The sequence below is a fragment of the Sinorhizobium sp. 8-89 genome (assembly GCF_030124325.1).
Lineage (GTDB): Bacteria > Pseudomonadota > Alphaproteobacteria > Rhizobiales > Rhizobiaceae > Sinorhizobium.
Genome location: NZ_JASKLR010000005.1, coordinates 112946 through 167785, shown reverse-complemented (window position 1 = coordinate 167785; position 54840 = coordinate 112946). Strand labels below are relative to the sequence as shown.

Genomic DNA, 54840 nt, shown 5'->3' with positions numbered 1-54840 from the left:
ACCGACGGGCCTCATTCGCGGCCGAGGAACCGATTGATCGCCGTGACATCGCGCCGTTCGACGAAGCGCTCGACTGGGTCATGCGCGATGATACGCCCCTGATCGAGAAAAAGCACGCTGTCGGCAAGTAGCTTCACGTCATCGGGATGATGCGTGATCATCAGGATCGTGTTGCCCTCCTCTGCATGGAGGTCACGCAACAATTCGCGCATTTCCGCTCTCATGCCCGGGTCGAGAGCGGCAAATGGTTCGTCAACCAGGAGCAGCGGACGGTGGCGCACGAGCGCGCGTGCAAGCGCCACGCGCTGGCGCTCGCCGCCGGAAAGCGTCGGCGGCAACCTGCCGCCAAAGCCGGCAAGGCCGACGCGCTTCAACGCATCGGCCACCTTCGCACGGTGGACAGCGGACAGACGCATTGTCGGGTTGATGCCGAGGCCGACATTGGTCGCGGCGTCGAGATGGGCAAAGAGGTTGTGTTCCTGGAAGATGACCGATACCGGGCGTTCCGCCGGCAGATGACCGGCCATCTCTTCTCCAAGAATGTGGACGTCGCCCCGTTCCGGTTCCTCGAATCCGGCGATGATGTTGAACAGTGTGGATTTCCCCGAACCCGACGCGCCTGCGACTGCGACGATCTGCCCGGCCGGAATCACGCAGTCGAACAGGAGTGTCGTCGTCTCGAAACGGACCTCGACGTCCTTGAGCATGACCGCCGCGGAAGGGGAGACTGTCGAGTTCATGCGTTTCTTCCTTCGCGCGCTCCATCCTCTCCTGCCGTGCCAAGCACGGTGAGGACCAGGCAGATGAGGCCGAGCATCAATGCAAGCCCTGCGGCGTCGGCGGTGCGGTAGCTTCCCATGCGGCTGTAGAGCAGCCAAGGCAAGGTCGTCATGTCCTGCGATCCAAACAGGGCCACCGCTCCAAGATCGCCGAGAGACAAGGCCATGGCGAAAGAGAACGCCATGAGGAGGGGTTTGCGCAGCGGCGGCCAGTCGATCCATCGCAGGCGATGAAAACCCACTATGCCGAGGCTCGCTGCCAGCCGATCCGCGCGTGCCGCATGGGTGGCCATCGCCGGCGCGAGCACGCGGTGAACGAAGGGAAGCGCCATCAGCGCATTGATGGCGACGACGACGGCGGGGGCAAAACGCGCGACGTCGCCGAACGGTCGCAACAGCAGGAACCAGCCCGCGCCGAGAACGACCGGCGGCACCAGCAGGATGAAGGAAGTACCGGCGCTGATTGTGCCGGCAAGTCCGCGAGCAGCGGCCCCGGCGTGCCGTCGCATCAGTGCTACCTGCTGCGTCCGGATCATCACGGCCGTCGCCCCGACGGATACCGCAGCCGAAAGCAAGGCAATCACGGCACTGGTGGCGAGCGCGCGATGAAATGCCGGATCGCCGACGAGCCTCGCCAAATCCGCCTGCAGACCGGAATAGGCGATTGCGACGAACGGCAGGCCGACGAAGATGAGCGCAAGAATGAGCCAGAGCGCGTCGGCGAGCCGTGATCGCCCGCGCAATCCGTCAAACCGCCTCATTGCCTTGCCGCTCGTCTCGCTCTCCTGCGGCGGCGGCGCAACGAATTTCAGAACGAGAAGCAGCGCGCCTGTCAACGCGATCTGCAGCCCGGAAAGGGCGATCGCCCGCGGCGGGTCGAAGTCGAAACGCAGCGCCTGATAGATCGCCACCTCGATCGTGCTTGCGGCAGGGCCACCGCCGAGCGTCAGCACAAGCGTGAAACTGGTGGCGCAGAGCATGAAGATCAGACCGGCGATGCCGGGCAGCAGTCCCCGGATCGCGGGCCATTCGATCAAGCGGAAGACTGCGGCCGAGGGCATTCCGAGATTTGCGGCAGTGCGCCAGTATTCCCCCGGTATCCGCTCGATCCCGGCAAGCATCAGCCGCGCCGCGAGCGGCATGTTGAAGAAGACGTGGGCGAGAAGAATGCCGAAGAGACCGTAGATGCTGATCGGCTCCTCGAACCCGAGCGCGACGATGCCGGTATTCAGAAAGCCCTGACGGCCCCAGACCTGAATGAGGCCGAGCGCCGCGACCAGCGCGGGAAGGCCGAGCGGCAGCGCCATCAGCCGAAGCAACCAGATGCGGCCGGGAAAAGACGCCTGGCGGGCGAGCGCGCGTGCCACGGGGATCGCAAAAAGGACGGAGAGGATCGTCGAGAGGCTCGCCTGAAGCAGTGTAAAGCGAGTGACGCGCCAGACATAGGTGTCGAAGAGGGCGCCGGCGTCACCGCCGCCGGACTGGGCGAGGAGGGCGATGACGGCGAGGCCGACGAACAGCAGAATGCCGCCGAGGCTGAAAACCCCGGCGGCGATCGTCATCCGTTTTTCGGCAGCACCGGACAATCCCGCCTCAGTTCTTGCTCATGGCGGTCAGCCATTCGTCGATCCAGGCCTTGCGGTTGGCCGCGACTTCCTCGGAAGACATCAGGAATGTCTTTTCCGGATTGACGAGCTTGCCGAAGGCGTCCGGCAGCGGCTCCTTGGTTGCCGCCACCGGCATCATCCAGTTGGTCGTCGGGATGATCGATTGGAAGTCGGGGCCGGTCATGAAGGCCAGAAACTCCTTGGCGAGTTCCGGTTCCTTCGCGTTCTTCGTCATGCCGGCCACTTCGATCTGGATGTAGTGCCCCTCGGCGAAGGAAGCGGCCTGATAACGCTCGGTGTTTTCCGTCACCATGTGGTAGGCAGGCGAGGTGGTGTAGGAGAGAACCATCGGCGCTTCGCCCTTGGTGAAGAGGCCATAGGCTTCCGACCAGCCAGGGGTCACCGTCAGCACGCGGTTCTTGAGCTTGGCCCAGGCGGCGGCGGCCTCCTCGCCATAGACTGACTTCACCCAGAGCAGCAGTCCCAGGCCCGGGGTCGAGGTGCGGGGATCCTCGATGACGATCTTTTGCGAAGGATCGCCCTCGACCAGTTCCTTCAGGCTCTTCGGCGGGTTCTTCAGCGCTTCGCTATCGTAGATCACGGCGAAATGGCCGTAATCGTAGGGGATAAAAGTTTCGTCCGAAAAGTTGCCGGGAACTTTGACGGCGGAAGTATCGAGGCCGTGCGGCGCGAAAAAGCCTGTCGCCTTGGCTTCTGCGACGAGGTTGGTGTCAATGCCGAGCACGATATCGGCCTTCGTTTGCTCGCCTTCGAGCTTCAGTCGGGTCAGAAGCTCGACGCCGTCGGCGACACCGACATAGTCGACGTCGCAGCCGCAGGTCTTCTCGAAGGCCTCGGCGACTTTCGTGCCCGGCCCCCATTCGGTGATGAAACTCTCATAGGTGTAGATCGTCAGCTTCTTTTCGGCGGCGCTGGCACCGAACGGCAAGGCTGCCGCGATTGCCGTTAGCGCAAGCCGGCTAAGCAATTTGGCGTAAAGCGGACTGGACATGACGGGCACCTCTCTCCCTCTTGTTGATGTTGCGGGAAAAGGGCGCATCGGTCCGATCGCTTCTAATCCCTCCGCCGGTATGAACCGGATCAGGTTCCGCGGGTTGGCTTGAGCCTCTCAGCCTTGGTTCCGCAAGCGGACCGAGGCACCCCGTTAGAGCAGCAAAGATTTAGCTTTCGGCGGCAGGTCTGGCAAGCCGGGTTTCGGCGGAAACATTTGCCGTCCAAGCCATCTGCGCTATTAAACCAAACAACTGTCGGCGGCGTTTGTTCGCCTGCTGCGGCAAATTCAACGTACAGCGTCCTTTGCGCGTCCAATCAGGCGCGCGGCGATGTAGCCGGGAGATACTCTCATGCCAGACATGCTCGTTCGTCTCTATGCCTTGCCTGAAAGGCGCGCTTCCCGGCTCGGGCCCGGCATCAGCATTCGCCGGGCGATGGCTCCGGAACGCGGGATCGTGCTTGCCTGGATCGAAGAGCGGTTTGGCGCCGGTTGGGTCGGCGAGGCTGAAGCCGCCTTCTTGTCAACGCCGACCAGAATTCACATCGCCGTCCACGAAGGTCGCGTCGTCGGTTTCGCTTGCCATGACGTGACGGCGCTTGGCTTCTTCGGGCCGACGGGCGTCGAGGAAAGCATGCGCGGTCAGGGGATCGGCGAGGCGTTGCTCATCGAGAGCCTGATGGCGATGCGCGCCGCGGGCTACGGCTATGCCGTCATCGGCGGCGTCGGTCCCGCCGATTTCTATGCCCGTGCAGTCGGTGCCGTGGAGATACCGGATTCGGTGCCTGGTATTTATGCGGGTATGCTCTTTCCCGGCGAAGCCCCGTCGGAAAGCTGATGCGCAGCCTTTGCTGCCGCCAAACGGCTCTCGGCCTTTAGAGCGGGGTGAGGAAAAGTGCGTGCGGTTTTCCGCCCGCGTCCCGCTCTAACCCATTAGAATCGATCGCGGTTATGATTTTGGTCGATTCGACCCAAAATCATCGTGATCTGGTCGTGCCTTTGCGCTATGGGCTTCTGCCATGGCCCAATCGACCTTCACCATCCTTCTCGGCGGTACGCTCACCCGCACCGAGCGGCTTGCGAGCCAGCTTTCGGGTAGCCGCTTCATCGCGGCCGACGGCGGCATGCGCCACGCGAGCACACTTGGCATCGTTCCCGAACTCTGGGTCGGCGATTTCGACTCGACCGACGATGCGTTGCTTGCCACGTTCGCCGAGGTTCCGCGTGAGAGCTATCCCGCGGCAAAAAGCGCGACCGACGGGGAGATCGCGGTCGAGGCTGCGGTCGCGCGCGGCGCAACGTCACTGATCTTCGCCGGCGCCCTCGGCGGCACCAGAAGCGACCACGCCTTCCTGCATCTGCTGCGAGCCGTGGCGATCGCCGAAGAGGGGCTGCCGGCGCTGATGACCTCCGGCGAGGAGGAGGCCTATCCGCTGCTGCCCGGCGCGCGGGAGATCGATCTCCCGAAAGGCAGCCTTTTCTCGATCCTCGGGCTCAGTGCGCTTTCCGGCCTTTCCATCGAAAACGCGCGTTATCCGCTCGACGGCTTCGCCTTGCCCTTCGGTTCCTCCCGGACCATTTCCAACATTGCGGAGGGGCCGGTCCGCTTTTCCTTGAAATCCGGCCGGGCGGTTATTCTCGCCCGTCCCTATGACCTTTCCGGAGCCTGAAGCCTTGGCGCCACCCATTCTGAAGCTCGATGACATCTTCCTGACCTTTGGCGGCGCGCCGCTGCTCGCGGGCGCCAACCTGCAGGTCGAGCCTGGCGACCGCATTTGCCTCGTCGGGCGCAACGGCTCGGGCAAGTCCACGCTCATGAAGATGGCCGCCGGCCTCGTCGAACCGCAATCGGGCGAAATCTTCCGTCATCCCTCGGTGACCGTTCGCTATCTGCATCAGGCGCCGGATTTCGAAGGCTTCGATACCGTCCAGGCCTATGCGGAAGCGGGGCTCGGCCCGGGCGACGATCCCTATCGCGTCGCCTATCTGCTGCAGCATCTTGGGCTGACCGGCGAGGAGGATCCGAAGCGGCTTTCGGGGGGCGAGGCGCGGCGTGCGGCACTTGCCCGTGTGCTGGCACCGGAGCCGGACATCCTGCTCCTCGACGAGCCCACCAACCATCTCGATCTCCCGACCATCGAATGGCTGGAGGACGAACTCACCCGCAGCCGCTCGGCGCTCGTGCTCATCTCGCACGACCGGCGCTTTCTCGAAAAGGTCTCGACGGCGACCGTCTGGCTCGACCGGGGCCAGTCGCGCCGGCTCGACCGCGGCTTTGGCCATTTCGAGGCGTGGCGTGACGAGGTGCTGGAGGCCGAGGAACTGGAGCAGCACAAGCTCGGCAAGGCGATCGAGCGCGAGGAGCATTGGCTACGCTACGGCGTCACGGCCCGGCGCAAGCGCAACATGCGCCGTCTTGGCGACCTGCAGGACATGCGCACGCGTTATCGCGGCCACAAGGGGCCGCAGGGCACGGTGCAGGCAGCGGCGGCGGACGCCAAGGAATCCGGCAAGCTCGTGATCGAGGCGGAAAAGATCACCAAGGCTTATGCCGATCGCACGATCGTCGCGCCGTTCTCGATCCGCGTCCACCGCGGCGACCGGATCGGCCTCGTCGGCCCGAATGGCGCCGGCAAGACGACGCTGCTCAAACTTCTGACCGGCCAGATCGAGCCGGACTCCGGAACCGTCAAGCTCGGTACCAATCTCGAGATGGCGACGCTCGACCAGAAGCGCGAGGACCTGAACCTTGACGAGACGCTGGCGCACTACCTGACCGACGGTCGCGGCGACAACCTCCTCGTCAATGGCGAGCAGCGCCATGTCACCGGCTATATGAAGGATTTTCTCTTCCAGCCGGAGCAGGCCCGCACGCCGATTCGCGAGCTTTCGGGCGGCGAACGGGCGCGGCTGATGCTGGCGCGCATTCTGGCGCGCGCCACCAACCTTCTGATCCTGGACGAGCCGACCAACGATCTCGACATTGAAACGCTCGACCTCCTGCAGGAGATCGTCGCCGGTTTCGCCGGTACGGTGATCCTCGTCAGCCACGACCGCGATTTTCTCGACCGTACGGTGACCTCGACCATCGCGCCGGCCAACCCGGAGGCACCGGATGGTCGCTGGATCGAATATGCGGGCGGCTATTCCGACATGATGGCACAGCGCAAAGGTGCGATCGAGGAAAAGCGGAAGATCGAAAAGGCGGAAAAGGCAAAGTCGAGCGATGCTCCCGCTGCTCCGTCCGAAGCGCCGAAGGCCAAGGGCAAGCTCTCCTACAAGCAGAAGTTTGCGCTTGAAAACCTGCCGAAGGAGATCGCCAGGACCGAAGGCGAGATCGCCAAGCACGAAGAGAAGATGGCCGATCCCAATCTCTTTTCGAAAGACCCGAACGGCTTTGCGAAGATTGCCGCCGAACTGGAAAAGTTGAGGGAAGGCCTCGCGCGGATGGAAGAGGAATGGCTGGAGCTTGAAATGCTGCGCGAGGAACTCGAGGGCTGACCCTGGAGCGCCGCGCGTTCTTTCAGACGCGCGGAGGACGCTGCTGCAGTCGCTCGTTGAACGGCTTCGTCAGATATGATAAGGAAAACTTATTATTTCCCACCGTGAATGATTGTGATGCCGATAAAGATCGAATCCGAAACGATCGGGATGCTGTTGACTGATGTCTCCCGGCTGCTGCGCGGCGCGTTCGACCGGAAGGTGAACGCGATGGATCTCGGTATCACGCCCGGCGAGGCCCGCACGCTGATCCAGGTCGCGCTGACCGAAGGCATCAAACAGGCGGAAATCGCCACCCGGATGGGTATAGAGCCGATGACGCTCTCGGCCTATCTCGACCGGCTCGAGGGGCTGGGACTGGTCGCGCGTGTGCCGGATCCGGCCGATCGGCGCGCAAAAAACGTCGTCATCACCGACAGCGCCGATCCGCTGTTAACGGAGCTTATGGCCGGGCTTCGCGAAATGATAAACGCCTATACCGCAGGTCTCGATGAAGCGGAGCGCGAATTGCTCTGCGGTAATCTCAGGATCCTGCGCGACAATCTCCGGCGGCTCGACCCCTGCCTCGCCGGCAAGGAGACCGGCAAGGAAAAAGGACCAGCCCAATGACGCTCAAGATGAGCGAACGGCGCACGAGCATCATCGGCGCGTTCCTGGTGGCGCTCGGCCCGGTCTCCATGGCCCTCTATACGCCAGCGATGCCGGAGCTCGTCCGCGCCTTTGCCTCGAGCGAAGCGGCGATCAAGATGACGCTATCACTTTATTTCGGCGGCTTCGCTTTCGCTCAGCTCGTCTCGGGCACGCTCTCCGACGTCATCGGCCGCCGCCCGGCGACATTGATCTTCATGGCCATCTATCTTGCCGGCAGCCTGATGGCCGCCTTTGCACCCTCGGTCGGCGTGTTGCTGGCCGGACGCCTGGTGCAGGGGATTGGTGCCTCCGTCGGCATGACCGTGGCGCGCGCCATCGTGCGCGACCAGTTCACCGGCACCACGGCCGCCCGCATCATGAACATGATCGGGATGATGCTGGCGATCGGTCCTGCGGTTTCGCCGACGCTCGGCGGCCTCGCGCTCGGCCTCTTCGGCTGGCAGTCGATCTTCTTCCTGATGGTGGGCTTCGCGTTGATGGCCTGCTTCACCGTCCAGTTCTTCATGCTGGAAACGGTGACGCCGGACCGCAGCAAGGGGCGTATCGGGCCCATTTTCGCCGCCTATCGCGAGCTCCTGAAGGACAGCCGCTTTCTGTCGTCGACGCTGGTAATCGCCGGCGCCGTCGGCGCGCTCTATGCACAGGCGACGATGCTGCCCTTCGTGCTGATCGGGCAAGTCGGCCTGACGCCGACCGAATTCGGTGTCGGCATGCTCATGCAGTCGGGCTTCTTCTTTTCCGGCACGGTCAGCGTGCGGCTGCTGATGCGGCGCTTCACCCCGCAGGCGCTTGTCCCCGTCGGCCTTTCGTTCATCGGCGCCGCCAGCCTTCTGCTCGCCTTCACCATGCATGCGCTCACGCCCAGCTTCCTGTCGGTGATGGCGCCGATCGGCGTCTATGCCTTCGGCATCGCCTTCGTCATGCCTTACATGATGACCGCTGCCATGGTGCCTTTTCCGCATATCGCCGGCACGGCCTCCGCGATGATGGGCTTCATCCAGATGAGCGCGGGACTTCTCGGCGGCGCGCTTGCCGCCCTCGTCGGCGTGCCGGCGCTAGCGCTCGGCACGATCATCCCTGGCTTTGGGCTCGCCTCGATAGTCAGCTATTTCTGGTACCGCAAGACCGTTCGCCTGCGGCCGTTGTCCGCGCCGGCGGCGGCCGATGACAGGCTGCGCGAAGCGGCGGAATAGACTTCCATCCGTAACAGAAAGACCGCGGCAGATTGCTCTGCCGCGGTCCTTGATTTCGAACGACTCTGCGGTCGCCTCAGCGGTTGCGCGCGGCGAGCGTGCGCAGGCGCAGCGCATTGAGCTTGATGAAGCCGGCGGCGTCCTTCTGGTCGTACGCGCCCTGGTCGTCCTCGAAGGTGACCAGCTTGTCGGAATAGAGCGACTTCGGGCTCTCTCGGCCGGTGACCATGACATTGCCCTTGTAGAGCTTCAGCGTCACTTCGCCTTCCACATGCTCCTGGCTCTTGTCGATCGCGGCCTGCAGCATCTCGCGTTCCGGCGAGAACCAGAAGCCGTAGTAGATGAGCTCGGCATAGCGCGGCATCAGCTCGTCCTTCAAGTGCGCGGCGCCGCGGTCGAGCGTGATGCTTTCGATCGCGCGATGAGCGGCAAGCAGGATGGTGCCGCCGGGGGTCTCGTAGACGCCGCGCGATTTCATGCCGACGAAGCGGTTTTCGACGAGGTCGATGCGGCCGATGCCGTTGTCGCGGCCATATTCGTTGAGCTTGGCGAGAACCGTCGCCGGCGACATGCGCATGCCGTTGATCGAAACCGCGTCGCCGCGCTCGAAGCCGACCTTGATGATGGTGGCCTCGTCGGGTGCGGCTTCCGGCGAAATCGTGCGCATATGCACGTATTCAGGGGCCTCCTGCGCCGGGTCTTCCAGCACCTTGCCCTCGGAGGAGGAGTGCAGGAGGTTGGCGTCGACGGAGAAGGGGGCCTCGCCCTTCTTGTCCTTGGCGACCGGAATCTGGTGCTTCTCGGCGAATTCCAGCAGGTCCGTGCGGCTCTTGAACGACCAGTCGCGCCAGGGCGCGATGATCTTGATGTCCGGGTTCAACGCATAGGCCGAGAGCTCGAAGCGGACCTGGTCGTTGCCCTTGCCGGTCGCGCCATGGGCGATCGCGTCGGCGCCGGTCTTCCTGGCGATGTCGATCAGGTGCTTGGAGATCAGCGGACGGGCGATCGAGGTGCCGAGCAGGTAGACGCCCTCATAGACGGCGTTGGCGCGGAACATCGGGAACACGAAATCCCTGACGAACTCTTCGCGCACGTCCTCGATGTAGATTTCCTTGATGCCGAGCATCTCGGCCTTCTTGCGCGCTGGTTCCAGCTCTTCGCCCTGACCGAGATCGGCGGTGAAGGTCACCACTTCGGCGCCCAATTCCGTCTGCAGCCACTTGAGGATGATCGAGGTGTCGAGACCGCCGGAATAGGCGAGAACGACCTTCTTCACGTCTTTGTGCGATGCCATGATGTCTGTCCGTCTGCTCTGGGAAGCGGCAATGCCGCGTGCAAAATCTGCGGCACTTTAGCCAGAACTTGAAGGGATACAAGCATTACAGCGGCGCCCGGCGAAAATTGACACGCCACGGTACGCCGCAACAGCCTGTGTCGCTAGCGGACACCCGAAACCGCTGGCAAAAAACCGTGTCCGGCGGTATCACCGGCAATCATCTCATTGAGGAATTCGCCATGGACTTCGTGCCAAGCCTGCCGACGCTGCTCGCCTTCGCCGCCGCCAGCCTGCTTCTGGCGGCAACGCCCGGACCGGACATGACGCTTTCGATCAGCCGATCCCTGGCTCAAGGGAGGAAGGCCGCGCTCTTCGTCGTGCTCGGCACCGGCCTCGGCATCGTCGTCCACACGATGCTCGTCGCCTTCGGCATTTCAGCGCTCATCACGGCGTCGCCGACCGCCTTCCTGGTGCTGAAGACGGGCGGGGCCGCCTATCTATTCTGGCTCGCCGTCCAGGCAATTCGCCACGGCTCGACTCTTTCTGTGAAGAAGATCGACGGGGCGAAGGGAACGGCCGTCTCGAACGTTGCGACCGGCTTCTGGGTGAACATCCTCAACCCGAAGGTCGTGATCTTCTTCATGACCTTCCTGCCGCAGTTCGTCAGCGCAAACGATCCGTCGGTCACCGGAAAGTTGCTGTTCCTCGGCTTCTTCTTCATCGTCATCGGCATGCCGGTGAATGCGATGGTCGTGCTTGCCGCCGATTGGCTTGCCGCGTGGCTGCAGAACAACAAGCGCTTCATGCGTGCGCTTGACTTCAGCTTTGCCGGTGTCTTCTCGGTCTTTGCGGTCAAGATTTTCCTGACGCAGGCGCGCTGAGGTACGCGGCGACTGGTTTTTTGCCCCTCGTCTGCCTGCCGGCATCTTCTCCCCGCACGCGGGCAGAAGAGACAAGCAGCAAGCTCCCAGTCCCTCTCCACTCAAATGCTAACTTATCGTCGGGCCGCAGGTCTGTGCGGCAACGTTGCGGCATCTGTTCTTCTCCCCGTCCAACGGGGAGAAGATGCCGGCTGCAGATGAGGGGCAATGGCGCCGGAAGGGCCGATGTAGCGGCTCAACCGATCAGCAGTGCGTCGTCGTCCAGCGTCTGGCCGCGGATGCGGCGGAACATGGCGATGAGGTCCTCGACCTCAAGCGTCTTGCGGCTGTCGCCGGCGACGTCGAGCACGATTTCGCCACCGTGAAGCATGATCGTGCGATGGCCGTAGTCGAGTGCCTGGCGCATCGAGTGGGTGACCATCATCGTCGTCAGCTTGCGTTCGGTGACGATCTTCTGCGTCAGGTTCATGACGAATTCCGCCATGCCCGGATCGAGAGCCGCGGTGTGTTCGTCGAGAAGCAGCACCTCCGATCCGGCAAGTGTGGCCATCACCAGCGAGACGGCCTGTCTCTGGCCGCCCGACAGAAGATCCATGCGGTCGCCCAGGCGGTTTTCGAGCCCGAGATTGAGTTCGGCAATCCGTGCGCGGAAGTGTTCGCGACGTTTCGCGCCGAGCGCGGGCGTCAGGCCGCGACTTTCGCCGCGCCTGGCGGCAAGCGCCAGATTCTCCTCGATGGAAAGCGCGCCGCAACTGCCGGCGAGCGGATCCTGGAACACGCGCGCAACGAGGCCGGCGCGCGCCGGTGTTCCCTTGCGGGTGACGTCCGTGTGCCCGATCGTAACCTCGCCTTCGCTCGGCAGGACGTCTCCGGCGAGCACGCCGAGCAGCGTCGATTTGCCGGCCCCGTTCGAGCCGATCACGGTGACGAAGGAGCCTTCCTCGATGGTCAAGGTGACGCCGTTCAGCGCCTGTTTCTGCAAGGGTGTGCCCTTGCCGAAAACGACCTTGATGTTCTTAACGCTGATCATGCGGCACCTCCGCGACGCAGACGAGGAAGGACGAGCGCCACGGTGACGAGAGCCGCGGTGACGAAGTTGAGGTCCGAGGCCTGCAGGCCGAGCACGTCGGTCGACAGCGCGAGCTGGATGGCAATGCGGTAGAGGATAGAGCCGAGCACGCAGCCGGCGAGCGCGATCAGGATGCCGCGGGCGCCGAACAGCGTTTCACCGATGATGACCGCCGCGAGCCCGACGACGATCGTGCCGACGCCGGACGTTACGTCAGCAAAGCCGTTGGTCTGGGCGAAGAGCGCGCCGCCTAAGGCAACAAGCGCGTTGGAGATCGCCATGCCGAGATAGATCTGGCGGCTGGTATCGACCCCCTGGGCGCGGGCCATGCGGGCATTGGCGCCGGTCGCTCGCATGGCGAGGCCGGCGTCGCTCTCAAGAAAGCGCCAGACGGCGAGGACGGCGGCGAGCACAAGAATGCCGACGAAGAGCGGGCGAACGTAGAAGTCCCGGAGGCTCAGCCCATAGAATGGCGAAAGCATGGTGTCGGCATTGATCAGCGCGACGTTCGGCTTGCCCATGACGCGCAGGTTCACCGAGAAGAGGGCGATCATCGTCAGGATCGAGGCGAGCAGGTTGAGGATGCGGAAGCGCACGTTAAGCAGCGCCGTGACAATGCCGGCCGCGGCGCCGGCGACCATCGCGACGGCCGCGGCGAGCCACGGATTGACGCCCGCAATGATCAGAACCGCGGTGACCGCCGCGCCGAGCGGAAACGACCCGTCGACCGTCAGGTCGGGAAAGTCGAGCACGCGAAAGGCAAGGAAGACGCCGACGGCGACAAAGGCATAGACGAGCCCCAGTTCCACGGCTCCCCAGAAAGCGATTTGACTCAACGCTCGGCCCTTTTCAGTCATGTTTCGCGCAAAGCGACTGCATGTTTCCTTAAATCGTAGCCGATTTAAGGATAAAAACATGCAGCACTTCAAAGTGCTACAGCGTCCTTTGCGCGTCTGATAAGACGCGCGGCGCTGTAGATGCGCGCAACGTGTTTGTTGATAGCGAACCGCCCCCGTATGGAACGGGGGCGGCAAAAAGGCAATAAACTTGCGTCCTCGGCGCAGTCGTTACTCGACGACGCGGGTCGCGCGCTTGACGACGCTTTCCGGCAGGGTTACGCCCATCTTGGCGGCAGCAGCCTTGTTGATGACGAGGTCGGTGCCGGCGGCGACCTTGACGGCGATGTCGCCCGGATTTTCACCTTTCAGAATACGAACGACGACGTCGCCGGTCTGCTTGCCGACGTCGTAGTAGTTGAAGCCGAGGGCCGCGACCGAGCCGCGGGAAACGGAATCGGTATCAGCGGTGAAGAGCGGCAGCTTGCTTTCCTCGGCCACGGCGACGGCACCTTCGAGCGCGGAGATGATCGTGTTGTCGGTCGGAACGTAGATCGCATCCGCGCGGCCGACGAGGGCGCGGGCCGCACCCTGGACCTCGGCCGATTTCGTTGCGGCGGACTCGACCACGGCAAGCCCTGCCTTTTCGGCTTCGGCCTTGAGGGCGGCGAGCAGCGAGACGGAGTTCGCCTCACCGGAATTGTAGAGATAGCCGATCGACTTGGCGTTCGGCAGGATTTCCTTGATCAGCGCCACGTGCTCGGCAACCGGCGACATGTCGGAAAGACCGGTTACGTTGCCGCCGGGCTTCTCCATATCCCGGACGAGCTGCGCGCCGAGCGGATCGGAAACGGCGGTGAAGACCACCGGGATGTCGCGCGTCGAGGAGACTACGGCCTGCGCGGAAGGCGTCGAGATCGGAACGATGACGCTCGGCGCTTCGCCGGCGAACTGGCGGGCGATCTGCGCCGCGGTCGCCGGGTTGCCCTGTGCCGATTCGTAGATGAACTTGAGGTTCTCGCCTTCCTTGTAGCCGGCAGCGGCGAGCGCATCCTTGACGCCGTCGCGGGCGGCATCGAGCGCCGGATGCTCGACGATAGCCGTCACGGCAACAGTAACCTCGTCGGCGCGCGCCGGCAGGGAAAGCGCCACGGTGGCGGCAAGAGCTATGAGAAGTGAGCGCATGGATGTCCTCCGATTTTTTGGCGTGGGATTGTGGGGCAAGGCCACATTGCGTCGTCCGCATCCCGCTTCAGGAATGATTTCGCCGCTTTCTTAGGAAAGCAGAGGGATGAAATCAATCGATGGGAATAGCTTCATCCATCAATCTTCTTCATCGATCGGGGATGTGATGAGAGCCATTCCCTTGTCCTGCTCGGAGTTGCTGCGATTGCCCCTCACCCTAGTCTTCTCCCCGCGAGCGGGGAGAAGGGACCAAGGCGGTGCGGCAAACCCCTTCTTCTGCGGGGAGAAGGTGCCGGCAGGCGGATGAGGGGCCAATAAGCCGCTCCCAGCTCTTGAAATTACGCAATTCCGGACGGGAAAACCGTTACACACTTCTGGAATTGCTTAATCCTCGCCGTGATTGGCAATCATCATCGCCTCGAAGGCAAGGCGGTCGACCTTGCGCATGCGTTCGGACTCCGACTTGAGCTGGCCGCAGGCCGCCAGGATATCGCGGCCACGCGGCGTGCGGATCGGCGATGCATAACCGGCCTGATTGATGAAGTCGGCGAATTTTTCGATCTGCTCCCAGTCTGAGCACTGGTAGTTGGTGCCCGGCCAGGGATTGAAGGGGATGAGGTTGATCTTTGCCGGGATGCCCTTCAACAGCTTCACCAGTTCCCTGGCATCCTCGAGACTGTCGTTGACGTCCTTCAGCATTACATATTCGAAGGTGATGCGGCGCGCGTTCGACAGGCCCGGATAGGCGCGGCAGGCATCCATCAGCTCCTTGAGCGGATACTTCTTGTTGATCGGCACCAGCATGTCGCGCAGGTCGTCGCGCACCGCATGCAGCGAGATCGCCAGCATCACACCGATCTCCTCACCGGTGCGGTAGATCTCGGGGACGATGCCGGACGTCGAGAGCGTGATGCGGCGCTTCGAGAGCGAAAGACCGTCGCCGTCGGACGCGATCAGGAGTGCGGTCTTGACGGCCTCGAAATTGTAGAGCGGCTCGCCCATGCCCATCATTACAATATTGGTGATCTTGCGGCCTTCCGCGGGCACGATGGCGCCTTGCGGCGTATCGCGCTCGGGAAAATCGCCGAGCCGGTCGCGCGCAAGCAGCAACTGGGCGAGAATTTCTTCGGCCGTCAGGTTGCGCACCAGCTTCTGGGTGCCGGTGTGGCAGAAGGAACAGGTGAGCGTGCAGCCGACCTGGCTCGAGATGCAGAGCGTGCCGCGGCCTTCCTCCGGGATGTAGACGGTCTCGATTTCGACCGGCCGGCCGGCGCCCCGCGGCGGAAAGCGCAGGAGCCACTTGCGCGTGCCGTCGTTGGAAATTTGCTCCTCGACGATCTCCGGCCGGGCGATGGTGAAATGCTCCTTGAGCATTTCGCGCATGTCCTTGGAGACGTTCGACATCTGGTCGAATTCGGAAACACCGCGGACATAGAGCCAGTGCCAGAGTTGGCTGACACGCATCTTGACCTGACGCTCCGGCACGCCTCTTTCAACGAGCAGCTTGGCCATGTCCTCGCGCACGAGGCCGATCAGCGATGACTTCTCGGTCTGCGGCGTCGGGTGCACCTGCGGCGCCTTGACGACGTCCACCCTGTTCAAGATCTCAGTGGCTGCCATGCTTGATGTCCTGTCATACAGCGAAGGCCCGTCCGGAGAAGGATTCCGGATCATGTTCCGATGCTCGAATTGAAAACTGGCGAGCCTTCGAGCGCGGCAATGGGGCGCGGGGCTCTGAATTTGGCGGCGCTTTAGCATTCTTTTCGCCGCGAGTCACCATGACGCCGCGGTTCGAATGCAAAAAGGCCGGCGCCAATGGGCCGGCCCTCGCATCGGGTTGTGCCGTGTTACTGCATGTTTCCTCAAAATCGGCGCCGATTCGAGGATAAACCACGCGACAATTCAAGGGTGCTATGTCGACCTTTATGCGTCTAAAGGACGTAAAGCGTCGCAGGTGTTACTTGCAGGCTTCGATCTGCTTCAGCGCAGCCGAAATGCCGGAGAGGGAATAGGAATAGGACGTCTCGGTTCCCTTGCGCGATTTTGCGCTGACCGACATGTCCTTGCCCGACCTCATCGCCGCCACCAGCGCGGGTTCTTCCGCGGCGTTTTCGACCCAAGCGGAATTGCCCTTGGTGAACATGGTGAAGGTCCGGCCGTCGATGATCACGTTGACCTTGGAATTGTCCTGCAGCGGATAGCCCATCATCGCCTGCGGTTCGTAGCTGATGTTCTGCCCCGGGCGCTGCGAGACGAGGAAGAAGATATCGCCATGGTCTACACCGGCAGGGCTCTTCTCCTTCGGAACCGACAGGACGTAGCAAACCTTACCGGCGCCGGCCTGGTAGGAATAGGCGCCCCAGGCGTTGAACTGCTGGATTCGTGTGGGGGATTGAGCGGCAGCAACGCCGGCCGCTGCCAATACGAGTGCGATTGCAGTTGCGATCTTTCTTACAAACATGAGGTCCTGCCGCTTGTCTTGCTTGCGATCGCCCGAAACAGGTGAGACGGCCGATGCATAGTCACGATTTGATTTATTTTGACTTAATTCAGGTTACTAAACCGTCAACGATCACTGAAATCCGCTCGTTTCCGCCCCGAAACAGGCCAGCGACACACCCGTGCAGTCGAAGCTTGGCGCCTGTCGGCGTGCCGTTCTTCGTGCCTGCGGATTTGCCGGTTCGGTCGATCGTCAATTCTGGAGGGCCGTGGCCGGTAGGAGTTCCCTGTCTCAAATCTCGCCGCAACGCACTGTCCTGCAGCCGTTTTCGCCCACAGCCGTCACGTTTGCGGAATCTATGTCACAAAGAATCGGGCAAGAGTTTGTCTTTCAGGCAGAAATGCGGCGGTCACGCATTGTGAGGATTATTCGTCATCCGACCTGTCGCGCAGGGCCTCGTCGGCCTTGTGGTAATGCGCCTCCTTGATCTGGCCGCTGATCGCGGCAAAGGCGGCCGTCAGCACGGCGATGTCGTCGGAAAAGCCGACGACGGCCAGCATGTCCGGCACGAAGTCGAGGGGCAGGACGAAATAGGCAAGCGCCGCGAGCAGGATGCCGCGTGTACGCGTCGGAGTCTTCGGATCCACCGCACAATAAAAGGCGGCGACGAGATCACGGCTGAAGGGAATCTGACGGGCTGCGCGGCGAAAGGTCGGCCAGAACCGGCGGCGCACCTTGCGTTCCCGGCGTTCCTGTTCGGATTCCTCACCAGGGAGGAGAATTTCACCGATCTTGATATCGTCCATCGCGTCCGTTCCGGTAGTTCAAAGTGTGGCGACCTTTGTGCGTCAAATAAGACGCGGGGCGCTGTGGGCCGCAGTCTGATATGGGGAAGGCATGCGCTATTTCAAATGGTCGGGCATCCGCCCGGTCGCCGCGCGATCCATTTTCGCCGCCAGCTTGAAATCGAGCTCCGTGAGCCCGTTCGCGTCGTGCGTCGAAAGCGTGACATCGACCCTGTTGTAGACATTGAACCATTCGGGGTGGTGATCGAGTTTCTCGGCGGCAAGGGCGCATTGCGTCATGAAGCTGAACGCTTCCGCAAAATTCTTGAAGCGAAACGCTTTCCAGATCGATGCGCCATCCTCGGCGAGAACCCAGCCCTCCATCTTGTGCAAATGATCGGCGACAGCCTCGGCATCCAGTTTTTCCGGCCCCATGCTGTTTCTCCCTTGACGTCTTCGTGCCTGACACGGACCCATCAGGTTATCCTCAAATCGGAACCGATTTAAGGATAAAACCGGCTGCAATTCGAAGTTCTAACGGCGACCTTTGCCTCCGAAGAGACGCACGGCGCTGTAGTCTCGAATAAACCCCGCGCAGGCCATGCCGCACAACTCTCAATGCGAACTGGATAGCATGAAACCGGTCAGAATTCTCTTTGTTTGTCTTGGCAATATTTGTCGTTCACCCCTGGCCGAGGGCATCCTGCGGGACCTCGCCGAAAGGGCGAGCCATGGTCGCGCGGTCTCCATCGATTCCGCCGGCATCGGCGGATGGCACATCGGCGCTCCGCCGGATCAACGGTCGATTTCGGTGGCGAAGGCGCACGGGATCGATATAGCGGCCCTGCGCGGGCGCAAAATCACGACGGCGGATTTCGCGGCCTTCGACCTGATCCTCGCCATGGACATGAGCAACGTCCGCGACCTCAGCGTGCTCGCGCCTGCGGCAATGGCAGGCAAGGTGCATCTTTTCATGCAGTATGCCACCGGCCGGGACGGAGATGTTCCGGATCCCTATTACGAAGAAGCGGCGGACGCCTTCGAAGCGGTCTACCAGATGCTGGAAGCCGGATGCTTGTCGCTGTTGGCGAGACTCGGGGAACGCGCCTCGTGAAGCGGAAAAACCTCTTCGGTCAGGTAAGGACCGCCGCCGACGGAATCGCGCGACGACAGGAGGACGAAGCGGGAGACCGTAAAGGGTGAGGTGAGAAAATTGCCGCGCCCCGAGAGATAGTTCACGACGTCCTCGACGCGGGAGGAACGCAGTCTCGCGAGAGTCACGTGCGGCGTGAATTTGCGCGGGTCCGGCGGCAGGCCGATGCGCTGGCAGATGCGTTCGATTTCCGCCTGAAGCGCAAACATTTCAGGTTCGTTGCTGACGCCGGCCCAGACCGAATGCGGTTTTTTCGAGCCGAAGGCGCCCGTGCCCGTCAATTGCAGCTGGAACTCGGGGCGCTCGATCCGGTCGAGCCTTTCGACGATCTCGTCGGCGGTGCGTCCGTCGACATCGCCGATGAAACGCAGAGTGATGTGATAGTTTTCCACATCAATCCATCGAGCTCCGGGAAGACCTCCGCGCAGCAAGGAAAGGCTCATCGCTGCATTGCGCGGAATTTCGAGGGCGGTGAACAGTCTCGGCATGGCGAGCTCCCCGAATCTCTTGCAGATATCTCAGCGAATCACGCATCGAGTCTGCACGCAACTGTTATTTAGCGCGACAGAGCGTTAACGTTCTCTTAACTGTGGACCGAAACATCACTCCGCTTTGTCCAGCGAGGCGATGAACCGCTCCGCAACAGGCAGGAAACGCTCCACCATCTTGCCGATGCCCTGGCTGTTTGGGTGCATTCCGTCTTCGAGCTTCAGCGCCGCATCGATCGCCACGCCGTCAAGGAAAAACGGATAGAATTCGAGATCATATTTCGCCGCCAGCTCCGGGTAGATGGGGTTGAAGCGGGCGGCATAGTCGGTGCCCATGTTGGGAGGCGCCATCATGCCGGCAAGCAATACGGCGATACCGCGCTCCTTGAGCCGGGTGATCATCGCCTCGAGATTTTTTCGCGACTCCTCCGGCGGAATGCCGCGCAACGCGTCGTTCGCGCCGAGTTCGAGGATCACGCCTTTCGTTCCATCCGGCACCGACCAATCAATGCGGGCAAGGCCGCCGGAGGTGGTGTCGCCGGAAACGCCGGCATTGACGATCGCGACGTCGAGGCCCTTGTCTTTCAAAGCTTTTTCGAGGCGGGCAGGGAAGGCGTCCTCGGGCGGGAGCTGGTAGCCGGCCATCAGGCTGTCGCCGAAGCCGACGAGACTTACACTCTCGGCGCGCACCGCTGACGATAACGCGATTGTCATTGCCAGGCTCAAGAAAAAGCGCAGAAAATCTTTTAATGCCATAGGCTCATTCCTAAATGCCCGAAGGGGCAATCATTTTCGTCATCCAGTCTCGTTTTCATATAGGACTGTTTCGCGTGGCAAAAACCATCATCGAGCTGAAAAACGCCGACTTGACGCTGGGCGAGGCCGCGGCGGCGGTCCATGTGCTGAAAGGCGTGAGTCTGACGGTCGACGCCGGCGAATCCGTGGGGATCGTCGGCCCCTCCGGATCCGGGAAATCGACATTGCTGATGGTGCTTGCCGGCCTGGAGCGGCTCGACAGCGGCGAGATCGTCATCGACGGCACGCCCCTGCACGGGTTGAGCGAGGATCGGCTCGCGGATTTCCGGGGCCGCAATATCGGCATCGTCTTTCAATCCTTTCATCTCATTCCCAACATGACCGCGCTTGAAAACGTTGCGGTGCCGCTTGAGCTTGCGAATGTCCGCGATGCCTTCGACATCGCGCGCCAAGAACTCGTTGCGGTCGGTCTGGGCGAGCGCCTGACGCACTATCCGGGGCAGCTTTCAGGAGGCGAGCAGCAGCGCGTGGCGATCGCCCGAGCGCTGGCGCCCTCACCGAAACTGCTGATCGCCGACGAACCGACCGGCAACCTCGACGCCGAGACCGGCCGGCAGATCGCCGATCTTCTCTTCGCGGAACAGCGCGAGCGCGGGATGACGCTGGTTCTCGTCACGCATGATGCCGCGCTTGCCGGGCGCTGCGTGCGACAGGTACAGGTGCGCTCCGGCGAGATCGTCTCGGGCGAGCATGCCGAACCGAGGGCGACTGCGGCTCGCCAGGAGGCGGCGTCGGCATGAACGAGGCACGCGCCATCAACCGCTTTCGCCCACTGCTCGCCCTCCGGCTGGCGGTGCGGGAAATGCGCGGCGGTCTCAAGGGCTTCTACATCTTCTTAGCCTGCATCGCACTCGGCACGGCGGCGATTGCCGGTGTCAATTCGCTTTCGCAGTCGATCAGCGCAACAATCGCTTCACAAGGGCAGGAACTCCTTGCCGGCGATATCCGCTTCGAACTCAACAATCGCGCGGCGACAATCGAAGAACGCACCTTTCTTGACAGTCTCGGCAGTGTCTCCGTTTCCTCGGGCCTGCGCTCCATGGCGCGGCTTGCCGATGGTTCCAACCAGGCACTGGTCGAGCTGAAGGCCGTCGACGGTGCCTACCCGCTCTACGGCGCTTTTGAAAGCGAGCCGGGAAGGCCGCTCGCCGAACTCCTGTCCAAACGGGCGGAAGCATTCGGTGCGGTGGCCGCGCCGCTGCTCCTGGAGCGTCTGGATATCGGGCTTGGAGAGGAAATCCTGCTCGGCAATGCGCGGGTTCGGATCAACGCCACAATCGTCCGGGAGCCGGACGCGCTTTCCGATGGCTTCGGCTTTGCGCCGCGGCTGATGGTCTCGGCGGAGGCACTCGCCGCCTCGGGACTGGTGCAGACCGGCAGCCTCGTCGAGCATGGCTACAAGGTCAAGCTTGCCGATCCGGAGCGCGTCGCATCTGCTCGCACCGAGGCGGAGAAGCGATTCCCATCGGCCGGCTGGTCGATCCGGACGAGCCGCAATGCCGCGCCGTCGCTCAACGCCAATATCACGCGTTTCTCGCAGTTCCTGACGCTCGTCGGCCTGACGGCACTGATCGTCGGTGGCGTGGGCGTCGCCAATGCAGTGCGCGCCTATCTCGATGGCAAGCGCAGCGTCATCGCGACCTTCAAGTGCCTCGGCGCCCCCGCGTCACTGGTCGCCATGGTCTATCTCGCGCAGATCCTGATGATCGCCCTGATCGGGATCGGCGTCGGCCTGATTTTCGGCGCGCTGATCCCCTTCGTCGCAGCCCAGTTCCTCGCCGATGTGCTCCCCGTGCCGACATCGTTTCAGCTATATCCTTCGGCGCTCGGCCTTGCGGCGCTTTTCGGCCTTTTGACGGCGCTTGCTTTCGCCATCCTTCCGCTCGGCCGCGCGCGCCGGGTGCCGGCAACCGCGCTTTTCCGGCAGCAGGGATTCGAACCAACAGGCTTTCCGGCCTGGCCCTATCTCGTGGGTGCTCTCGCCTGCCTTATGGCGCTCGCCGGGCTTGCCGTCTGGACCGCCTATGATCGTAGCATTTCGCTGATCTTTCTCGGCGCGATCGCCTTTGCCTTCATCCTGCTTCGCGGCGTGTCGCTGCTAATCTCCTGGCTGGCACGGCGCAGCCCGCGCGTGAATTCGCCCGCGCTAAGGCTGGCGATCGGCAATATCCACCGCCCGGGCGCCCTGACACCTTCGGTGGTGTTGTCGCTCGGCCTCGGCCTCGCCCTGCTCGTGACACTGGCGCTCATCGACGGCAATCTCCGGCGCGAACTCACCGGCGACATGGCCGAGCGCGCGCCCAACTTCTTCTTTGTCGATATCCAGGGCAGCGAGATCGAGGGGTTCCGGTCGCTGCTTTCCCAGGCGATGCCGAAGGGCAAGGTCGTCGAAGTGCCGATGCTGCGCGGGCGTATCGTGGCGTTCAACGGCGAGGACGTGAACAGCCGCAACGTACCACCCGGCGGACAATGGGTGCTGCGCGGCGACCGTGGCATCACCTATGCCAACAACCGGCCGGAGAACTCGACGCTTACCGAAGGTACCTGGTGGCCCGAAAACTATGCTGGTGAACCGCTGGTCTCGTTCTCGGCGGAGGAAGCCGGCGAACTCGGCCTGAAACTCGGCGACACGGTTACCGTCAACGTGCTCGGCCGCAACATCACCGCAAAGATCGCCAATTTCCGCAATGTCGAATGGGAATCGCTGTCGATCAATTTCGTCATGGTCTTCTCGCCGAACACCTTTGCCGGCGCGCCGCATGCCTGGCTCGCAACCGTCATCGATCCCGATGCCACGGCCAAGGAGGAAGCGGCGGTCTTGAAGTCGGTCACCAATACCTATCCGACGATTACCAGCGTGCGTGTCAAGGATGCGCTCGATATCGTCAACACGCTTCTCGCGCAGCTTGCGACGGCCATTCGCGCCGCCGCGGCCGTTGCCCTCATCGCGTCGGTTCTCGTCCTTGCCGGAGCGCTCGCCGCGGGTAACCGCGCGCGCATTCACGATGCGGTGGTGCTGAAGACGCTGGGTGCCACGCGCGGCACGCTGATCCGTGCCTTCAGTTACGAGTATGTCATTCTCGGCTTCGCAACGGCTGTCTTCGCCCTGTTTGCGGGGGGCGTCTCCGCCTGGTTCGTCGTCAGCCGCGTGATGACGCTACCGTCCGATTTCCTGCCGGACGTTGCCATCGCCACCATTGTCGTCGCGCTTGTCATGACTGTCGGCATCGGTCTTGCCGGGACCTGGCGCATCCTCGGCCAGAAAGCCGCGCCGGTGCTGCGGGAATTGTGAGGGCGGAAATTAACCGTAAATCACCCTTGTTTGATGAGCGAGTGCCCGGCTTTGCGCGATTCCGGGGGTTCCGGGTCTTGTGCCTGATCGTTTTCGACATCATATTTGTCCACAGGCATGCTGGAGCCCCGCAGCGGCGCCTGGGCGCTTGAAGGACAAACACTTCACTTGTCGCCCGACACCGTCAATTCAACCGGGGCTTAAATGAGGAAACAATGGCTGATCTGAGAAACTACCAAACCCGAATGTCGCCCGCCGGCGCTCAGGCGGGTGCCGTGATCGACGAGGGCCTTCGCGCTTACATGCTGAAGGTCTACAACCTGATGGCTCTCGGGCTGGCGATCACAGGTGTAGCAGCTTACGGCACCTATGCGCTTGCCGTCTCCAATCCGGCATTCGCCCAGCTCATCTACGCTTCGCCCTTGAAGTGGGTCGTAATGCTGGCGCCGCTGGCGCTGGTATTCTTCATGAGCTTCCGCATCAATTCGATGAGCGTCTCCGCAGCGCAGACGACGTTCTGGATCTACGCCGCCTTGATGGGGCTTTCGCTGTCCTCGATCTTCCTGGTCTTCACCGGCCAGAGCATCGTGCAGACGTTCTTCGTCACGGCCGCCTCCTTCGGCGCCCTGTCGCTCTACGGCTACACGACGAAGAAGGATCTGTCGGGCTTCGGCACGTTCCTGATCATGGGCCTCTTCGGCCTGATCATCGCGTCGATCGTCAACATCTTCCTGGCGTCTTCGGCGCTCGGCTTCGCGATCTCGGTGATCGGCGTGCTGATCTTCGCAGGCCTGACCGCCTATGACACGCAGAAGATCAAGGAAATGTATTTCGAGGCCGATGACGTCGCGGTTGCTGGCCGCAAGGCCATCATGGGCGCGCTGACGCTCTATCTCGACTTCATCAACCTGTTCATGTTCCTGCTGCAGTTCCTTGGCAACAAGAACGAGTAGTGCATGCGCATTCACGGAAAAGGCGGCTTCGGCCGCCTTTTTTTGTTTGCTATCGCGCTCAGCTGTGACGCTTTGAACCGTAAACCGTTCTAATGAACCTGCAGCCCGAACAGCCTTGATCGCCTCGCCCGATCCATGCGATTGGTCGCATAGTCCTAACACTGCGAAGTCCATGCCTGTCACGCTCCGCGACGCCGTCGCTGCCGATCTTCCAGCAATTACCGAGATCTATCGCGAGTCCGTTTTGAACGGCGTCGCGACTTACGAGATAACGCCGCCCTCCGAGGCGGAGATGGCAATGCGCTTTTCGACGATTACCGGCAACGGCTATCCCTACATCGTGGCACAGGAAGATCACGGAAGAGCGATCATCGGCTACGCCTATGCTTCCGCATTCCGCACGCGGACGGCCTATCGGTTCCTAGTGGAGGACTCCATCTATCTTGCGCCGGAGGCCCGTGGCAAAGGCGTCGGCAGGGCCCTGCTCGCGGAACTGGTCAGACGATGCACGGCGCTTGGTTTCCGCCAGATGGTGGCGGTGATCGGCGGCGCGCATCCGTCATCGATCGCGCTGCATCGGGCTCTCGGCTTCGAGCACCAGGGATTGATGAAGGCGACCGGCTTCAAGCACGGCCGGTGGCTCGACACGGCCATCATGCAGCTCGCGCTCGGCGAAGGAACGGCCACCGATCCGGCCGAAGGCGTCTATCCGGATACGCTCTACCGGTCCTAGACATGAGCGAAGAGGGCGGCGGAAAACCGCGCGCACTTTTCCTCATCCCGCGCTGGAGTTGCGGGCAAACGGAGGCTTTTCCGTCATTGTACCGCGCTGGCTTCGGAGAAGCGTCTCAGGTCTCGACGAGCTTCAGCACCTTGTCGAACACCTTGAGCACCTGGGCAAGCTCATGGCCACGCTTCAATATCGTGCCATGGGCATTGAGCACACTATAGGCACCCTGTTTTGCCGCAAGCTTCGGATTTTTCTCGATCCGGTAAAGCGGCGTTTCCCCCGATCGCTTGAACACTGAGAAAACAGCTCGATCCCTCGTGTGGTCGATCGCATAGTCGCGCCATTCGCCTTCGCCGACCATGCGGCCATAGAGTCGCAAAATCTGGTCCAACTCGCGGCGATGAAATGTAACGGGAGGGGGATTTCTGGCGTTCTTGTACTCGTGGAAGTCAACTACTTCCGACGTGGTCTGGCTCTGGCGACGCGTTTCGCCTTGCGGCAAATCCGGTTCATCGGTCATCGGCATTCCGGCCTTCTGATGTGACAGAACCACGACAGTGTGCCTGACACGAACTGAAAAGCAAGACGGAAGCTGTTGAACAATACCGGCAATTCTTGTCCTTGCCGCAATTCAGTCAAATCGCCGCCCCAATTCACGGCAAAACTCCGACCGCTGCCGGACAGAGTCGTTGCCACCGTATGTCCGGACAGGTCGTCATGCTGCGGGAGATTACGAACGCAGACATGACCGGTTCGGTCCGGTAACTTCGAACCCTCAGCCCCAGCCCCTCGATGCTGCCGGGCCGAACCACCCCCCCTCTCAGAAAATCCCCGTGTTCAAAGCTTGCCCTGCGGGCCGGCAAGAACGGCGGCTGCTCCGACGATGGCTCCCGGGGTATCCGCATCCTTCATCGATTGCAGCAGAATGGCGCAGCCGCTATTGCCGCGTCCCTCGATCAGGACGGAAGCGGGCAATCTGAATTCGGCAGGCTTGCCGTCCCACATGCCGATCGTCTGTACGTCGCGCACGGCATGCCAGTAGGCGATCTGCTTGCCACTGTTTTCACCCTTCTCCACATCGACCACCTTGGCCCGGTCGAAATAGACGACGACGACATTTGCCTTGCCTTCGCCGGCACCGATCTTGATCGAGATTTCATCGGCGGCGATCGCGGCGTCGACCGGAACGGCCAGTCCCCGGCCGTCGGTGTTCATCGCGTCGAGCCGGCTCCTGATCGCCTGTAGATTGGCGCCGTTGAGATGATCGCGCCCGTTGAGGACTGCTTGCGGCGTATAGACGCCGTTGCGGCCGAGCATGCGCGCATAGGCATATTGCCGTTCGGTATTTTCCTTGGAAGCGAGCGTGTCGGCCCAGCCGAGATAGTTCCAGTAGTCGACGTGATAGGCGAGCGCGACGACGTCACCCTCGTCGACAAGCTTCTTCAGCGCGGCATCCGCGGGCGGGCAGGACGAACAGCCCTGGCTGGTGAAGAGTTCGACGACACCCTTGATTGCCTTTCCATCATCCGCAGCCACCACCCCGCAGCCTGCCCCCAGAAACGCTATCGTCAGGGCGAGACGCCGAATGGTCGTTTTGCAGGCGGATGTCATGGCGTCACTTCTTGGTCGGCAGGCTCGAATGCGGGAAATCATACATACGACGGCCGTTCTTCAACGGAAAGTCACGTTGGAGTGAGTATTTCGCCGCTTACCGATACGGGGACGTGAAAAGCCGGGACATCACTCGATGTCCCGGCTCTCTAGATCACCGCGCGTCTTATCCGACGCTCAAAGGACGCTGTAGCGCCTTGAAGTACTGCATGTTTTTGTCCCTAAACCGACTAGGATCTAAGGAAACATGCAGTAGCCGTGAGAATAGGCTAGAGCGGGATGCGGGCGGAAAACCGCACACCCTCATCCCGCCCTGCGGGCTCAGGCTGCGAGGTCTCGCAGAACCGTCTGCAGGATGCCGCCGTTGTTGACGTAGGTGACCTCGTCAAGCGTGTCGATGCGGCAGATCAGCGGAACTTCCTTGACCGAGCGGTCACCATAGGTGATCCGCGCCACCCGCTTTTCGCGCGGCTGAACATTGGCGAGGTTGTCGATCGTCACGACTTCATCGCCCTTCAAGCCCAGCGACTCCCAGGTCATGCCTTCTTCGAAGACAAAGGGGATGACGCCCATGCCGACGAGGTTCGAGCGGTGAATGCGCTCGAAGGACTGGGCGATCACGGCCTTGACGCCGAGCAGGTTGGTGCCCTTGGCCGCCCAGTCGCGCGACGAACCGTTGCCGTATTCGACCCCGGCGAAGATGACGAGCGGAACGCCCTCTTCCTTGTACATCATGGCCGCATCGTAGATCGACATCTCTTCCTTCGACGGATAGTGAATGGTGTAGCCACCTTCCTTGCCGTTCGGGCCGAGCATGTGGTTGCGGATGCGGATGTTGGCGAAGGTGCCGCGCATCATCACTTCATGATTGCCGCGGCGGGTGCCGTACTGGTTGAAGTCGGCAACGGTCACGCCATGGCCGAGCAGGTACGAGCCTGCCGGAGACGCGGCCTTGATCGAGCCGGCCGGAGAAATGTGGTCGGTGGTGATCTTGTCGCCGAAGAGGCCGAGGACGCGAGCGCCCTTGATGTCGGAAATCCCGGCGCCTGTCTTGCCCATGCCGACGAAGTAAGGCGGGTTCTGGACATAGGTGGAAGCTTCGTCCCAGGCATAGGTCTGCCCGGCCGGAACCTGAACCGCCTGCCAGTTGGCGTCGCCCTTGAACACGTCCGCATATTTCGTCGCGTAGAGTTCGCGGGTGACGTATTTGAAGATGAAGTCCTGGATCTCCTGCGAAGTCGGCCAGATGTCCTTGAGATAGACCGGCTTGCCGTCCTTGTCTTCGCCGATCGGCTCGCTGGTCAGGTCCTTCTGGACCGTGCCGGCGAGAGCATAGGCGACGACGAGCGGCGGTGAGGCGAGGTAGTTCGCCTGGACGTCCGGCGAGATGCGGCCTTCGAAGTTGCGGTTGCCGGAGAGAACGCCGGCGACAATCAGGCCCTTGTCGTTGATTGTCTTGGAGATCGGGCCCGGCAGCGGACCGGAGTTGCCGATGCAGGTGGTGCAGCCGAAGCCGACGAGGTTGAAGCCGAGCTTGTCGAGGTCGGCCTGCAGGCCGGACTTCGCCAGATATTCACCGACGACCTGCGATCCCGGTGCGAGCGACGTCTTGACCCAAGGCTTCGTCTTCAGGCCCTTGGCGACGGCGTTGCGGGCGAGCAGGCCGGCCGCGATCAGCACCGACGGGTTCGAGGTGTTTGTGCAGGAGGTGATCGCCGCGATCGCGACGTCGCCATGGCCAAGATCGAAATCCGTGCCTTCGACAGCGTAACGGTGGGAAAGCTGGCCGGGCTTCTTGTAATCGCCTTCGAGCGCGGTTGCGAAGCCGGATGCGATGTTTTCCAGCGCAATGCGGCCTTCCGGACGCTTGGGGCCGGCCATCGACGGAACGACGTCGCCAAGGTCGAGTTCCAACGTGTCGGTAAAGACGAGCTCGGACCCGTCGCCCTCACGCCACATGCCCTGTGTCTTGGAATAGGCTTCGACCAGCGCGATGCGCTGCTCTTCACGGCCAGACATGGTGAGATAGTTGATCGTTTCGGCATCGACCGGGAAGAAGCCGCACGTCGCGCCGTATTCCGGACCCATGTTGCCGATCGTCGCGCGGTCAGCAAGCGTCATGTTGTCGAGGCCGGGGCCGAAGAATTCGACGAACTTCGAGACCACGCCTTTCTTGCGCAGCATCTGGACGACCGTCAGCACCAGGTCGGTCGCGGTGACACCTTCCTTTAACTTGCCCGTCAGCTTGAAGCCAATGACTTCCGGCAGCAGCATCGAGACCGGCTGGCCGAGCATTGCCGCTTCGGCTTCGATGCCGCCGACACCCCAGCCGAGCACGCCGAGGCCGTTGATCATCGTGGTGTGGCTGTCGGTGCCGACGCAGGTGTCCGGATAGGCGGTGATTTCGCCGTCCTCTTCACGGGTCCAGACGGTCTGGCCGAGATATTCGAGATTCACCTGGTGACAGATGCCGGTGCCGGGCGGCACGACGCGGAAGTTCTTGAAAGCCTGCTGGCCCCATTTCAGGAAGCGATAGCGCTCACCGTTGCGCTGATATTCCAGTTCGACGTTGCGGGCAAAGGCCTGCGGCGTACCGAATTCGTCGACGATGACCGAGTGGTCGATGACGAGGTCGACGGGAACGAGCGGGTTGATCTTCTCCGCGTCGCCGCCGAGCGAGACCATGGCGTCGCGCATTGCCGCGAGGTCGACAACAGCCGGGACGCCGGTGAAGTCCTGCATCAGCACGCGTGCCGGACGATACGCGATTTCATTTTCCGCGGTGCCCTTGTCACTCAGCCAGGCGGCGACGTTCTCGATGTCCTTCTTGGTGACCGAGCGGTCATCCTCATTGCGCAGCAGGTTTTCCAGCAGCACCTTCATCGAATAGGGAAGCTTCGAAACGCCGGCAAGGCCGTTCGCTTCCGCCTTCGGCAGGCTGTAGTAAACATAATCCACACCGTTCACGGTGAGCGTGGAGCGACATTTGAAGCTGTCGAGGGATTTGGACACTGGATAATACCCCGTTCCGTCTGATCGCCAAAAACTGACGTACGAACGCCCGAGCGCAGGAAGCGCGAATTGGGATGCGGGTGCGGCCATTTCCGCTGTCCGTACGTGGAATGTCATTCCATGTTCGGCGCTTGGATGAAATTCACGCCGACCGCTGGCGTGTTGGCCGCGTTATAGATAATTTCTCCAGATGGTGCCAGACCAACCAAGGTTCAATCGGAACTTTTTTTGCTGTGCGGCAAAGAGCGTCAAGGAAGCTGAAAATACATGCGCCTGCTGGCTGAAGGTTTGAGTGCAAGGCGCGGCGAGGACCTGATTTTTAACGATATTTCCTTTTCCCTCGGAGAGGGAGAGGCCCTTGTGGTGACGGGCCCGAACGGCTCCGGCAAGTCGACCCTGCTCAGGGTTCTGGCAGGTCTTTTGCAGGCCGAATCGGGCAGGCTCAGGATCGAGGAAGGACCGGCGGAATTCGACCACCCACGCGAGCTCAGCCACTATCTCGGCCACCGCAACGCGATGAAGCGCGAGCTGACCGTCCGGGAAAATCTTTCCTTCTGGCAGCGATTCATGGGTGATTCGCCGGGAGGCTTCGGCGTCGATATCGCCGCTGCGGCAGGAGCCGTAGGCCTTGCCGGCATCACGCACCTGCCATTCGGCTATCTTTCGGCCGGACAGCAGCGGCGCATGGCCATGGCCAAGCTTCTCGTCGCGCATAGGCCGATCTGGCTGCTCGACGAGCCGACCGCAGCGCTCGATGCGGGGGCGGACAGGCTGTTCGCCGGGCTCGTGACGGGTCATCTCGAACGCGGCGGTATCGTCATTGCCGCCACCCATCAGCCTCTGGGGCTGGGGTCGACGCAGGGCCTGCAGATGAAGGGGTTCACACTTTGATCGCCCTCTTCCTTCGCGACCTCAAGCTCTCGGTGCGTGCAGGCGGCGGCGCAATGATCGGCGTTCTGTTCTTCATGACCGTCGTTGCCGTCGTGCCCTTCGGGGTCGGGCCGGATCTCAATCTCTTGTCGCGCATCGGTCCGGCGATGCTCTGGATCGGGGCGTTGCTCGCCTCGCTGCTCGGTCTCGACCGTCTTTTCCAGGCGGAGCGTGAAGACGGATCGCTCGATCTCTTGCTGATGCAGGAGACGCCGCTGCTCATGACGGTGTTCGTCAAATGCGCCGCCCATTGGGCGGCGACGGGGCTCCCGCTTGTCATTGCCTCGCCGCTGCTCGGGCTCTTCATGAACATGAACGAGCTCGCGATCGGCGCGACGATGCTCACGCTTCTTGCCGGCACGCCGGCCATCACCCTCATCGGCGCTGTTGGTGCCGCGGTCGCTGTCGCCCTGCCGCGAGGCGGGCTGCTCGTCTCGATCCTCGTTCTGCCGCTTGCCGTTCCCGTGCTGATCTTCGGCGTCAGCGCGGTCTATGCGGCGATCGAGGATCCCGCCCCGTTTCTGCCGCCTTTCATGATATTGATGGCGATAACCCTGTTCTTCGCAGTAATCGGTCCGGTCGCCGCAGCCGCCGCGCTCAGGCACTCGGCCGATTGAGAGCGTTACGGTTAAATGAACTGAAGCAATACGCTTTGCGTTTTGGTTATTGCATGTCGTCGTCCCAAGACCACTGCGCACTTTGCGGGACATGCGTTAACGTGATTGACCAGGGTCAATTGCGGAAGAGATGCTTCCGCGTTAAAGAGCCGACATGAGCGAAAACAGCTTGGCCATACGCAAATTCAGCGATCTCGCCAATCCGACCCGGTTTCTGGCGCTGGCGGATCGTGTTCTGTTCTGGTTTGCCGCCGCCACCGTCCTGTTCTTCGCCGTTGGCCTCTGGCTTTCCTTTACGACCGAGGGCGACTATCAGCAGGGCGAGACGGTGCGCATCATGTATGTGCACGTGCCGGCGGCCTGGCTGTCGATGATGTGCTACACGGTGATGGCGATTTCCGCGCTCGGCACGCTCGTCTGGCGCCATCCGCTGGCCGACGTTTCCGCCAAGGCCGCCGCACCGATCGGCGCCTGCTTCACCTTTCTCGCGCTCGTCACCGGTTCGCTCTGGGGCAAGCCGATGTGGGGGGCCTGGTGGGTTTGGGATGCGCGGCTGACTTCGGTCTTCGTGCTCTTCCTCATGTATCTCGGGCTGATCGCGCTCAATCGCGCCATGGACGATCCTGCCCGCTCGGCTCGCGTCTCCGCTGTTCTCGTGCTGGTCGGCTTCGTCAACATCCCGATCATCAAGTTTTCCGTCGAGTGGTGGAACACGCTGCATCAGCCGGCGAGCGTGTTGCGCCTCGACGGGCCGACCATCGATCCCGAGTTCTTGTGGCCGCTTCTGGTCATGGCGGTCGCCTTTACGCTTCTGTTCTTCACTCTGCACATCGCGGCAATGCGCAACGAGATCTGGCGCCGCCGGGTAACGTCGCTCCGCCGTCAGGCGGTGCGCAATGCCGGCCGGGAGGCACAGGGACTATGATGAGCCATGCCGCCTATGTCCTTGCGAGCTATGCCGTCGCCGCCGCTACGGTGGCGGGGCTCGTGTTCTGGGTCATCGGCGATGGCCGCGCCCGTCGGCGTGAGTTGAAGGAACTCGAGGCGGCCGGCATCCGACGCCGCTCGGCGGACGCCTCTGGCGGGGCCGGCCGATGAGCAGCACCCACGCGCCCCAGCCGGACGAGCGGAAACCCGGCGCCTTGCGCTTCGTGTTCGCAGCGCTGCCGCTCATCATCTTCGCGGCGCTGGCGCTGATCTTCTGGAGCCAGCTGAATTCCGGCAAGAATGTCAGCGAAATCCCCTCGGCGCTGATCGGCACGAAGGCGCCGAAGCTCGATCTGCCGCCGCTTGAAGGCGCGACGCTAGCGGGCCAGCCGATGCCGGCGCTCAGCGATGCGGTGATCAAGGGCAGGCTGACGCTCGTCAATATCTGGGCCTCCTGGTGCGTGCCCTGCCGGCAGGAGCACCCGATCATCCTCGAGCTCTCCAAGGACCCAAGGTTTCTGGTCGTCGGCATCAACTACAAGGATCAGAACGAAAACGCGCTGCGTTTCCTGGGCGAGCTCGGCAATCCGTTCTCGGCGATCGGCGTCGATCCGCGCGGCAAGGCCGCGATCGACTGGGGCGTCTACGGCATCCCGGAATCCTATCTCGTCGGCGCCGACGGCACGATTCTCTACAAGCGTGTCGGTCCTTTTGACGAACGCAGCCTCAAGGAAGGGCTGATGCCGGCGATCGAGAAGGCGCTCGCCGGCTCGTAAGCGGCGAAATCACTGAGGTCAAAGGCCAGCCTGCCAGCCCTTCACCGCGTCGAGCGGCCAGACGAGCATCAGCACGTTCAAGGTGAGATTGTCGCGCACCGTCCAGGCGGTGAAGAGTTCGAGGACGATCGCGATTGCAACTGTTACAGCGACCGGCAGCCGTGAGGCGAGCAGGAAGCCTGTTGCCATGGCCAGTGTGTCCATGGTGGAATTCAGGATGCTGTCGCCGAAATAGTCGAGCGAGATCGTCGCCGAACGGTAGCGGTTGATCACCATCGGCGTGTTCTCGGCAATTTCCCAGGCGGATTCGATCACGGTCGCGAGAAGCAGGCGCGCGCTCAGCGGTTTGCCGCGCAGAGCCAGGTGTCCGAGGCCGTAGAAGAGGAAACCGTGGATGATGTGGGACGGCGTGTACCAGTCGGTAATGTGCTGTGAGTTTCCGCTGGACTTGACCACGCCCTCCCAGAACTTGATGTAGCCGCACTCGCAGATCCACAGCCGACCCATGAAATACTGCGTCAATATCTGGACGACCACCACGCCAAGGCAGGCCATCAGCCAGAACCGGGCCCAGCGTTGTCTGTTGTCGTCGGTCCCGGCTGCGATCGTCACTCGGCGCTATCCTGTTCGAGCGAATGCTTCATGATCAGCGGCATCTGGGCGAGGGTGAAGAGAATGGTGATCGGCATCGTTCCCCAGACCTTGAAGGCGACCCAGAAATCGGTCGAGAAGGAGCGCCAGACGATCTCGTTCAAGACCGCGAGGAACAGGAAGAAGAGGCCCCAGCGGATCGTCAGCTTCCGCCAGCCGTCGTCGTCCAGCTTGAAGGCGGCGTGAAAGACGTAGCCGAGCAGCGACTTGCCAAAGAGAAGGCCGCCGAGCAGGATCGCGCCGAAGAGCGTGTTGACGATCGTCGGCTTCATCTTGATGAACGTGTCATTCTGCAGCCAGAGCGTCAGCGCGCCGAACACGAAGACGACGATCCCGGAAACGAGCGGCATCATCGGCAGTGTTCGGGTCAGCATCCAGGAAGCGACGAGCGCTGTCGCCGTTGCCGCCATGAACAGGCCGGTGGCAACGAAGATCGGGCCGCCGAGTTGCGAAAGGGCGGGGAATTCCCGCGCCAACCAGTCGCCGCGCGAATTGGCGAAGAAGAAGACCATGAGAGGTCCGAGCTCCAGCACCAGTTTCAGGAGCGGACCTACTTCTCTCCGCGGCTTGGCGGCCTCGAATGTCGACATTTGCGGATCCTGTTCGTGCATCTCTCATCTTGCTACTGCATGTTTCCTTAAATCGTATCCGATTTAAGGAAACATGCAGCAATTCAAAGTGTTACAGCGTCCCTTGCGCGTCTGATAAGACGGGCGGCGCTGTAGAGTGGGGCGCGGGCGGAAAACCGCTTCACGCTTTCCTCGCCTCGCTCTGACCGCTCATAACACCAGCATTGCGGCAAAACCATATCAGCGCGGCCGCCGGCGTCCAAACGTTCCTTGTAGGGCCATCGCCGTCCTCAGGCGGCGACGCCGGCGATTGCTTCGGCGAAATCCTTTGCCTCGAAGGGTTCGAGATCGTCGACGCCTTCGCCGACACCGATGAAATAGACCGGCAACTTGTGCTTTGCGGAAATCGCCACGAGGATGCCGCCGCGCGCGGTGCCGTCGAGCTTGGTCATGATGAGACCGCTGACGCCTGCGACGTTGCGGAAGATCTCGACCTGCTGGAGCGCATTCTGGCCGGTCGTCGCGTCGAGCGTCTGCAGGACCGTGTGCGGCGCGTCGGGATCGAGCTTGCCGAGAACGCGCACGATCTTTTCGAGTTCCGCCATCAGCTCGGTTTTGTTCTGCAGCCGCCCGGCCGTGTCGATGATCAGCACATCCGACTTCTTTTCGCGCGCGAGCTGGAACGCCTCATAGGCAAGCCCGGCGGCGTCGGCGCCAAGCTTCGAGGAGACGATGTCGGATTTCGTCCGTTCGGCCCAGATCTTCAATTGCTCGATGGCTGCGGCGCGGAACGTGTCGCCGGCCGCAAGCATCACCTTCAGGCCCGCGCCGGAGAGCTTTGCTGCGAGCTTGCCGATCGTCGTGGTCTTGCCGGTGCCGTTGACGCCGACGACGAGAATCACGTGCGGCTTGTGGCTGAGATCGAGCTCGAGCGGTTTGGCGACCGGCGCCAGCACCTTGGTGATTTCTCCGGCCATGATGCGCGACACGTCCTCGCCGGAGACATCCTTGCCGTAGCGCTCGGAGGCGAGCGTGTCGGTAATGCGCATCGCGGTCTCGACGCCAAGGTCAGCCTGGATCAGCAGGTCTTCGAGATCCTGCAGCGTCGCCTCGTCGAGCTTCCTCTTGGTGAAGAGGCTGGTGATCTGGCCGGTCAGCTGTGACGAGGTGCGCGCAAGGCCACGGCGCAGGCGCTGGTACCAGTTAAGCTTCGGCTGGAGTGCGGCTGCTTCTTCCCTTGGACGCTGGTCGAAGACGGCGAAGCCTTTTGGGAGAGCCGGTGCGGCTGTGATTTGATCCCCCTCCCTTTCGGGGAGATGTCCCGAAGGAACAGAGTGGGGTGTCGCGGCGTCCTCGCGAGGCGCGGCGCCGTCGGAGAGGGGTTTACCCCCCTCTGCCCTGCCGGGCATCTCCCCCCCAAGGGGGGAGATTGGAGGATGCACGCTTTCGTCGCCAGCGGTGTCGGCGTTTGCCTCGGGCTCTTGGCGCTTGGCATCCTCGGTCGCGGTCGAGGCGGCGAGATTGTCTCTGCCGATCGACTCGTTTCGCGGGGCGGTGCGGTCGTCCTTTGTGGTTGCCTCGGTCTCCCCCTGATCTCCCCCCTTGCGGGGGAGATGTCCCGAAGGGACAGAGGGGGGTGTGGCGACCTTGGCCTCATCATCGAGCGCAACGGTGGGCTCGGAAGCGGCGTCACTCCACTCTGCACTGCCGGGCATCTCCCCCACAGGGGGGGAGATCGGAGGAGGCGCGCTCTCGTCTTCTATCGCAACGCTCTCGTCGGCAACGGTCTCCGTGTTTGCCTCGACCGCTTCGCTACGCGCATCGACCTCATCCGGGGCGCTCTCGGTCGAGGGCGTAATCGCCGCTGCGCGGGCCTCCTCGATCGCGCCACGGTCGTCCTCTGCGGTAGCCTCGACCGCCCGCGGCTCGTCGGAGAGATCTTCCGAAGGGACAGAAGGGGGCGTCACTGCCTCAGCGATAGTCGCCTCCGGCGTCTCCTGCGGCGGTACAGGTTTCTCCTCGACGGCGTCCTTGCCGAAGGAGAAGATCTTCTTGATGAAACCGATTGCCATGGGAATATCCGCGTGTCAGGCCGCAGCCAGCTGTTTTCGCTGCATCGTCAGGTGCTTGCCATTGTGCCCGGTGATCGTGACGTTAATGAGCGACCGCGGCTCGAGGCCGGCTGCATCGACGAGCGTGAAGTTTTCCGTGTGCGCGAGCCCGTTCATCTCGACCAGGATCGACTGCTCGCCGCCAACCATTCGGTCAAGGTGCGCGGCGTGAAGCTCGGCGCCCTTCGCGCGGAGACGGGCGGCGCGCTCCTTGACGAGCGCCCGATCGACCTGCGGCATCCGTGCGGCCGGCGTGCCGGGGCGAGCGCTGTAAGGAAAGACGTGCAGGTGGGCTATGCCGCAGTCCGCCGCGAGGCGCGCGGCATTCTCGAACATCGCCTCGGTCTCGGTCGGAAAACCGGCGATCATGTCGGCGCCGAAGCTGATCTCGGGCCTTAGGCGCCGCACCTGATCACAGAAGGCGCGGGCATCGGCACCCGAATGCCGCCGCTTCATGCGCTTCAGAATGAGGTCGTCGCCGTGCTGGAGCGAAAGATGCAGATGCGGCATGAAGCGCGGCTCGTCAGCGATCAGATCGAGGAGATGCCGATCGGCCTCGATGCTGTCGATCGAGGAGAGGCGCAGGCGCAGGATGTCCGGCACCTGTTTCAACAGCGTCTTGGCAAGCAGCCCGAGCGTCGGCGTTCCCGGTAGATCGGCGCCATAGCTCGTCGCGTCGACGCCGGTCAGCACGATCTCGCGATAGCCGCCTTCGACAAGCCGGCGCGCCTGTTCGACGACCGCGCCCATTGGTACCGAGCGGGAATTGCCGCGGCCGAAAGGAATAATGCAGAAGGTGCAGCGATGGTCGCAGCCGTTCTGCACCTGGATGAAGGCGCGCACGTGCCCGTCTATATGCTTCACCATCTGGGGCGCGGTTTCCGTGACGCTCATTATGTCGTTGACGCGGAGCTTTTCTTCCGCTGAGACGCCGAAATCCGGTAGCGAGCGATAGGAGGCGCTCTTTAGCTTTTCCTCGTTGCCGAGCACTGCATCCACCTCGGCCATTTCGGCAAAGGTTTCCTTCTCCGTCTGGGCGGCGCAGCCGGTGACAATGATGCGGGCGTGCGGGTTGTCGCGCCGTGCACGGCGGATCGCCTGGCGCGCCTGGCGCACGGCCTCGCCGGTTACGGCGCAGGTGTTGACGAGAATGGCGTTGTTCAGCCCCGCCTTCTCGGCTTCGGCCCGCATCACTTCCGATTCATAGGTGTTGAGGCGGCAGCCGAAGGTTATGACCTCGACGCCGCTCAAAGTGCCTGTGCTCCGCTGTCGCCAGCCGGAGCGCCGTCGCGCTGAAAGGCGCCGGAGGCTGGATCGACGGTGCCCGACCATTCCCACTCGGCCGGTCCGGTCATGATCACGTGATCGTCCCGCTCGCGCCATTCGATGAGGAGCGGCCCGCCCGGAACGTTCACAGTCACCGTCCGCTCCGTCCGGCCAGTCCGGACACCGCTGACGGTGGCGGCACAGGCGGCCGAGCCGCAGGCAAGCGTCAGCCCCGTGCCACGCTCCCAGGTCCTGAGATCCATTTCCTGAGGCGAACGGACGCGGGCGATCGAGATGTTGGCGCGCTCGGGGAACATCGGATGATTTTCGAGCAGCGGCCCGAAGCGATCGAGTTCATAGGACCAGACGTCGTTCTCGACCCAGAAGATCGCATGCGGGTTGCCCATCGAGGCAACGGAAGGCGAATGCAGGACAGGATCGTCGATCGGCCCGATCTGCAGTTCGATCCGGCGGGTGTCGTGGAATTCCTCCGAGAGCGGGATTTCGTTCCAGCCAAAACGTGGGCTTCCCATGTCGACCGAGATCGTGCCGTCGTCATGCTCCTTCGCTTCGAGCAGGCCGGCGACCGTATGGAAGAGGAAGGCCTTCTTGCCGGTTTCGGCCGCGAGCGCCTGGACGACGCAACGGGTGCCGTTGCCGCAAGCCTGCGCCATCGATCCGTCGGAATTGATGATCTCGATCCAGGCATCGGTGCCGGCGGCCTTGGGATCGTGGATCGCCATGATCTGATCGAATTCCGTGGCCGGATCGGCATTGAGCGCAATGGCGGCTTCAGGCGTCACGCGATCCTTCCGGCCGCGCATGTCAACGACCAGGATCTTGTTTCCAAGCCCGTTCATCCTGGCAAATTGCACGCTGTCGGCCATGTCGCGATTGTCCAACTGGCCTCCAATTCCGGGGAGGCGTCCTTCATTTGCGCTGTATATGGCGGAAAAGCCCGGAAATTACCAGTGCCCGCTTTATTCGGCGCTCTTTGCGGCGGCGGGAACGTCGAAGACCTCGCCGGGACGCAATGCCCTGAACCGCGTCCGTTCTATGCCGGCCTTTTCGAGCGCTGCCTCAAGGGCTTTCAGCGGCTCCTCGATCCCCTCGTTGGTCAGCCGGAACGTGCCCCAGTGGTGCCCGGCGACGTGCTCGGCGCCGCAGGCGATCATGCCCATGACCGCCTCCTCCGGGTTCTGGTGCTGGGACGCCATGAACCAGCGCGGCTCGTAGGAGCCGAACGGCAGATTGGCGAGGCGGAATGAACCGTGCTTGGCGCGGGCGGCACGATAGTTGATGCCGTCGTGAAAGCCGGTGTCGCCGACATGATAGATCTTGCCGGCCGGCGTCTCGATCACGAAGGCGGCCCATAGCGCCATGCGCCGGTCGCCGGAGCGGCGTGCCGACCAGTGATGGCAGGGCTCGGCGTGGATGGTGATCCCGTCTTCCACCTCGACCCGGTCGCCCCAGTCGACAACGGATATTTCCGCGTTCGGGACCGAACGCCGGATGATCGTGTCGTTGCCGAGCGGCGTCACGATGCGTGGCGCGTGTTCCGCGTTCAATGCGGTGAGCGTGGCGAGGTCGAGGTGGTCGTAGTGATTGTGCGTGACGAGCACGATATCGATCGGCGGCAGGTCATCCATGAGAATGCCGGGCGCGTTGCGCCGGTGTGGACCGGCAAAGGTGAAGGGGCTTGCGCGATGCGACCAGACCGGGTCGGTCAAGATGTTCCACCCGCCGACCTGGATCAGGAGCGTCGCGTGCCCGACCATGGTTACCCTCAGACCGTCGCCGTCGACATTGAGGTCGGGTCTCCCCTGAAGGAACGGACTGGCATAGTGGCCCGGCCATCTTGTCCGGCGGCCGCCGAGCTGCCAGCGCAGCAGATCGCCGAAGCCACGCGGCGCGGTGCCGCCGGGATTGAAGAAGCGAACGCCGTCGAAATGGTCCGAAACGGGCCCGCTGTAATAGGGATTGCCACCTTTCTTCATTGCCGTCCTCGGCTGCCGTTGCAATGAAACAAGATAGGCGCGCCGGACGCCTCATCACAGGGCGGAGGCAAGGGCCCTTAACAAATTCTTGAAGATGACAACTCGATTGCTATTATGCGCAGATGCTTGTTCGCTTCGATAAACAGGAACGCCTTTACAAGGCTATCAGACTTCTTCGCCCCATCCATCGCAACGTCAACAGGACGGTTGAGAGAATGCTTGAGGGGGCAGGAATTACGGTCGCCGAGCGTGCCGTGCTGGAATTGCTCTGCGGAGAGCCGTTGACGGTGCCGGAAGCAGCAAGGCGGCTGTCGATGAAGAGGCAGTTCGTCCAGCGCATGGCCGCCGGCCTCCTGGCGAAAGCCCTGATCGAGAAAAAGCCCAATCCCGAGCATCGCAGAGCCTATTTCTGCGCTCCAACCCCCGCCGGCCGCGAGTTGTTCAACGCGATCCACCAGCGCGAACTCGAACTGCTGCATGCCGCTCTCGGCGACATCAACCAGACGGAGGTGGTGGTGGCTCTCCGGGTGATGACTCGCGTCGATGCGGCGTTCGAGGAACTGGCACGCCAATGGGGTGTGGAGGAACGCGGATGATGTGGGTTCTGGCGGTGGTCGGGGCGATCCTCCTTGCTGTCGCCCTCTTTACCATGCGCTTGAGATATGAGTTGCGGAGGGCGAACACGCCGACCACCGGCGAGCGCATCGACATTTCCATGCGGCCGAACCTGGCGCTGCTCGTCATTGACGTGCAGAAGGATTTCACCTCCGTCGGCGGGAAGTTCGGCTGGGAGGAGGCCTATCTGAAGGCGCGCCTTGCCATGATCAGCACGGCCGTCGTCAAGGCGAGCGAAGCCGAAATCCCGGTGATCGCCGTCCGTCATGTCTATGGCGCTCCGCTCATCCGGCTGATGATCTGGCTGTTTGGCGAGGGGCGGGGAATTCCGGGATCGAAGGGGCTCGGTCTTTCGTTGCCGCTGACGCCGGATTTCGAGGTGGTGAAATCGGTGAGCGACAGCTTCTCGTCGCCGGAGCTCGAGGGCTACCTCGCCGCAAACAGGGTCGGCACGTTGCTGCTGACAGGGCTCGATGGTTGCTATTGCGTCCAGAACACGGCCAACGGCGCGCTCAACCGCGGCTACCGAGTGGAGATCCTCGAAAACGCCGTATTGAGTCGTGACGAGGGTGAATGGCGCAAGCATTCCGAGGCGCTCGAAGGGCGGGGTGCCGTCCTCACCTGAAGCGGCCTCCAGCGAATTTGCCGCCAATCCTTGACTTTTCACCCGCTTTCCTGTTTATCGCGGCCAATTCCTTCGCAAGTGAAGACTTCGAAGCCGCCGACCGGGCCCCGCAAAGGTATAAAGAGAGCCCGGAGGTCAACATCCGACAGCGCGTTGCGCCCTCGGGTGGTTTTTGGCTTTGTGCCTTGTTTTCCGGGCGAGGGAACCCACGTTTCCGGCTGAACCATTGGTAAAACCGGAAACCAGAAGGAAGAGAGAATGTTCGAGAGCCTCCAGGACCGTCTTGGTTCCATATTGAATGGACTGACCGGCCGCGGCGCCCTGTCGGAAGCTGATGTTTCCGCGGCGCTCCGGGAGGTTCGCCGTGCGCTGCTCGAAGCCGACGTCGCGCTCGATGTCGTACGTTCCTTCACCGAAAAGGTTCGCGAGAAGGCGGTCGGCGCCGAAATCCTGAAGTCGATCAAGCCCGGCCAGATGGTCGTCAAGATCGTCCATGACGAGCTTGTCGCAATGCTCGGCTCCGAGGGCGTGCCGATCGACCTCAACGCGCCCGCTCCGGTCGTCATCATGATGGTCGGCCTGCAGGGCTCGGGCAAGACGACGACGACCGGCAAGATCGCCAAGCGGCTGACGGCGCGGGACAAGAAGAAGGTCCTGATGGCTTCGCTCGATACTCGTCGTCCGGCCGCGCAGGAGCAATTGCGCCAGCTTGGCGTCCAGACGGGCGTCGATACGCTGCCGATTATCGCCGGTCAGTCGCCGACCGACATTGCCGCGCGCGCCGTCCAGGCGGCCAAGCTCGGCGGCCATGACATCGTCATCCTCGATACGGCCGGCCGTACCCATATCGACGAGCCGTTGATGATCGAGATGGCGGAGATCAAGCGGAAGTCCAATCCGCACGAGATCCTGCTCGTTGCCGATGCGCTGACCGGTCAGGACGCGGTCAATCTCGCACGCAATTTCGACGACCGCGTCGGCATCACCGGTCTCGTGCTGACCCGCATGGACGGCGACGGCCGAGGCGGTGCGGCGCTGTCGATGCGCGCCGTCACTGGCAAGCCGATCAAGCTCATCGGCGTCGGCGAGAAGATGGATGAGCTCGAGGAGTTCCATCCCCGCCGCGTCGCCGACCGTATCCTCGGCATGGGCGATATCGTTTCGCTGGTCGAAAAGGCGGCGGAAAACATCGACACCGAAAAGGCGGCCGCCATGGCCGCCAAAATGGCCAAGGGCAAGTTCGACCTGAACGACCTCGCCGATCAGCTCCGCCAAATGCAGAAGATGGGGGGCATGGGCGGCATCATGGGGCTGATGCCCGGCATGGCCGGCATGAAGGACAAGATGGCCGCCGCCGGCCTCGACGACAAGCTTTTCAAGCGCCAGCTCGCCATCATCTCGTCGATGACCAAGGCCGAGCGCGCCAATCCGGATATCCTCAAGCATTCGCGCAAGAAGCGCATCGCCAGCGGCTCCGGCACCGATGCCGCCGACATCAACAAGCTTCTGAAGATGCACCGCCAGATGGCGGACATGATGAAGATGATGGGTGGCAAGGGCAAAGGCGGCATGATGAAGCAGATGATGGGCGGTCTTGCCAACAAGATGGGGCTTGGGGGCATCAGCGGCGCCATGCCGGATCTCTCGAAGCTCGACCCGAAGCAGCTCGAAGCCCTGCAGAAGCAGGCGGAAGCTGCCGGCCTCGGAAAACCTGGCGGCGGTCTACCTGGCGTCGGTGGTGGCGGATTGCCCGGCCAAGGACTGCCAGGCCTGGGCGGCGCAAAGCTTCCGGGTCTCGGTTTCCCCGGCCTTCCCGGCTTGCCCAAGAAGAAGTGAGGATCGCGAGACAAATGGTTGATCCCGAGATCAGAGAGGAATTGGCGGGCTACCGGCAATCGATCGACAATATCGATGCCGCGCTCGTCCACATGCTGGCCGAACGTTTCCGCTGCACCAAGGCGGTCGGCGTTCTGAAAGCCAAGCATCAATTGCCGCCGGCGGATCCGGCGCGCGAGGAATACCAGATCGAACGCCTCCGCCGTCTGGCGAAGGATGCCAATCTGGACCCGGATTTCGCCGAGAAGTTCCTGAACTTCATCATCAAGGAAGTCATCCGGCATCATGAAGCCATCGCCGCCGATCGCTCGCAGCCCGCGAGCAACGCCGGCGCAACCCATTCCGCTTGAAAGAAGCGGTCAAAAGAAGCCTGCAAGGAGTAATTGAAATGGCACTGAAAATTCGTCTCGCCCGTGGTGGTTCCAAGAAGCGCCCCTACTACCAGATCGTTGTCGCCGATGCGCGCAGCCCGCGTGACGGCCGCTTCCTCGAGAAGCTCGGTTCCTGGAACCCGATGCTCGGCAAGGACGACGAAAAGCGCGTCGAGCTCGACGCTGACCGCGTGAACCACTGGATCGCCCAGGGCGCGCAGCCGACCGACCGCGTCCTGCGCTTCCTCGACCAGGCTGGTCTTGCCAAGCGCCCGGCCCGCAACAACCCGAACAAGGCACAGCCCGGCAAGAAGGCACAGGAACGTGCCGCTGAAGCCAAGCAGCGCGCCGAAGAAGCGGCTGCAGCCGCTGCCGAAGCAGCCGCGGAATAATATCCGTCAAAACGGTGTGGCAAACGGGTGGCATTTTCATGCCGCCCGTTTTGCTTTATGTGCACACGGAATTCCGGACCGCGCCCCGAAATCGGAAATGGATGCAGACCATGAGCAAACTTGAAAATCCAGTCCTGGTGGCGACGATCGGTGCGGCCCAGGGCCTGCGCGGCGAAGTGCGTGCAAAATCCTATACCGCTGATCCGACCGCGCTCGGCGACTACGGCAACCTGCACAGCGCGGACGGCCGCGTCTTCGAGGTGCTCGAAATCCGCGAGGCCAAGAACATGGTCGTAGTGCGCTTTCGCGGCATCAACGACCGGACTGCCGCCGAAGCCCTCAACGGGCTCGAACTTTTCATCGAACGCGACAATCTTCCCGACGACGATCTCGACGAGGATGAGTTCTTCTACGCCGATCTCGAAGGGTTGGAGGCGGTTGACGGAACCGGCCGGAGTTACGGCTCGGTAACCGGCGTCTTCGACTTCGGTGCCGGCGACCTGCTGGAACTGAAGGGGCCGGGCCGGCGGCCGGTGCTGATCCCCTTTACCGAATGGTCGGTACTCGAAATTGATCTCGAGGCGGGCAGGCTGCTGGTCGATCCGGTTGCGGCCGGCCTTCTTGACGCCAAGGATGACGGCGCCGGCAATCCGTTCCCGAAGAAGAGCAAGTGAGCAGTTCGGCATGTCCTTTCGCGCGACGGTCCTGACGCTCTATCCGGAAATGTTTCCCGGACACCTTGGCGTTTCGCTCGCCGGCAAAGCACTGGAGCGCGGGCAATGGTCGATCGAGGCCGTGCAGATCCGCGATTTCGCCGAGGACAAGCACCGCACCGTCGACGACACGCCGGCCGGCGGCGGCGCCGGCATGGTGCTGAAGCCCGACGTGCTGGCGCGCGCGATCGACGGGGTTTCCGCTGCCGATGGTCGTCCGCGATTACTGATGAGCCCGCGTGGTCGGCCGTTGACGCAGGATCGCGTGCGGGAACTCGCCGCCGGTCCCGGCGTCGTCATTGTCTGCGGCCGTTTCGAGGGAGTCGATCAGCGGGTCATCGACAGCCGCAATCTCGAGGAAGTGTCGATCGGCGACTATATTCTCTCCGGCGGCGAGCCTGCGGCGCTCGTGCTGCTCGATGCCGTCGTGCGCATCCTGCCCGGCGTGATGGGCAACGAATTGTCGGGCCTGCACGAAAGTTTCGAGGACGGCCTTCTCGAGCATCCGCATTACACGCGGCCACAAGTCTTCGAAGGCCATGAAATTCCGGCCGTGCTCACCTCGGGAAACCACGGCGCCATCGCCAAATGGCGCGAGGCCGAGGCCCGGAAATTGACGGCGGAGCGCCGGCCGGATCTTCTACAGCGCCGCGCGTCTCACAAGGCGCGCTAAGGACGCTGTAGCACTCTGAATTGCTGCATGTTTTTATCCTTAAATCGGCTCCGATTTGAGGAAACATGCAGTAGAGCGCGCGCCGTCGGTCAGCCGGTGAAGAAATAATAGGCGGCGAGCAACAGGCCGACCGCGACGACGAGCGCCCGAATGATCGCCTGCGGAACGCGGCGCGCCGCCCAGACGCCCGAATAGCCGCCAAGGGCCGCACCCGGAACCATGATCGCTGCGTGCAGCCAGGAGACGACCCCGCCTGCGGCAAAGACAGCAATTGCGATCGCGGCAATGACGATCGAGATGAAGTTCTTCAGCGCATTCAGCCGATGGTAGCCGCCGCCGGTCGCGAGCCCCAGCACCGCCAGCATCATGATGCCCATGCCGGCGCCAAAGAAACCGCCATAGATGGAGGTCACCATCTGGCTGGCGATCCCGAGCGGCCCGATTCGGTGTTCGTCGCTGCGCGCCTTGGGTTTCAGCAGGGGGCCGGCCGCGAAGATCACCGTCGCGGCGATCAGCAACCAGGGCACCATCGCGCGGAAGGACGGGTTGGAGAGCGAAAGCAGGAGCAACGCACCCGCAAGTCCGCCGATCGCCGAAATGATGCCAAGGACGATTGCGTTCCGCCGGTCCGCGCGGATTTCCTTGGCATAGGCAAGCGCCGAGGTGATGTAGCCGGGAAACTGGATGATCGACGAGGTGGCATTGGCAACGATCGGCGGCAGCCCGCCAAGCGTCATGGCGCCGAAGGTCAGAAAGGTGCCGCCGCCTGCGATGGCGTTGACGACACCGGAAAGGAACCCCGAAACAAAAAGCAGAAGAGCTTGGACGATCGTCATGGCTATCCCCGAACCGCGTGGACACCGGGATAGCCGCTGGCGAAATCGACCGCAAGCCCGCCGCCGAAACTGTCTCTAATGCCTGGAATTTCAGGCAATTCTGATAAAATGCCGTTTCTGAGGCGGCAAGCGTCTACAGCGCCGCGCGTCTTATCAGACGCGCAAAGGACGCTGTAGCACTTTGAAGTGCTGCATGTTTTTATCCTTAAATCGGCTACGATTTAAGGAAACATGCAGTCGAAAATCCGCTTTCGGGGATGACAAGGCGGATCGTTTGGTGTATGTGCCGCCCCGGTTCGGGTTCTTTGCCCGTCGACCACCAACAAAGAATGGCGAATCCGCTCCTGCCACAAGTACGGCAAAGCTTGAAGGGAAAACCAACAGGCTGATCGAGAGCGCTCTGGCTGTTTCAGAAGAACGCAAAGGTTAGACCGATGAACATCATCCAGCAGCTGGAAGCCGAACAGGCCGCCAAGATCGCCGCAAAGCGCACCCTTCCCGATTTTTCCGCCGGCGATACCGTTCGCGTCAACGTCCGCGTTGTCGAAGGCAACCGTACCCGCGTCCAGGCCTATGAAGGCGTCTGCATCGCCCGTTCCGGCGGCGGCATCAACGAGAGCTTCACCGTTCGCAAGATCTCCTACGGCGAAGGCGTCGAGCGCGTATTCCCGGTTTATTCTCCGCTCGTAGAGAGCGTCGAAGTGGTCCGCCGCGGTAAGGTTCGTCGCGCCAAGCTCTACTATCTGCGTGACCGTCGCGGCAAGTCGGCCCGCATCGTCGAGAACACCGGCACGCGCGCCCGTAAGCTGAACGAAGCCGAGCGCCAGACCGTTGCCGAGGAAAAGGCACGCATCGAGGCCGAAAAGGTAGCAGCCGCCCAGGCGCTTGCCGCCGAGAAGGCAGCAGCGGAAGCCGCCGAAGCAAAGGCAGCAGCCGAAGCTGCCGAGGCACAGGCAGCGGAAAACGCCGCAGAATAAGACTCAAATCCTCGGATTTGCAGAAAGATGGCCTCGGGCCGCCTTTCTTTTTTGCCTCCAGAGCGTCCTGGGCGCGTTCATGCACGCGCGGCGCTCTGAAGCGGATCACGGAAAAGCGGCTTTCCAGCCGCTTCCCTCGATTTGAAAAATCGGATGGTAATGATTTTGCGTCGATCCCAAATCATTGTCATCTATCTGCTTGTCTTCCCGGTGAAATTTGTGACATTTTCTGTCGCCACAATTTTCGGGAGCTTCTCCAATGACATGCCGTCGCCATGTGCTTGCGGGTATCGCCGCAGCCCTCGCCGTCCCATTCGCATTCTCCGCGCCCGCTGTCGCGAGCGACCTGCCGGATCTCGGCGGCAAGACGGTTGTCGTCGTCACCGAGAACGCCTATCCGCCGCTGCAATTCGTCGATCCGAAGACCGGCCACGCCGTCGGATGGGAGTATGATGCGATGAACGAGATCGCCAGACGGCTGAACTTCAAGGTCGAATACCAGAACACCAGTTGGGACGCGATGATTCAGGCGGTTTCCGACGGCCAGTACCAGGTCGGCATGACCGGTATCACCATCAAGGACGACCGCAAGGAAAAGGTCGACTTCTCCGACCCTTATATGCGCTCGCAGCAGTTCATGCTGGTGCGCGGCGACGAAACCCGCTTCAAGGACGCCAAGAGCTTCGCCGCAGTCGAGGATGCGCTGATCGGCGCCCAGCCCGGCACCTCGCCGTTCTACACGGCGGTCTATGAGATTCTCGACGGCAACGAGCAGAACCCGCGCATCAAGTTGTTCGAGACGTTTGGCGCGACGGTGCAGGCCTTGAAGGCCGGCGACGTCGACCTCGTGCTGACCGACAGCGTGGCCGCGAAGGGCTATGTCGATTCTTCGGAAGGCAAGCTCAAGGTCGTCGGCGAGCCGCTCGGCACCGAGGATTTCGGCTTCATTTTCCCGAAGGGCTCCGATCTCGTTGCCCCGATCAATGCCGCCATCAAGGCGCTGAAGGAGGACGGCACCTTCGATGCGCTGAATAAGAAATGGTTCCTCGACTACAAGATGGGCGGCTGATTGCCGGAGCGGGATGAGCAAAGTGTGCGGTTTTCCGCCGGCATCCCGCTCCAACTTATCGGAATCATGATGGCGCCAGTTAGATCCGACACTTCCGAAAAGGGCGACTATCCCTGGTGGCTGGTCGCCCTTCTCGTCATTGCCGTGGCGCTCGCCGCGGTTATTGCAACCAACGACATCTTTTCCCAGGTCTTCAACGTCGTCCTCAAAGGCATAGGCGTCACCGTTTTCGTGACGCTGATGGGTTTTGCGCTGGCGACGGTGCTAGGCCTCGGCGTGGCGTTGATGGCGCTTTCGGAGCGTGTCGCGCTGCGCCAGACCGCGCGCTTCTATACCGAGGTGATCCGTGGCGTGCCGATCCTCGTTCTGCTCTTCTACATCGCCTTCGTCGGCGCGCCGGCGCTGGTGGTCGTCGCGAACTTCGCGGCTGCGCCCTTCATCTCGGCCGGCTGGATGGAGCCGCTCGTCGTTCGCGACATCTCGCTGATGTGGCGGGCGATCATCGCCTTGATGATCGGCTATTCGGCCTTCATCGCCGAGGTCTTTCGCGCCGGCATCCAGTCGGTCGACAAGGGACAGGTGGAGGCGGCGAAGGCGCTTGGGCTTTCGCGCTACCAGCGCTTCCGCCTCGTCGTCTTTCCGCAGGCGATCCGCATCATCCTGCCGCCGCTCGGCAACGACTTCGTGGCGATGGTCAAGGATTCCTCGCTGGTCTCGGTGCTCGGCGTCGCCGATATCACTCAGATGGGCAAGATCTATGCCTCGGGCTCTTTCCGCTTTTTCGAGACCTATTCCATCGTCGCCTATGTCTATCTCATCCTGACGATTGGCCTGTCGCTGGCGCTCCGGGCGCTCGAGCGGCGGCTGCGGCGGGCGGAGGCGCCGCGGTAGGTTATCGTATTGGTTGGAGAGGGATGCTCGCGGAATCGCTCCACATCTCGCCAATTGCCGAACAGTCAAAAAATTGATATGAGCACGGCCATGGAATCCAAATTCGGATGTCGCGAACAGAAAATCGTCGTGCTGCAGGACCACAAGCGTCTACCGGCACGCTTTTTTGCGCGAGTTTCCGGCGCGCTCACCAGCCGCCTATCCTGATCGTTCGATCAGTTTTTTCCGGCCGCCCTGCTGCCGGCCGTTCCCATATTCTGAAAATTCGAATGGACATATGCCATGAGCGCACCGCGTACCCTCTATGACAAGATCTGGGACGATCACCTGGTCAACAGCCAGGAGGACGGCACCTGTCTTCTCTACATCGATCGTCACCTCGTTCACGAGGTGACGAGCCCGCAGGCCTTCGAGGGCCTGCGCATGGCCGGCCGCCAGGTCCGCGCGCCGGAAAAGACGCTCGCCGTCGTCGACCATAACGTTCCGACCTCGCCCGATCGCCACCTCGGCATCAAGAACGAGGAGAGCCGCATCCAGGTCGAGGCGCTCGCCAAGAATGCTGCCGACTTCGGCGTCGAATACTACTCCGAGAACGACAAGCGCCAGGGCATCGTCCATATCGTTGGTCCTGAACAGGGCTTCACGCTGCCGGGCATGACGATCGTGTGCGGCGACAGCCACACCTCGACCCACGGCGCCTTCGGCGCGCTGGCGCACGGTATCGGCACCTCTGAGGTCGAGCATGTCCTGGCAACGCAGACGCTGATCCAGAAGAAGGCCAAGAACATGCTGGTGCGCGTCGACGGCCAGCTGCCGCCGGGCGTCACTGCCAAGGACATCATCCTCGCGATCATCGGCGAGATCGGCACGGCCGGCGGCACCGGCCATGTCATCGAGTTCGCCGGGGAAGCCATTCGGTCGCTCTCGATGGAAGGCCGCATGACGATCTGCAACATGACGATCGAAGGGGGCGCCCGCGCCGGCCTGATCGCGCCGGACGAAACGACCTTCGCCTATATCAAGGACCGGCCGCGCGCACCGAAGGGCAAGGCCTGGGACATGGCGCTCGAATACTGGAAGACGCTGCATACGGACGAGGGCGCCCACTACGACCGCGTCGTCGTACTCGACGCCGCCAACCTGCCGCCGATCGTGTCCTGGGGTTCCTCGCCGGAAGACGTGGTCTCAGTGCAGGGTATCGTTCCGAACCCGGATGAAATCCAGGACGAGACCAAACGTGCCTCGAAGTGGCGCGCGCTCGACTATATGGGCCTGAAGCCAGGTACGAAGATCACCGACATCGCCATCGATCGGGTCTTCATCGGCTCGTGCACGAACGGCCGCATCGAGGACCTGCGCGCCGTCGCGAAGGTCGTCGAAGGCCGCAAGGTCGCCCCGACCGTTTCCGCGATGATCGTGCCGGGCTCCGGTCTCGTCAAGGAACAGGCGGAAGCCGAGGGACTCGACAGGATCTTCAAGGAAGCGGGCTTCGACTGGCGCGAGCCCGGCTGCTCCATGTGCCTTGCGATGAACGACGATCGGTTGAAGCCGGGCGAGCGTTGCGCCTCGACGTCGAACCGCAACTTCGAAGGCCGCCAGGGCTTCAAGGGGCGCACGCATCTGGTCTCTCCGGCCATGGCCGCGGCTGCGGCGGTCGCTGGGCATTTCGTAGATATTCGCGAGTGGAAGTAAGCCGGTTCGAGCTTTCCGGCGTCTATGGCCGCCCCTCGGGGCGGCCTTTTTTTATGCGCGCGAGGGTGCGAGAATGAAATGATTGGCCGACAGATGAGGAACGCCCCATGCCTGACGACGCCAGACCCCCGACACGCCGCCTCATGTTGCTCCGCCACGGCAAATCCGCCTGGCCGGAGGGAGTTGCCGACCATCGCCGCCCGCTTGCCGGCCGCGGCCGGAAGGCGGCGCCGGCAATCGGCGCATTCATGGCGCGGCAGGAGCTGATCCCGGATCTCGCGCTCGTTTCGACCGCCCGACGCGCGCAGGAGACCTGGGAGCTCGTCGGCGAGGCGTTTCCGCACAAGGTTGACGCCCGCGACGCTGTCGCCATCTACGAGGTCGCCGCCAAGGCCATGATCGATGTGATCCGCAAGGTAGACCCGTCCGTCGAGAAGCTCATGCTCGTCGGGCACAACCCGGGCATGGCGGAGCTTGCACTCCTCCTCGCCAGCGGCGGAGACGAGGCGGCGTTGGCGCGCCTGCGCGAGAAGTTTCCGACGGCCGGGCTCGCCGTCATCGACTTCACCGTCGAGCAATGGTCGGAGATAGCGCCCGGCACGGGCCGGCTCGTTCAGTTCGTGACACCCCGCATGCTGGACGACGGAACGCGATGAGCCATCTCTGCAGCGATCTTCGCGCGTCCGATTGGACGCGCGGCGCTTTAGTTCCTACACCACCTTCACGACCGTTCCCCGGCGCATATGCCGGATCAGCCGCTTCATCGCCGGAAGGCTGACGGCGACGCAACCCTGCGTCGGCTCGTAGCCGGGGCGAATCAGGTGGAAGAAGATCGCGGAGCCGGCGTTGCGTCGTCTGCAGAAAATGTTCCAGTCCATGACCAGACATACGTCATAAAGGCCATCGTCGCGCAACATCGTCTCGTGGCTTACCGCAAGCGGGGCCTTGGCCGGGCGGTTGTAGCAGGCGTGCCCCGGATCGTCGCACCAGAGCATGTCGCGGCGGATAGCGCGCATCGGCAGGCAAGTCGGTGGCAGCGAGATGCGGTCGCGACGCATGTAGCCGCCGATCAGTTTCATCGATGCACGCGGCGTCGCGCCGTCGCCCTCGCGCTTCACCGCCGTCACGCCGCCACGGCCGATCGCCGCCTGCTCCGTTCTGCCGTCGAAACTGACAAGCGCGCGCCGACGGTCGCGGGGCGCCGTTCTGACGATGATCGTGGATTTCGGCGATCTTACTCCCGACGTTTTCTTGCGCATTATTCTCACAAAATTTTGCCTTGTCCGTGACTTAGTGACAACCATAGGCATGGTTGCATTTATGACGACGCTCAATGGCGGCCGGCTTGCCAAGCGCGGCATTTGAGCTAGTTTTGATTCAGGAAGCAAACAGGAATTGTCCCCATGGCGACACGCACCATTCTCCTTGTCGATGACGACAATGACCTGCGCGAAACATTGGTAGAACAGCTTTCTCTCTATGAAGAGTTCGACCTTCTGCAAGAGGCGACCGCCGGCAAGGGGATCCAGGCGGCTCGCGCGCATCAGGTCGACCTCCTGATCATGGATGTCGGCCTGCCCGACATGGATGGCCGCGAGGCGGTCAAGCTCCTGCGCAAAGGCGGCTTCAAGGCGCCGATCATCATGCTGACAGGCCATGACACCGATTCGGACACCATCCTCGGGCTTGAAGCGGGCGCCAACGATTACGTTACGAAGCCCTTTCGTTTTGCCGTCCTGCTCGCGCGCATTCGCGCCCAGCTTCGCCAGCACGAGCAGAGCGAGGACGCCACCTTCAGCGTCGGTCCCTACACGTTCAAGCCGAGCCAGAAACTGCTGACGATGGAGAACGGCCAGAAGATCCGCCTGACGGAGAAGGAAGCGGCGATCATCCGCTATCTCTACCGCGCCGACCAGAAAGTGGTCACGCGCGATGTCCTGCTCGAAGAGGTCTGGGGCTACAATTCCGGCGTGACCACGCACACACTGGAAACGCATGTCTACCGGCTCCGTCAGAAAATCGAGCGCGACCCTTCCAATGCAGAGATTTTGGTGACAGAGAACGGCGGCTACAAGATCGTACCTTAAGCGGGATTGAGGAAAGGCGTGAAGCGGTTTTCGGTTCCCGCATCCCGCTCCTTTCTGCATGTTTTCTTAAATCGCACCGATCAAAGGAAACATGCAGTCATTCAAAGTGCTACAGCGATCCTTGCGCGCCTGACAAGACGCGCGGCGCTGCAATACGAGCCAGGAGATTTGCCGCTTTGGCACTCAATGACGACATCGCGCTTTTATCCAACGTGGCGCTCTTTGCCGATATCAGCGAGGACAAGCTGAGGCTGATTGCCTTCGGTGCCGAGCGCCGCCGCTTGTCGAAAGGCCAGGAACTCTTTCGCGAAGGGGCGCCGGCCGACTGTGCCTTTGCCGTCGCCGCCGGCAGCTTCACGCTTTCCAAGGTGGACGGCGAAGGTCGACCGCAGCATGTGACCACGGTCGAGCGCGGCGCGCTGCTGTCCGAACTGGCGCTGATTTCCATGGTCGAACGCAAATTCACCGCAACCGCCGACGAAGACAGCGAAGTGATCCGCATCAACCGCCCGCTTTTTCGCCGAATGCTGGAAGAGTACCCGGAGGTGACGGCGCTTGTCGAAGCCCGCATCCGCGAGAACCTGCAGGCGATGATCCGGCGCGCCGAGGCGCTCGCCGGCCGTTTCGCGTAGCGCAGTGCGATTGCCCCTCATCCGGCCTGCCGGCCACCTTCTCCCCGTTCTGACGGGGAGAAGGACTCGCTGCGCGTTCTTAATCCCCGCGCCGCGCCTGCGGGGAGGGGGTTAGGGTGAGGGGTAATCATGCGCATGCCGCGTCCACAGCGTGACCTCAAAGGCGTTGCGGCCGTTAAAGCTCGAAATGCGCGATCACCGGCACGTGGTCGGAAGGGCGATCCCAGCCGCGTGCCTCGCGCAGAATGTCGATGCGGCTCAGTTTCGGCGCGAGGTCGGCCGAGGACCAGATGTGATCGAGGCGGCGACCGCGGTCGGCCAAGGCCCAATCCTTCGCGCGATAACTCCACCAGGTGTAGAGCTTTTCCGGCGGCGGAACGTGCTGGCGCATCAGGTCGACCCAGGCGCCGCCGGTCATCACCGAAATCAGGCCTTCGGTCTCGATCGGGGTATGGCTGACGATCTTCAAGAGCTGCTTGTGCGACCAGACGTCGTCCTCGAGCGGCGCGATGTTGAGATCGCCAACGAGGATCGACGAGACCCCGGCTTCGGCTTCGGCGTGCAGGAGCTTCATTTCGTCGACGAAGTCGAGTTTGTGACCGAACTTCGGATTGATCGTCCGGTCGGCCTCGTCGCCACCGGCCGGCACATAGAAGTTGTGCAGCCGTATCGTCTTGCCGCCGGCCCCGAAGACCACCGAAAGATGGCGGGCGTCGCCAACACCGCAATAGTCGCGGCGGTCGGAAAGCTCATGCAGCGGCAGGCGCGAGACGGTCGCCACGCCGTGATAGCCTTTCTGGCCGTGCATCTCGATGTATTTGTAGCCGAGGCTTTTGAGCGGCGACGACGGAAACTGGTCGTTCGGGCATTTGGTTTCCTGCAGGCACAGGATGTCGGGCTGCCATGTCTTCAGAAAGTGCTCGACCAGCGGCATGCGCAGACGAATTGAGTTGATGTTCCACGTGGCGATGGAAAGGGCCATTCCTCATTCCTTTGGAAATTTTGCCGACGGAGGGAGAGCAGGTATCCGGCAACACGGGGCGTTTTAAGCAGGTCTGGGGCCGATCGACAAGTCAAGAAAAAGGCCGCCCGAGGGCGGCCGTTTCTCACCGTTTCCCGCGTTGCCTGATCAGCCGCCGCGCCCTTTGTTGCGCACCTCGTCATAGGGAATGCGGAAAACCTTGTCGTCCAGCTGCATTCCGGTGCGAACGTTGAAGATCATCACCGAAGTGTCCTTCTTTTGGGGATCGGTGATCGTCCACTGCCGAAGATCGTAGGTCTTGGGGTCGAACATCATCGTGATGGTCGAATCACCGAAGATCGAGCGGTCTCCGAGTACGATGGTGATGAGGTCGGACTCCTCCCGGACGGCACGCACCATCCTGCCGGTCAGATCGATCCTTTCGCTCAGCAACAGATTGAGCGGCGTCTTCGAAAGCGGGTAGATGTCCCAGGTCTTCAGCTTCATGTTGCCGATGACGACCGACTTGCCGTCGGCGATCACCCGCATCGGGGAGGGTGCCTCGTAATTGAAGCGGATGCGTCCGGGGCGGCGGATGTAGAATTTGCCACCTGTCTGCTCGCCGCGCGGCCCGAACTGCACGAACTCGCCCGCCATCGTCTTCACCGACGAAAAATGGTCGGCAATCCTCTGGGCGACACCAGAGGCCTGTGCCGAGGCGTGCTTCGCATCGAGCGTCGTTCCGGCCATGCCCGCGAGAGCCGCCAGGCCGCAAACGAAGACGCGCCGCGAGATTGCCCGATTGCGGTCCTGGCCGGTTCTTGTCTCTGTCATCGCAGTCTCCTTCATTTCAAGATCATTTGAAGAGCAAGTGGGGCGCCTTCAAGGCGCTGCCTGATGCCGCAAGAGGCGTCGTTTTCAAATGACCGTTACCGGCCGCGCCTCATGGCGGCCGGCGATGAGGGCCGGATTACCGGCCGGTGATTTCGGCCTCGGTCGGCACCAGGATCTCGCGCTTGCCGGCATGGTTTGCCGGTCCGATGATTCCTTCCTGCTCCATCCGCTCGATCAGCGAGGCGGCACGATTATAACCGATACCGAGGCGTCGCTGCACATAGGAGGTCGAGGCTTTGCCGTCGCGCAGCACGATCGACACGGCCTGATCGTAGGGATCATCGGAATCGGCGAGGTTGGAGGTGCCGGCCGGTCCGCCGCCGTCCTCGTCGTCGCCATCGTCCTCGGTGATCGCATCGAGATATTGCGGCACGCCCTGGGTCTTCAAGTAGGCGACCACCTCTTCCACTTCCGTGTCGGAGACGAAGGGACCGTGCACGCGCTGGATGCGCCCGCCACCGG

Annotated in this window: 57 protein-coding genes and 1 riboswitch (1 of these 58 running past the window's edge); of the genes, 30 read left to right on the top strand and 27 right to left on the bottom strand. The window is 62.4% G+C overall.

Translation table 11 applies throughout. From position 1 onward, the window contains the following. Positions 1 to 11: 11 nt before the first annotated feature. From QN219_RS13090 to thiB, 3 genes are read right to left on the bottom strand one after another with little or no spacing between them, the layout of a single operon-like run. Complete coding sequence (locus QN219_RS13090; RefSeq protein ID WP_284000118.1) at positions 12 to 740, bottom strand: ATP-binding cassette domain-containing protein; 729 nt, start codon at positions 738 to 740, stop codon at positions 12 to 14. Then, on the bottom strand, positions 737 to 2341 hold the full coding sequence (gene thiP / locus QN219_RS13085; protein ID WP_405052135.1) for a thiamine/thiamine pyrophosphate ABC transporter permease ThiP: 1605 nt from the start codon (positions 2339 to 2341) through the stop codon (positions 737 to 739). Before thiP ends, QN219_RS13090 begins: the two co-directional genes overlap by 4 nt. Before the next feature lie 31 nt (positions 2342 to 2372). Then, a complete protein-coding gene (thiB, locus tag QN219_RS13080; protein WP_284000116.1) occupies positions 2373 to 3398 on the bottom strand; it encodes a thiamine ABC transporter substrate binding subunit in 1026 nt (341 codons plus the stop codon). A 49-nt stretch (positions 3399 to 3447) separates the two neighbouring features. Continuing rightward, a riboswitch (TPP riboswitch) is annotated at positions 3448 to 3561 on the bottom strand. A gap of 189 nt (positions 3562 to 3750) precedes the next feature. Between thiB and QN219_RS13075 the strand changes: the two genes are divergently transcribed. The 5 genes from QN219_RS13075 to QN219_RS13055 all read left to right on the top strand — a co-directional run bounded on the left by QN219_RS13075 (position 3751) and on the right by QN219_RS13055 (position 8743). Continuing rightward, the gene (locus QN219_RS13075; RefSeq protein WP_284000115.1) at positions 3751 to 4236 is read left to right on the top strand and encodes a GNAT family N-acetyltransferase; all 486 of its coding nucleotides are present in this window, start codon (positions 3751 to 3753) and stop codon (positions 4234 to 4236) included. 181 nt (positions 4237 to 4417) lie between these two features. Beyond that, a complete protein-coding gene (locus tag QN219_RS13070) occupies positions 4418 to 5068 on the top strand; it encodes a thiamine diphosphokinase (RefSeq protein ID WP_269280370.1) in 651 nt (216 codons plus the stop codon). A 4-nt stretch (positions 5069 to 5072) separates the two neighbouring features. Next, the gene (locus QN219_RS13065) at positions 5073 to 6899 is read left to right on the top strand and encodes an ABC-F family ATP-binding cassette domain-containing protein (RefSeq protein ID WP_284000113.1); all 1827 of its coding nucleotides are present in this window, start codon (positions 5073 to 5075) and stop codon (positions 6897 to 6899) included. Positions 6900 to 7016: 117 nt separating this feature from the next. Next, a complete protein-coding gene (locus QN219_RS13060) occupies positions 7017 to 7508 on the top strand; it encodes a MarR family winged helix-turn-helix transcriptional regulator (RefSeq protein WP_269280376.1) in 492 nt (163 codons plus the stop codon). Then, complete coding sequence (locus QN219_RS13055; RefSeq protein ID WP_284000112.1) at positions 7505 to 8743, top strand: multidrug effflux MFS transporter; 1239 nt, start codon at positions 7505 to 7507, stop codon at positions 8741 to 8743. The genes QN219_RS13060 and QN219_RS13055 overlap by 4 nt, the downstream gene beginning before the upstream one ends. Before the next feature lie 76 nt (positions 8744 to 8819). On the opposite strand, the gene QN219_RS13050 is transcribed toward QN219_RS13055, so the two are convergent. Next, positions 8820 to 10037 (bottom strand): argininosuccinate synthase, encoded by a 1218-nt coding sequence (locus QN219_RS13050; protein WP_284000111.1) that lies wholly within the window; start codon positions 10035 to 10037, stop codon positions 8820 to 8822. Between the two features lie 221 nt (positions 10038 to 10258). Here QN219_RS13050 and QN219_RS13045 point away from each other — a divergent pair, with 221 nt between their 5' ends. Continuing rightward, entirely contained in the window at positions 10259 to 10900 is a 642-nt protein-coding gene (locus QN219_RS13045; protein WP_284000295.1) for a LysE family translocator, read from the top strand. 235 nt (positions 10901 to 11135) lie between these two features. On the opposite strand, the gene QN219_RS13040 is transcribed toward QN219_RS13045, so the two are convergent. The 7 genes from QN219_RS13040 to QN219_RS13010 all read right to left on the bottom strand — a co-directional run bounded on the left by QN219_RS13040 (position 11136) and on the right by QN219_RS13010 (position 17650). Then, positions 11136 to 11930 carry an ABC transporter ATP-binding protein gene (locus tag QN219_RS13040; RefSeq protein WP_284000110.1) on the bottom strand — a complete coding sequence of 265 codons (795 nt, stop codon included), beginning with the start codon at positions 11928 to 11930 and terminating at the stop codon, positions 11136 to 11138. Beyond that, entirely contained in the window at positions 11927 to 12805 is an 879-nt protein-coding gene (locus QN219_RS13035; RefSeq protein ID WP_284000108.1) for an ABC transporter permease, read from the bottom strand. Before QN219_RS13035 ends, QN219_RS13040 begins: the two co-directional genes overlap by 4 nt. A 231-nt stretch (positions 12806 to 13036) precedes the next feature. Continuing rightward, a complete protein-coding gene (locus QN219_RS13030) occupies positions 13037 to 13990 on the bottom strand; it encodes an ABC transporter substrate-binding protein (RefSeq protein ID WP_284000107.1) in 954 nt (317 codons plus the stop codon). Positions 13991 to 14374: 384 nt separating this feature from the next. After that, entirely contained in the window at positions 14375 to 15610 is a 1236-nt protein-coding gene (rlmN, locus tag QN219_RS13025) for a 23S rRNA (adenine(2503)-C(2))-methyltransferase RlmN (RefSeq protein ID WP_284000106.1), read from the bottom strand. Positions 15611 to 15947: 337 nt separating this feature from the next. Further along, positions 15948 to 16451 (bottom strand): invasion associated locus B family protein, encoded by a 504-nt coding sequence (locus QN219_RS13020; protein WP_284000105.1) that lies wholly within the window; start codon positions 16449 to 16451, stop codon positions 15948 to 15950. A 404-nt stretch (positions 16452 to 16855) separates the two neighbouring features. Then, on the bottom strand, positions 16856 to 17236 hold the full coding sequence (locus tag QN219_RS13015) for a YkvA family protein (protein WP_283977919.1): 381 nt from the start codon (positions 17234 to 17236) through the stop codon (positions 16856 to 16858). 96 nt (positions 17237 to 17332) lie between these two features. Continuing rightward, positions 17333 to 17650, bottom strand: coding sequence for a 4a-hydroxytetrahydrobiopterin dehydratase (locus QN219_RS13010; protein ID WP_284000103.1), 318 nt, complete (start codon positions 17648 to 17650; stop codon positions 17333 to 17335). A 199-nt stretch (positions 17651 to 17849) separates the two neighbouring features. Between QN219_RS13010 and QN219_RS13005 the strand changes: the two genes are divergently transcribed. Beyond that, entirely contained in the window at positions 17850 to 18329 is a 480-nt protein-coding gene (locus QN219_RS13005) for a low molecular weight protein-tyrosine-phosphatase (protein ID WP_284000102.1), read from the top strand. On the opposite strand, the gene thpR is transcribed toward QN219_RS13005, so the two are convergent. Both thpR and QN219_RS12995 read right to left on the bottom strand, forming a co-directional pair. Beyond that, positions 18266 to 18856, bottom strand: coding sequence for an RNA 2',3'-cyclic phosphodiesterase (gene thpR, locus QN219_RS13000; RefSeq protein WP_173508706.1), 591 nt, complete (start codon positions 18854 to 18856; stop codon positions 18266 to 18268). The genes QN219_RS13005 and thpR overlap by 64 nt on opposite strands. 114 nt (positions 18857 to 18970) lie before the next feature. Next, positions 18971 to 19612: an arylesterase gene (locus QN219_RS12995; RefSeq protein WP_173508707.1), complete on the bottom strand. Its 642-nt coding sequence runs from the start codon at positions 19610 to 19612 to the stop codon at positions 18971 to 18973. Positions 19613 to 19686: 74 nt separating this feature from the next. On the opposite strand from QN219_RS12995, the gene QN219_RS12990 reads away from it, so the two are divergent. The 4 genes from QN219_RS12990 to QN219_RS12975 all read left to right on the top strand — a co-directional run bounded on the left by QN219_RS12990 (position 19687) and on the right by QN219_RS12975 (position 24650). Next, on the top strand, positions 19687 to 20412 hold the full coding sequence (locus tag QN219_RS12990; RefSeq protein WP_173508708.1) for an ABC transporter ATP-binding protein: 726 nt from the start codon (positions 19687 to 19689) through the stop codon (positions 20410 to 20412). Continuing rightward, on the top strand, positions 20409 to 22964 hold the full coding sequence (locus tag QN219_RS12985; RefSeq protein WP_284000101.1) for an ABC transporter permease: 2556 nt from the start codon (positions 20409 to 20411) through the stop codon (positions 22962 to 22964). Before QN219_RS12990 ends, QN219_RS12985 begins: the two co-directional genes overlap by 4 nt. 215 nt (positions 22965 to 23179) lie before the next feature. Further along, entirely contained in the window at positions 23180 to 23917 is a 738-nt protein-coding gene (locus tag QN219_RS12980; protein WP_173508710.1) for a Bax inhibitor-1/YccA family protein, read from the top strand. 172 nt (positions 23918 to 24089) lie between these two features. Beyond that, positions 24090 to 24650 carry an N-acetyltransferase family protein gene (locus tag QN219_RS12975; RefSeq protein WP_284000099.1) on the top strand — a complete coding sequence of 187 codons (561 nt, stop codon included), beginning with the start codon at positions 24090 to 24092 and terminating at the stop codon, positions 24648 to 24650. A gap of 115 nt (positions 24651 to 24765) precedes the next feature. Here QN219_RS12975 and QN219_RS12970 read toward each other — a convergent pair whose 3' ends face one another. The 3 genes from QN219_RS12970 to acnA form a co-directional block, all read right to left on the bottom strand. Further along, positions 24766 to 25173 carry a DUF2794 domain-containing protein gene (locus tag QN219_RS12970; protein WP_284000098.1) on the bottom strand — a complete coding sequence of 136 codons (408 nt, stop codon included), beginning with the start codon at positions 25171 to 25173 and terminating at the stop codon, positions 24766 to 24768. 311 nt (positions 25174 to 25484) lie between these two features. Beyond that, positions 25485 to 26258: a thioredoxin family protein gene (locus tag QN219_RS12965; protein WP_284000096.1), complete on the bottom strand. Its 774-nt coding sequence runs from the start codon at positions 26256 to 26258 to the stop codon at positions 25485 to 25487. Between the two features lie 321 nt (positions 26259 to 26579). Continuing rightward, positions 26580 to 29270, bottom strand: a complete 2691-nt coding sequence (acnA, locus tag QN219_RS12960) for an aconitate hydratase AcnA (protein WP_284000095.1) — start codon at positions 29268 to 29270, stop codon at positions 26580 to 26582. A 267-nt stretch (positions 29271 to 29537) separates the two neighbouring features. Between acnA and ccmA the strand changes: the two genes are divergently transcribed. From ccmA to QN219_RS12935, 5 genes are all read left to right on the top strand, one after another. Next, positions 29538 to 30161 carry a heme ABC exporter ATP-binding protein CcmA gene (gene ccmA, locus QN219_RS12955; RefSeq protein WP_284000094.1) on the top strand — a complete coding sequence of 208 codons (624 nt, stop codon included), beginning with the start codon at positions 29538 to 29540 and terminating at the stop codon, positions 30159 to 30161. Then, the gene (ccmB, locus tag QN219_RS12950) at positions 30158 to 30817 is read left to right on the top strand and encodes a heme exporter protein CcmB (RefSeq protein ID WP_284000093.1); all 660 of its coding nucleotides are present in this window, start codon (positions 30158 to 30160) and stop codon (positions 30815 to 30817) included. Before ccmA ends, ccmB begins: the two co-directional genes overlap by 4 nt. 154 nt (positions 30818 to 30971) lie before the next feature. Then, positions 30972 to 31742: a heme ABC transporter permease gene (locus QN219_RS12945; protein WP_284000092.1), complete on the top strand. Its 771-nt coding sequence runs from the start codon at positions 30972 to 30974 to the stop codon at positions 31740 to 31742. Further along, positions 31739 to 31915: a heme exporter protein CcmD gene (ccmD, locus tag QN219_RS12940; RefSeq protein ID WP_284000091.1), complete on the top strand. Its 177-nt coding sequence runs from the start codon at positions 31739 to 31741 to the stop codon at positions 31913 to 31915. The genes QN219_RS12945 and ccmD overlap by 4 nt, the downstream gene beginning before the upstream one ends. After that, positions 31912 to 32520 carry a DsbE family thiol:disulfide interchange protein gene (locus QN219_RS12935; protein WP_284000090.1) on the top strand — a complete coding sequence of 203 codons (609 nt, stop codon included), beginning with the start codon at positions 31912 to 31914 and terminating at the stop codon, positions 32518 to 32520. The genes ccmD and QN219_RS12935 overlap by 4 nt, the downstream gene beginning before the upstream one ends. Positions 32521 to 32538: 18 nt before the next feature. On the opposite strand, the gene QN219_RS12930 is transcribed toward QN219_RS12935, so the two are convergent. The 6 genes from QN219_RS12930 to QN219_RS12905 all read right to left on the bottom strand — a co-directional run bounded on the left by QN219_RS12930 (position 32539) and on the right by QN219_RS12905 (position 39114). Then, the gene (locus QN219_RS12930) at positions 32539 to 33132 is read right to left on the bottom strand and encodes a DUF2585 domain-containing protein (RefSeq protein ID WP_284000089.1); all 594 of its coding nucleotides are present in this window, start codon (positions 33130 to 33132) and stop codon (positions 32539 to 32541) included. Next, the gene (locus QN219_RS12925) at positions 33129 to 33761 is read right to left on the bottom strand and encodes a septation protein A (RefSeq protein WP_284000088.1); all 633 of its coding nucleotides are present in this window, start codon (positions 33759 to 33761) and stop codon (positions 33129 to 33131) included. The genes QN219_RS12930 and QN219_RS12925 overlap by 4 nt, the downstream gene beginning before the upstream one ends. A gap of 269 nt (positions 33762 to 34030) precedes the next feature. Further along, a complete protein-coding gene (ftsY, locus tag QN219_RS12920; RefSeq protein WP_284000087.1) occupies positions 34031 to 35812 on the bottom strand; it encodes a signal recognition particle-docking protein FtsY in 1782 nt (593 codons plus the stop codon). A gap of 15 nt (positions 35813 to 35827) precedes the next feature. Next, the gene (gene mtaB, locus QN219_RS12915) at positions 35828 to 37102 is read right to left on the bottom strand and encodes a tRNA (N(6)-L-threonylcarbamoyladenosine(37)-C(2))-methylthiotransferase MtaB (RefSeq protein WP_284000086.1); all 1275 of its coding nucleotides are present in this window, start codon (positions 37100 to 37102) and stop codon (positions 35828 to 35830) included. Next, entirely contained in the window at positions 37099 to 38004 is a 906-nt protein-coding gene (gene dapF / locus QN219_RS12910) for a diaminopimelate epimerase (protein ID WP_284000293.1), read from the bottom strand. Before dapF ends, mtaB begins: the two co-directional genes overlap by 4 nt. Before the next feature lie 93 nt (positions 38005 to 38097). Continuing rightward, positions 38098 to 39114: an MBL fold metallo-hydrolase gene (locus tag QN219_RS12905; protein WP_284000085.1), complete on the bottom strand. Its 1017-nt coding sequence runs from the start codon at positions 39112 to 39114 to the stop codon at positions 38098 to 38100. A 215-nt stretch (positions 39115 to 39329) separates the two neighbouring features. On the opposite strand from QN219_RS12905, the gene QN219_RS12900 reads away from it, so the two are divergent. The 7 genes from QN219_RS12900 (at position 39330) to trmD (ending at position 44339) form a co-directional block, all read left to right on the top strand. Continuing rightward, entirely contained in the window at positions 39330 to 39710 is a 381-nt protein-coding gene (locus QN219_RS12900) for a MarR family transcriptional regulator (protein WP_284000084.1), read from the top strand. Continuing rightward, on the top strand, positions 39707 to 40354 hold the full coding sequence (locus tag QN219_RS12895) for a cysteine hydrolase (RefSeq protein WP_284000083.1): 648 nt from the start codon (positions 39707 to 39709) through the stop codon (positions 40352 to 40354). Before QN219_RS12900 ends, QN219_RS12895 begins: the two co-directional genes overlap by 4 nt. 258 nt (positions 40355 to 40612) lie before the next feature. Beyond that, the gene (ffh, locus tag QN219_RS12890) at positions 40613 to 42190 is read left to right on the top strand and encodes a signal recognition particle protein (protein ID WP_284000082.1); all 1578 of its coding nucleotides are present in this window, start codon (positions 40613 to 40615) and stop codon (positions 42188 to 42190) included. Positions 42191 to 42204: 14 nt separating this feature from the next. Then, on the top strand, positions 42205 to 42540 hold the full coding sequence (locus QN219_RS12885) for a chorismate mutase (RefSeq protein ID WP_173508728.1): 336 nt from the start codon (positions 42205 to 42207) through the stop codon (positions 42538 to 42540). Between the two features lie 38 nt (positions 42541 to 42578). Continuing rightward, positions 42579 to 42953 carry a 30S ribosomal protein S16 gene (gene rpsP / locus QN219_RS12880; RefSeq protein WP_284000080.1) on the top strand — a complete coding sequence of 125 codons (375 nt, stop codon included), beginning with the start codon at positions 42579 to 42581 and terminating at the stop codon, positions 42951 to 42953. A 110-nt stretch (positions 42954 to 43063) separates the two neighbouring features. Beyond that, on the top strand, positions 43064 to 43627 hold the full coding sequence (gene rimM, locus QN219_RS12875) for a ribosome maturation factor RimM (protein WP_284000079.1): 564 nt from the start codon (positions 43064 to 43066) through the stop codon (positions 43625 to 43627). A 10-nt stretch (positions 43628 to 43637) separates the two neighbouring features. Then, positions 43638 to 44339 carry a tRNA (guanosine(37)-N1)-methyltransferase TrmD gene (gene trmD, locus QN219_RS12870; protein ID WP_284000078.1) on the top strand — a complete coding sequence of 234 codons (702 nt, stop codon included), beginning with the start codon at positions 43638 to 43640 and terminating at the stop codon, positions 44337 to 44339. An 89-nt stretch (positions 44340 to 44428) separates the two neighbouring features. On the opposite strand, the gene QN219_RS12865 is transcribed toward trmD, so the two are convergent. Next, entirely contained in the window at positions 44429 to 45175 is a 747-nt protein-coding gene (locus QN219_RS12865) for a sulfite exporter TauE/SafE family protein (RefSeq protein WP_284000077.1), read from the bottom strand. Positions 45176 to 45609: 434 nt separating this feature from the next. On the opposite strand from QN219_RS12865, the gene rplS reads away from it, so the two are divergent. The 5 genes from rplS (at position 45610) to QN219_RS12840 (ending at position 50460) form a co-directional block, all read left to right on the top strand. Next, a complete protein-coding gene (gene rplS / locus QN219_RS12860; protein ID WP_284000076.1) occupies positions 45610 to 46152 on the top strand; it encodes a 50S ribosomal protein L19 in 543 nt (180 codons plus the stop codon). Positions 46153 to 46411: 259 nt separating this feature from the next. Further along, positions 46412 to 47221 carry a basic amino acid ABC transporter substrate-binding protein gene (locus QN219_RS12855; protein WP_284000075.1) on the top strand — a complete coding sequence of 270 codons (810 nt, stop codon included), beginning with the start codon at positions 46412 to 46414 and terminating at the stop codon, positions 47219 to 47221. A 69-nt stretch (positions 47222 to 47290) separates the two neighbouring features. Beyond that, positions 47291 to 48112, top strand: a complete 822-nt coding sequence (locus QN219_RS12850) for an amino acid ABC transporter permease (RefSeq protein ID WP_284000074.1) — start codon at positions 47291 to 47293, stop codon at positions 48110 to 48112. 282 nt (positions 48113 to 48394) lie between these two features. Then, positions 48395 to 49804, top strand: a complete 1410-nt coding sequence (gene leuC / locus QN219_RS12845; RefSeq protein WP_284000073.1) for a 3-isopropylmalate dehydratase large subunit — start codon at positions 48395 to 48397, stop codon at positions 49802 to 49804. Positions 49805 to 49911: 107 nt separating this feature from the next. Further along, positions 49912 to 50460 carry a histidine phosphatase family protein gene (locus QN219_RS12840; RefSeq protein WP_284000071.1) on the top strand — a complete coding sequence of 183 codons (549 nt, stop codon included), beginning with the start codon at positions 49912 to 49914 and terminating at the stop codon, positions 50458 to 50460. A gap of 54 nt (positions 50461 to 50514) precedes the next feature. On the opposite strand, the gene QN219_RS12835 is transcribed toward QN219_RS12840, so the two are convergent. Then, positions 50515 to 51063, bottom strand: coding sequence for a L,D-transpeptidase family protein (locus QN219_RS12835; RefSeq protein ID WP_284000070.1), 549 nt, complete (start codon positions 51061 to 51063; stop codon positions 50515 to 50517). Between the two features lie 144 nt (positions 51064 to 51207). Between QN219_RS12835 and QN219_RS12830 the strand changes: the two genes are divergently transcribed. Further along, on the top strand, positions 51208 to 51891 hold the full coding sequence (locus QN219_RS12830) for a response regulator transcription factor (protein WP_173508739.1): 684 nt from the start codon (positions 51208 to 51210) through the stop codon (positions 51889 to 51891). 176 nt (positions 51892 to 52067) lie between these two features. Continuing rightward, the gene (locus tag QN219_RS12825) at positions 52068 to 52523 is read left to right on the top strand and encodes a cyclic nucleotide-binding domain-containing protein (RefSeq protein WP_284000069.1); all 456 of its coding nucleotides are present in this window, start codon (positions 52068 to 52070) and stop codon (positions 52521 to 52523) included. Positions 52524 to 52698: 175 nt separating this feature from the next. On the opposite strand, the gene QN219_RS12820 is transcribed toward QN219_RS12825, so the two are convergent. The 3 genes from QN219_RS12820 to QN219_RS12810 form a co-directional block, all read right to left on the bottom strand. Then, the gene (locus tag QN219_RS12820) at positions 52699 to 53505 is read right to left on the bottom strand and encodes an exodeoxyribonuclease III (RefSeq protein ID WP_284000068.1); all 807 of its coding nucleotides are present in this window, start codon (positions 53503 to 53505) and stop codon (positions 52699 to 52701) included. Between the two features lie 147 nt (positions 53506 to 53652). Continuing rightward, a complete protein-coding gene (locus QN219_RS12815) occupies positions 53653 to 54333 on the bottom strand; it encodes an outer membrane lipoprotein carrier protein LolA (protein ID WP_405052134.1) in 681 nt (226 codons plus the stop codon). 121 nt (positions 54334 to 54454) lie between these two features. After that, positions 54455 to 54840: the 3' end of a DNA translocase FtsK gene (locus tag QN219_RS12810; RefSeq protein ID WP_284000066.1), read on the bottom strand. Its footprint extends 2281 nt past the window's final position; 386 of the gene's 2667 nt are visible here — the last part of the coding sequence; the start codon falls outside the window, past its right edge; its stop codon occupies positions 54455 to 54457.

What these genes read in the sequence shown, in the direction of transcription:
- QN219_RS12895 (WP_284000083.1), top strand. Translation starts at nt 39,707, where the DNA reads ATGATGTGGGTTCTGGCGGTGGTCGGGGCGATCCTCCTTGCTGTCGCC.
- QN219_RS12970 (WP_284000098.1), bottom strand. Translation starts at nt 25,173, where the DNA reads ATGCCGATGACCGATGAACCGGATTTGCCGCAAGGCGAAACGCGTCGC.
- QN219_RS12840 (WP_284000071.1), top strand. Translation starts at nt 49,912, where the DNA reads ATGCCTGACGACGCCAGACCCCCGACACGCCGCCTCATGTTGCTCCGC.
- QN219_RS12850 (WP_284000074.1), top strand. Translation starts at nt 47,291, where the DNA reads ATGGCGCCAGTTAGATCCGACACTTCCGAAAAGGGCGACTATCCCTGG.
- QN219_RS12945 (WP_284000092.1), top strand. Translation starts at nt 30,972, where the DNA reads ATGAGCGAAAACAGCTTGGCCATACGCAAATTCAGCGATCTCGCCAAT.
- thiP (WP_405052135.1), bottom strand. Translation starts at nt 2,341, where the DNA reads ATGACGATCGCCGCCGGGGTTTTCAGCCTCGGCGGCATTCTGCTGTTC.
- QN219_RS13090 (WP_284000118.1), bottom strand. Translation starts at nt 740, where the DNA reads ATGAACTCGACAGTCTCCCCTTCCGCGGCGGTCATGCTCAAGGACGTC.
- QN219_RS12980 (WP_173508710.1), top strand. Translation starts at nt 23,180, where the DNA reads ATGGCTGATCTGAGAAACTACCAAACCCGAATGTCGCCCGCCGGCGCT.
- QN219_RS12865 (WP_284000077.1), bottom strand. Translation starts at nt 45,175, where the DNA reads ATGACGATCGTCCAAGCTCTTCTGCTTTTTGTTTCGGGGTTCCTTTCC.
- QN219_RS13015 (WP_283977919.1), bottom strand. Translation starts at nt 17,236, where the DNA reads ATGGACGATATCAAGATCGGTGAAATTCTCCTCCCTGGTGAGGAATCC.
- QN219_RS12965 (WP_284000096.1), bottom strand. Translation starts at nt 26,258, where the DNA reads ATGACATCCGCCTGCAAAACGACCATTCGGCGTCTCGCCCTGACGATA.
- rlmN (WP_284000106.1), bottom strand. Translation starts at nt 15,610, where the DNA reads ATGGCAGCCACTGAGATCTTGAACAGGGTGGACGTCGTCAAGGCGCCG.
- QN219_RS13050 (WP_284000111.1), bottom strand. Translation starts at nt 10,037, where the DNA reads ATGGCATCGCACAAAGACGTGAAGAAGGTCGTTCTCGCCTATTCCGGC.
- leuC (WP_284000073.1), top strand. Translation starts at nt 48,395, where the DNA reads ATGAGCGCACCGCGTACCCTCTATGACAAGATCTGGGACGATCACCTG.
- dapF (WP_284000293.1), bottom strand. Translation starts at nt 38,004, where the DNA reads ATGGCCGACAGCGTGCAATTTGCCAGGATGAACGGGCTTGGAAACAAG.
- thpR (WP_173508706.1), bottom strand. Translation starts at nt 18,856, where the DNA reads ATGCCGAGACTGTTCACCGCCCTCGAAATTCCGCGCAATGCAGCGATG.
- QN219_RS12855 (WP_284000075.1), top strand. Translation starts at nt 46,412, where the DNA reads ATGACATGCCGTCGCCATGTGCTTGCGGGTATCGCCGCAGCCCTCGCC.
- QN219_RS12985 (WP_284000101.1), top strand. Translation starts at nt 20,409, where the DNA reads ATGAACGAGGCACGCGCCATCAACCGCTTTCGCCCACTGCTCGCCCTC.
- QN219_RS12925 (WP_284000088.1), bottom strand. Translation starts at nt 33,761, where the DNA reads ATGTCGACATTCGAGGCCGCCAAGCCGCGGAGAGAAGTAGGTCCGCTC.
- rplS (WP_284000076.1), top strand. Translation starts at nt 45,610, where the DNA reads ATGAACATCATCCAGCAGCTGGAAGCCGAACAGGCCGCCAAGATCGCC.
- ftsY (WP_284000087.1), bottom strand. Translation starts at nt 35,812, where the DNA reads ATGGCAATCGGTTTCATCAAGAAGATCTTCTCCTTCGGCAAGGACGCC.
- QN219_RS12975 (WP_284000099.1), top strand. Translation starts at nt 24,090, where the DNA reads ATGCCTGTCACGCTCCGCGACGCCGTCGCTGCCGATCTTCCAGCAATT.
- QN219_RS12835 (WP_284000070.1), bottom strand. Translation starts at nt 51,063, where the DNA reads ATGCGCAAGAAAACGTCGGGAGTAAGATCGCCGAAATCCACGATCATC.
- ccmD (WP_284000091.1), top strand. Translation starts at nt 31,739, where the DNA reads ATGATGAGCCATGCCGCCTATGTCCTTGCGAGCTATGCCGTCGCCGCC.
- QN219_RS12900 (WP_284000084.1), top strand. Translation starts at nt 39,330, where the DNA reads ATGCTTGAGGGGGCAGGAATTACGGTCGCCGAGCGTGCCGTGCTGGAA.
- QN219_RS12905 (WP_284000085.1), bottom strand. Translation starts at nt 39,114, where the DNA reads ATGAAGAAAGGTGGCAATCCCTATTACAGCGGGCCCGTTTCGGACCAT.
- QN219_RS12820 (WP_284000068.1), bottom strand. Translation starts at nt 53,505, where the DNA reads ATGGCCCTTTCCATCGCCACGTGGAACATCAACTCAATTCGTCTGCGC.
- ffh (WP_284000082.1), top strand. Translation starts at nt 40,613, where the DNA reads ATGTTCGAGAGCCTCCAGGACCGTCTTGGTTCCATATTGAATGGACTG.
- QN219_RS13075 (WP_284000115.1), top strand. Translation starts at nt 3,751, where the DNA reads ATGCCAGACATGCTCGTTCGTCTCTATGCCTTGCCTGAAAGGCGCGCT.
- QN219_RS12830 (WP_173508739.1), top strand. Translation starts at nt 51,208, where the DNA reads ATGGCGACACGCACCATTCTCCTTGTCGATGACGACAATGACCTGCGC.
- thiB (WP_284000116.1), bottom strand. Translation starts at nt 3,398, where the DNA reads ATGTCCAGTCCGCTTTACGCCAAATTGCTTAGCCGGCTTGCGCTAACG.
- QN219_RS12995 (WP_173508707.1), bottom strand. Translation starts at nt 19,612, where the DNA reads ATGGCATTAAAAGATTTTCTGCGCTTTTTCTTGAGCCTGGCAATGACA.
- rpsP (WP_284000080.1), top strand. Translation starts at nt 42,579, where the DNA reads ATGGCACTGAAAATTCGTCTCGCCCGTGGTGGTTCCAAGAAGCGCCCC.
- QN219_RS12935 (WP_284000090.1), top strand. Translation starts at nt 31,912, where the DNA reads ATGAGCAGCACCCACGCGCCCCAGCCGGACGAGCGGAAACCCGGCGCC.
- QN219_RS13020 (WP_284000105.1), bottom strand. Translation starts at nt 16,451, where the DNA reads ATGTTTGTAAGAAAGATCGCAACTGCAATCGCACTCGTATTGGCAGCG.
- QN219_RS13030 (WP_284000107.1), bottom strand. Translation starts at nt 13,990, where the DNA reads ATGCGCTCACTTCTCATAGCTCTTGCCGCCACCGTGGCGCTTTCCCTG.
- trmD (WP_284000078.1), top strand. Translation starts at nt 43,638, where the DNA reads ATGTCCTTTCGCGCGACGGTCCTGACGCTCTATCCGGAAATGTTTCCC.
- QN219_RS13040 (WP_284000110.1), bottom strand. Translation starts at nt 11,930, where the DNA reads ATGATCAGCGTTAAGAACATCAAGGTCGTTTTCGGCAAGGGCACACCC.
- QN219_RS12815 (WP_405052134.1), bottom strand. Translation starts at nt 54,333, where the DNA reads ATGAAGGAGACTGCGATGACAGAGACAAGAACCGGCCAGGACCGCAAT.
- rimM (WP_284000079.1), top strand. Translation starts at nt 43,064, where the DNA reads ATGAGCAAACTTGAAAATCCAGTCCTGGTGGCGACGATCGGTGCGGCC.
- QN219_RS13045 (WP_284000295.1), top strand. Translation starts at nt 10,259, where the DNA reads ATGGACTTCGTGCCAAGCCTGCCGACGCTGCTCGCCTTCGCCGCCGCC.
- QN219_RS13055 (WP_284000112.1), top strand. Translation starts at nt 7,505, where the DNA reads ATGACGCTCAAGATGAGCGAACGGCGCACGAGCATCATCGGCGCGTTC.
- QN219_RS13005 (WP_284000102.1), top strand. Translation starts at nt 17,850, where the DNA reads ATGAAACCGGTCAGAATTCTCTTTGTTTGTCTTGGCAATATTTGTCGT.
- QN219_RS13060 (WP_269280376.1), top strand. Translation starts at nt 7,017, where the DNA reads ATGCCGATAAAGATCGAATCCGAAACGATCGGGATGCTGTTGACTGAT.
- QN219_RS13070 (WP_269280370.1), top strand. Translation starts at nt 4,418, where the DNA reads ATGGCCCAATCGACCTTCACCATCCTTCTCGGCGGTACGCTCACCCGC.
- QN219_RS12885 (WP_173508728.1), top strand. Translation starts at nt 42,205, where the DNA reads ATGGTTGATCCCGAGATCAGAGAGGAATTGGCGGGCTACCGGCAATCG.
- QN219_RS13010 (WP_284000103.1), bottom strand. Translation starts at nt 17,650, where the DNA reads ATGGGGCCGGAAAAACTGGATGCCGAGGCTGTCGCCGATCATTTGCAC.
- ccmA (WP_284000094.1), top strand. Translation starts at nt 29,538, where the DNA reads ATGCGCCTGCTGGCTGAAGGTTTGAGTGCAAGGCGCGGCGAGGACCTG.